The sequence below is a fragment of the Aeromonas sp. 2MA4 genome, assembly GCF_029237305.1.
Lineage (GTDB): Bacteria > Pseudomonadota > Gammaproteobacteria > Enterobacterales > Aeromonadaceae > Aeromonas > Aeromonas salmonicida.
In genome coordinates this window covers 1-56,602 of record NZ_JAACFY010000009.1, presented here as the reverse complement: position 1 = coordinate 56,602, position 56,602 = coordinate 1, and the positions used below count along the sequence as shown (strand labels likewise).

The window sequence follows — 56,602 nt, the reverse complement described above, 5'->3', positions numbered from 1 at the left end:
GTGCGCTTGATAGTGCGTTTCAACACATTCCATCGGGTGCTGTGCTTGATGCTGAGCAGCGTCAGGCATTGCAGCAGTTTCAAGCCATCCATGAGTGGGTGGGAAAAGAGAAACATCTTGCAGAAGAGGAGTTGCTGCAGTTTTCCAAAGCGGGTCGCGCCTCTGATCTTTACAAGCTGAATGCAGGTTAGGCATATCATGGATTTTAATAAAAACATTGCCGATGTAGAAAATGAACTCTCTCGCCTAGAGCGGCAAAAAAAACAGGAAGCCGCCATGCTGGACGTGCTTCCTGTTCGTCATCAGCTCAATATGGCTGCTTTCGCAAAACACATGCCCGGCATTCATGATTATTTCAAAGATTATCAGCCCGTCCGGCCATTTCGTTTTTTCTGCAATGACAATGGCATTCCCAATATCTTGTGGCTTGATGATGGGGTGTCTCTCTATGGTGAGGATCCGTTTGCCGAGGTACAGGCACAGATAGCAGAGGTGATCGAGCAGAGTGTGTTGCAGTGTATCGATTTTATTCCTCAGTGGCATATCGATGGCCAGATCCACATAAAATTTAATAATGAAATATCAAAATTAAAAGAAAAATCAGCCTTGGAAGGCTTGCGGCTGAACAGTGCCCTGCACTCAGATATTCCATTGTCACTGATGTACGGGATCGGCTTGGGATATCAGCTGGGTTATCTCTATGAGCAGTGCAAGATCAGGAACCTGTTTGCCTTCGAGCCCGATCTCGATATGTTCTATGCCTCACTCTATTGTTTCGATTGGCATGAATTGTTCGAGTATATGGAGCGTGAGTCACTTAGCTTGCATCTGTTCATCGGTGTTGACGAACAACTGCTGGCAGCGGATATGATGGAAGCCCTTCATCGCAAGGGAGCATTCTGGTCAGCTAGCTACTTCTCTTTTTGCCATTATCATTCTCCCAAGCTGCATGCGCTGATAAATCAGGTAGAGAGCGAGTTTTACCTGCTCAAAACGGGCTGGGGTTTCTTTGACGACAATATCTACGCGCTGGCTCACAGCCATAATCATCTGCAAGAGGGAACCCCGTTCCTGAAGCGGCAGCGTGATACATCGGCATTCAGCCAGGTGCCTGTGTTTGTTGTGGGCAATGGTCCTTCTCTGGATCAGAGTATTGACTTTATAAAGCAGCATCAGCAACAGGCTGTCATCATCGCCTGTGGTACGGCTGTCAGTGCGCTTCACAAGGCGGGCGTCAAGCCAGATATCTATGTGGCCGTAGAGCGGACCAAGAGTTCGGCAGATTTCCTGCGCATTCTTGATGCGGATGACTTTATCAAGGATACCGTCTTCCTGAGCGTTGATGTTATTCACCCCGAGTGCAAAGGATTCTTCCGCAAGACGGGATTGACGTTCAAACCCAATGAACCCATGTTTTCCATGCTGATCAGTGCCTTTGGTCAGGCATTTGAATATGACACCATTGAGTTTTCCAACCCGTTTGTGGGGAATACCGGACTCAACTATGCCGCTTTGCTGGGCTTTAAACAGGTGTATCTATTCGGTATTGATAATGGCTACAAATCGGCAGGCAAACACCACTCCAGTTTGAGCTTGTATTACAACGACAAGAAAGAAGCCAAATATAACGAGAATCTGAAAGATACCTTCCCGGCACCAGGCAATTTTGGTGGGGAGGTGCGCATCAATCATTTGTTTGGGCTCGCCATCCATAATATGGAGCGTGTGCTGAATAATTATCCTGATTTGCGCTGCATCAACAGCAGTGATGGGGCCTATATCGAGGGCGCCATACCTCAAGGTGTCGAATCCTTGCAGCCATCCTGGCCCGAACTGGATAAAGTACGATTGATGGATGAGGTGATGGATCGCTGCTTCCAGTCTTTCGACATGACCAGCATTGACTTCAATGCCGCGCTCAATGTGTCGCTTTTCGATGAGCTGATAGATAAATTTCAAGCGGATTGGCAAAAGGTGCCGCGTGAGCACAATGCCGTGTTGGCTCTTATGCAACGACACCATGACTATCTTCTTTACTTGCTCATGAGCCGTGAATGCCATCTCTATCGTGTGATGATAGGCTCGATAAACTATTTCTATGCCAATATCATCAGCCTGATGATGGCCTTGGTAAATGCAGACTCTGACGAGTTTGAAATAAAGCTGAAAGAAGCTGAATCAATACTCGGGCGCTTCTTTGAGGAGAGCAAGGTCATGTATGCAGATGCATTCCAGCGGCAGGACTCCACCTACTTTGCTGGGCTCAATGTGTTCAAACATACCTGACCAGCAGGTAATGCCTTTCAGTGACGAGAAGGTTTTCAGACACAACAAGACGCCGGCAGATGCCGGCGTCTCTGTTTTCAATATCGCTGTGTTAGTGCCAGTGGCTATTTTGCTTGCACGCGAGCGATGGCATTACATACCTGCTCCACGGCATTGAGCGCCCTCGGGGTGAAGCGGTGCAGTTCATCCGAGTTGATGAGTTGCAATCGTTGATGTTTGACCGCATCGACCATGGGCCATTGTTGCCAGTGACGTAAAGCGTCAGGATCCTGGCTACCAGCCAGAATGAGCGCAGGGTCAGACTTGATCACCTGCTCCAAATTGACCTGAGGGTAAGGGGTTCTGGCGCCAGCCATCAGGTTCTCTGCACCGCACAGTTCGATGGCCTGGGCTGGCCACGCCGAGCTGCTGACGCTGGTCAGGGGCGGATACCAGAGCTGATAAAACACCTTGATATGGTTGGGCTGACCATAACGTTGCTTGAGCGCCGCCAATCTGGCGAGGTAGGCATCGGCCTGAGTGTTCGCTGTCTGCTCCAGGTCCAGCAGTGCTCCCAGCGCCCGAATTTCGGTGGCCAGGGAAGCAAAATCCGTGGGCTCAGAGTAGAACACAGGGATCCCCAGCTGTTCGACAGGTGCCAGCATACGGGATTGGGCAGAGCGCCAGGCCACGACCAGATCCGGTTTCTGGGCCAGCAGGGCTTCAAGGTTGATGCTGCGGTAGTTGGCCACGTGCGGGCGATCGTTCACTTCTGGCGGAAAATCCGATGCATCATCGGTGGCGACGATGCGATCGCCTGCCCCGACGAGGAACAACAGCTCGGTCAGATGGGGGGTCAGACTGACGATGCGCATCGGTGTTGCAGCCTGCAGCGTCAACGACCAGCAGAGCAGGCAAAGCAGGGCGAAATAGTTAACCATGGAGCTGCTCCAGCACTGTGAGCAGTGCGGCCAGTGCGAGCCAACCCCAGCCAATCAGTTGCAACCGGTTGAGTACGCGTAGCGCAGTGGCGGCTGCCGGGTCGTTTGGTGCATCAAATACCGGGAAGCGGAACAGGGTGTCCTGATAATAGCGGGGGCCACCCAACCGGATGCCAAGCGAGCTGGATAGTTGGGCGAGCAAGATGCCCATGGCGGGGTAGGGCCACTGAATGGCAGTGCGCATCCTGGCGCCTAGCTGGCGTAGTTGAGTCAGGCACAGGGGCAATGCCAGCAGCAGTATGGCTGGGGTGCAGAGGGCCTGATAAAGCACGGCGGCGGCGCGGCCGAAGTGGCTGAATGTCGCTTGTTTGGGGCTCCAGCCCTGATCCATCAATTGGGCGAGTCGCCATAGCAAGGCGCCCTGAACGCCTGCCAGTGCAAACCCCAGCAAGGGACCCGCCCATTGTCCTGCCAGGCGCAGTGCACAGGTCTCGCTGATGGCCTTGGCAATCCCCATCACGGAGAGCTTGCCGGTATCGCGCCTGAGCCAGGGCGCTGCCTGCATGCGGGCAACGACCAGCGTCTCCTGGCTTGCCAGGGAACGGGTTGCCTTGGCCAGCTCGCGCAACGGACGGGACTCTATCATCAGCAACAGAAACAACAGGTCAAACAGCGGCTCGGAGAGGGAGAGGTTGCGCACCGCCCAGAGTCCGGCGGCGCATGGCAGCCAGACGACCAGCAGTGCCAGCAGACCGGCTTGGAATTGCTGCCTGGACGCGCCATCGGGGCGGTGAACCTTGTGGCCCAGGCGGGTCAGCAGGGGCACCAGGGCAGAGAGTCTGAACTGGGCAGGCCAGGGCAGTATGGCTTCCAGCAACGCGGCCCCGAGCAAAATGGCCGCCGGAGTGGCGGCCATGTGTTCCAGTGTGGCGAGGTCGATCACAGCTTGCCGAGCATCTTGATGATCATCTCGGCGGAATGCTGGCCCGCCACCTCGATGAAGGCATCGAAGGATTCAACCTGTTCCTTGCCTGCGATGTCCGACATGGCGCGGACGACCAGATAGGGCACCTTGAACATGTGGCACACCTGGCCGATGGCGGCCCCTTCCATTTCGACCGCCAGCATCTGCGAGAAATCGGCACGGGCCTTCGCAATCGCCTCGGGCTTGCACATAAACTGATCACCTGTGCAGATGAGGCCAACTTTGGTCTGATGCTTGCCTTGCTCGGCGATGCAATCCTGTGCCACCGCGATCAGTTTCCCATCGCAGGGGAAGGCGGCAGGTTGCTGTGCCATCTGGCCCATCTCATAACCAAAGGCGGTCACGTCCACATCGTGAAAGCGCATCTCATCGGCGATGACCACATCACCGATGTGCAGATCCTGAGCGAAGCCGCCAGCTGAGCCTGTGTTGATGACACAATCCGGGGCAAATTTTTCCAGCAGCAGGCTGGTGGCGACACTGGCGGCGACCTTACCGATGCCGGAGCGAGTGAGGATCACCTCTTTGCCTGCCAGCTTGCCTTGATAGAATTCGCAGCCGCCCAGTTGCAGCGTGGTTGGCTCGTTCATCTGGCTGCGCAGCAGGGCCACTTCCTGTTCCATGGCGCCGATAATACCTACTTTCATCACTCACCTCGTCTCGATGGCCGCACGGCCGAATAAGTTGTTGTGGATCATAACAAAAGTTGGTGATGGCGCCGAGCATTCAGATGACGCGGGGAAAGATACGCTAGCGGTAATGCTCGACCAGGCTGGCCAGCTCCCCGCTGTTGGCGACTTGCTGCAGCGTGTTGGCAAACAGGCCAAGCCGCTCGGGCGAAGTCTGCTGGTAAAACAGGATATAAAAGGGCGTTTCCTCCATGACCGTCGGGAGTACGCGGATCTGGCTGGCGAGGTTGTGCTGGCGGATATCGAATTCAAAACCCGGTGAGCGGTAATAGACGAAACGTCCCCGTTTCATCAGCAGCTTGTGGTAATTGGCTGAACTACTGATCCCGCCGCTATCTATGATGAGACCGCCTATGGTTTGCAGCCGCGCTATGGCGCCGCTGCCATGATTGATAAGGATGGTGCCCTCCTTGCCGAGTGCCCTGACATCATCCCAGCCTTTGACCTCGACAGTGTCGTCGCTGCGCACCGCCAGGTGGTAGCGCACGGTAAACACAGGTGGTTGCAGATAGATGAACTGATGCCGACGCGCCGGGTTGTCGCCGACACCACAGATAAAATCGAGCTGGCCATGCCGCACGCTCTTCTCCAACCGCCTTAGCGGCAGGAAGGCTTGATCGCCCTGGATGCGCAGGGCGGGTTCTCGCTGCTCCATGAGGCGAAACAGGTCGACGCAAATGCCGCCGATCCGGCCATCCGGGTTTCCAATGTACTTGGGAGCCGATTCCGGTTGCGCCGCCGTGTGATAAACCTCGGGGGAACTGGCTGCCCAGAGTACAGGGGCAAGCAGGCAAAGCAGTGAGGCCACCCAGGATCTCATGTCATGCAGGCCCTCGATAAAGGCTCGGGGAGATCCCGATGCCAGCTATGTCAGTATCGTCAAAGAATGAGATATCAGGCTACTTATCAGCATGTTATCAACCCAAGGCGGTGTCGAGGGTCATCATCAGGGCAAAGCCGGCCATCAGGCCCAGAGTGGCGTGGGTCTGGTGACCATTGCGGTGCGTTTCCGGGATCACCTCGTGGGAGACCACAAACAGCATGGCGCCCGCCGCCAGCCCCAGTCCTATGGGATAGGCGATGGCCATGCCGCTGGAGAGGCCGACCCCAAGCAGGGCGCCGAGGGGTTCGAGCAAGCCGCTTGCTATGGCAACCAATACCGCAACCCAGGGTCTGAATCCGGCGGCGCACATGGCCAGCGCCACCGCCAGCCCTTCCGGAATGTCTTGCAGGGCGATGGCCGTGGTCAACGGCAGCCCCACCGACATGTCCCCCTGGGAAAAACTGACCCCGATGGCCATCCCCTCCGGCAGGTTGTGCAGGGCAATGGCAAACACGAACAGCCATACCCGGGAGCACTGCTGGTGACCTGGGCCGCAGGGGCCTGTCTTGTCGTGCTCATGGGGGGTGAACTGATCCAGCCCCAGCATCAGCAGCACCCCCAGGGTCATGCCGGCCACCACTACGGCCGCGGCGAGAAAGCCATCCCCTGTGATCCCTTCTGCTGCTTCGAGCCCCGGCAGCAGCAGGGAGAAGGCGCTGGCGGCCAGCATCATGCCGGCGGCAAAGCCCAGCATGGCATCTTCCACTCGTTGTGGCACGGAACGCAAGAAGAGTGCTGGCAGGGCGCCGAGGGCGGTGGCGGCAAAGCCCGCTACCCCGCCGATGAGACCATAACGGACGCCTGTGCTCATATCGTCAGTCGCCAGCATGATGAGGCTCTGCAATAGCAGCAGCAAGACGGCGGCCTGCGCGATGAGCAGACCGAGGGCGGTCAGTGGGCGAGCCTGCACCTGCTCACGCAGTTGGACTGACCAGGAGGAAACAGGCAGGGCTGACACGTTATCCATAAACTAGACCTCTCTACAGCAGATGAGGATGGCTTGTAACCATCCTGTGCATTACACCCAGCCTGACCGGCTTTGTCCATGCCCGCCCGTCGATTGTCCCCATCGGCTAACTATTTGAAATGATTTGGTCGCTATAAAAAGTGCGTGATGAAAGTCTGATTATGGGGGAAAACAACTTGCTTTCTCGCCGATAAACCCGGTGAAGGAGTGAGCGGTTTTATGGTAAAGTGCCGCCCTCGCGAAATCCGCCCTTCCCTTGGTCTTTCGCAACGCCCCACCTCCCGGCAGGAATGCCTGGGTATCAGCTCATACGGATGTGATCGCCACAGTGCACCTGCTTGTCAGCAGTTGAGGATCACCAGCCACCATGTTTTATAAAAATCTGTCTATCGGCAAAAAGATTGCCGTGGTTTTTGCGGTCATTGCCGCCGTCAATGTGATATTCGGTATTTTCCTTTCCAGCGAGTTGCGCGGCGTGCGCGACCGCGTGCTGAACTTTACCGACTCCACCCTGCCGAGCGTGCTCTCGGTAGAAAAATTGCTCTACGACGTCTCCTATGTGCGTCGTGCCCAGTTTGCCCTGTTGATGGTTGACGATGCTGCCGATCTGCAGGCCCGTCGTGGCCGCATCCAGGACAATGTCCAGAAGGTCGAGCGTGCCTTTCGTGCCTACGAGTCAACGGTCGGCGCCGATCATGAGCGTCAGGTATTCAATCGTGCCAAGCAGGACTGGCTCCAGTACCTGAACTCGGTCAATGCCGTTGATCAGATGCTGGTGCAAGGTCAGCCTGCCGAGGCCAAGGCGTTGCTATTCCAGTCAAACGCCGCCTATGGCGCCCTGGAGCAGTCAGTCAACAACCTGGTGGAGGTGAATCTCGGCTTCGTGAAAGAGAATCGGGGCAGCCTGCTCGACAGCGTCAACATGGTGACCAGTTTTGCCATGGTGAGCATCGGCGGCTTGCTGCTGTTCATGATGGCCATGACCTGGTTCCTGACTCGCCAGATCTGTTTGCCGCTGTACGCCGTCGTGGCACAGGCCAACGCCATCGCCTCCGGTGACCTGACCCATCAGCTGGATCGTCAGCACATAGGTCGCGATGAGCTGGGTATGCTGGCCAAGGCATCCCTCAAGATGCAGGACAATCTGCGTGGCCTGATTGAAGAAGTGGTGGCTGCCGTGACTCAGCTTGGTGCCGCCATCGAAGAGGTGAGCGCCGTTTCCGAACAATCGGCGCAGGGGATCCAGAGCCAGCAGCAGGAGATCTCTCTGGTCGCGACCGCCATGACCCAGATGAAGGCGACCGTGGCCGACGTGGCCGGCAACACGGAGACAGCCTCCGAATCTGCCAGCTCCGCCAACGCCCTTGCCCGTCGCGGCAATCAGGATGTGCAGAGCTCGCTGGTGGCCATTACCCGGGTTGCCGAGGAGATTGAACAGGCGGGGACCCTGGTCGCCGAGCTGGAGCGTGAATCTGCCCAGATCAATCTGGTGGTGGACGTGATCCGCGGCATCGCCGATCAGACCAACCTGCTGGCGCTCAACGCCGCCATCGAGGCGGCTCGTGCCGGTGAGCAGGGTCGTGGCTTTGCCGTGGTGGCCGATGAGGTACGAACCTTGGCGGGTCGCACCCAGGCATCCACCGGCGAGATCGTTGCCATCATAGAAACCCTGCAGGCGCGCGCCAACCAGGCGAAAGAGGTGACAGGTCAAAGCTGTGACATGATCCGCCAGTGCGTAGTGCAGAGCGAGCAGACCAGCAACGGCATTCAGCAAATTGAAGAAGCGGTTGCCCAGATTGCCGACATGGCCATTCAGATTGCCAGTGCCTGTGGCGAGCAGGATGCTGTCTCCGATGAGCTGGGTCGCAACGTGGAGCGGATCAATGAATCCTCCAACGAGGTTGCCATCGGCGCCGATCATACCGCCCGTGCCTGTCTGGAGCTGAGCCAGCTGGCCGCTGGTCTGAAGCAGACCATGGGTCGCTTCCGCCTGGCTTGATGACAGGAGGGCAGTGCCGGGTCGGCTCACGCTGAGCTGGCACTGTCCCGTTGGATTGATAACAAAACCCGGCTCAGGCCGGGTTTTGTTATTTGGCAAAGATGACAGTACTCAAAAGGCCGGCACTCAGTGGATAAGCCCCCCGCTTGTGGCTGAGTGAGCTAAGGTGAGCAGGTTGCAAAGGGGAGGGGGTTGATATCGTGAGTGCATGTGTATAGCAAGCTCCCGGCTGAGGGTATGGTAGGTGCCGGGCAGGATTGTTTTGCGGCTTTGCAGATAGCTGGCTTTGCGATAGACATAAAAAAACCCGGCCTGGGCCGGGTTCAATGTGTGTGCGCTGCGGGTAACGGCTTACTTGGCCAGAGATTCCGGCAGGTTCTCACGGATCTTGCCGAGCATCTCTTTCAGGACACGCGGGTTGGCAACCACTATGTTGCCGGAGTTTTCGTAGTTGTGACCACCCACGAAGTCGGTGACGATGGCACCGGACTCTTTGGCCAGCAGTTCACCGGCTGCGGTATCCCAGGGCTTGAGGCCGATCTCCCAGAAACCATCGACGCGACCGGCGGCCACATAGGCCAGATCCAGTGCGGCAGAGCCGGAACGACGGATGTCGGCACATTCGATGAACATGCTCTGGAACATCTTCAGGTAAGGCTCGATGTGATGCTTCTGCTTGAATGGGAAACCGGTGGCCAGAACGGTGCCAGCCAGCTCTTTGGCCTTGCCGACACGGATGCGGTAGCCGTTCAGCTGAGCGCCGTTACCACGGGTTGCGGTAAACAGCTCGTCACGGATGGGATCGTAGACGACGGCTTGTTCTGTCTTGCCCTTGACGCGCAGGGCGATGGAGACGGCAAAGTGCGGAATGCCCTTGACGAGGTTGGTCGTGCCATCCAGTGGGTCAATGATCCATTGGTAGTCCGGATTGGTACCGGCAATCTCACCAGACTCTTCAGCAATGATGCTGTGTTCCGGGTAAGATTTTTTGATGGTGTGAATGATGGCCGCTTCGGCGTCACGGTCAACGTTGGTCACGAAGTCATTGCTGCCTTTCTGGATGGCCTCGATGTTTTCGGGCTGGGAAAAGGCTTTTACTACTACTTGACCGGCGTTGCGCGCAGCGCGCACGGCGATATTCAGCATCGGATGCATAGGTTCACCACTGGATGTTAAAGAACGGGGGATAAAAGGACGCGGTATGATACCAGTCTTTTCGATAATGGCAACCGTTATACGCCTTCTCCCCGACCTTGGCGACTGCCAGATCTGACGGCTCCAATACAGACTCTTTTTGGTCTAGTCTTATGGCAGTAGCCGAATAACAGGCTGCATGAGCATAGGGATGTGGATCATGAATTTGTCATTAGTCAGTCAAAAACCGTCGGCAGCAACTACCCAGGGACTGCTAGCGGCGTTGAGAGCATCAACCGGATATGGCGCCTACTTCGACGAGGTGAATATTACCCAGCCATCGCAATGGCAGCCGGGTAAAGAGGAGGCGGCCATTCTGCTGCTCGATGGCGATACTGTCTGGCCCGAGTTCGGTTGGCAGCGAAGTGGCGATAGCTTCGGCTTGCCGGTATTGCCGCTGCTGATGCACAGGGGGGATGACTCCCTCACCATTCAGGGGCCGGATGTACGGGATCCCCGTTTTTATTTTGTCTCCAATGGCATAGAGCTGGCCGAGTCTGAACTGGCTGATCCCGCCTGCAGCCGGGTGCTATTAAACAAGCTTGAGTCCTACTTTCCGCTGCTGTCCCGCCTCATTCTGCTGCGCCAGCGCCAACCCATGGGGTTGTGCAGCTAACCTGGCGTCCTCTTTTATCGGGCTGTTCAAGCGGCGCAATATTTGTCATAACTGGCCGATATTGTGCCGCTGCTGCGAGATGCGCAGCCCACATCCAATTGTCTTGTTGCATGTGTACATAGCACCAACCCGGATCCGGCACAAATGGGCCGAGGTTAGCCTCTGCGCCCGGGCCTGAATCACAAGGAGTCCATGATGATCGATTTTTATACCGCAGCCACCCCCAATGGTTTCAAGGTGGCGATTGCCCTCGAAGAGCTGGGCTTGCCCTATCGGGTGATCCCGCTCGATTTGTCGGCGCTGGATCAGAAAAAGCCCGAGTTTCTGGCCATCAACCCCAATGGTCGAATCCCGGCCATCGTCGATCGGGATAACGGCGATTTCGCGGTGTTCGAGTCCGGCGCCATTTTGCTCTATCTGGCAGAGAAGGCAGGCAAGTTGTTGCCGCAGGATCCCAAGCGTCGCTCCCAGGCCATCCAGTGGCTGATGTTCCAGATGGGCGGTGTCGGTCCCATGATGGGGCAGGCCAACGTCTTCTATCGCTACTTCCCGGAGAAGATCCCGGCCGCCATCGAGCGCTATCAGAAAGAGGGGCGACGCCTGTTCGAGGTGCTCGACACCCATCTGGCGGAGCACGAGTATCTGGCCGATGAGTACAGCATCGCCGATATCGCCACCTGGCCTTGGGTGCGAATCTATGACTGGAGCGGTATCTCCATCGACGGGTTGACCCATCTGCAAGCCTGGATGGCACGTATGGCGGCTCGCCCCGCCTGCCAGAAAGGGATTGCCATACCGCCGCGCAACGAGGATCCGGCCGATCTGGTCAAGCAAGCCCAGCAGATGGTGACTCGCTAAGCTGACAAGATGGCCCCGTGACGGGCCATCTTTTTTCTCGCTTCTCCCCCTTGTCTTCACATCACCATTTCCCGCCGTTGCATCATTCATGCTCGCTGAGAAGGATCGTCTGGCCCCGCTATTAACTCCCTACAAACGAGTGATTCATCAAGAGTGGAAAGTCATTCTGCCTGATTAATTGTTATGTTATAACGACAACCTTTCAGTTGATGACAATGATTATTCGGATGGAGACGATGACAAAAAAATACGCCTATTCAGGATGGTGTGCCCTGGCGTTGCTGGCAGGCATGAGTGCTGGTGCCCATGGCAAGCCGCTGACCATGGTGGGGCCATGGGAAATCCACAGCATCGACCCGGCCAGCAACGGTGTCTTTTTTACCCGTTTGCAGGTAGCCGAGACCCTGGTCGACGTTGACAGTCAGGGAGGCTTGCAGCCGGGGCTGGCCAGTGATTGGTCCCGCTCAGAGGATGGCTTGCAGTGGCGATTCACGCTGCGCCCCCACGCCCATTTTCACGATGGCAGCAAGGTGAATGCCGAGCAGGCTGCGTTTGCGTTGCAACAGGCTTGGCGCAAACCAGGGGTACTGACCAGCGCACCGATTACCGCCATTGAGGCCAAAGAGGGGGCGCTGCTTGTCACCCTTGCCCACCCCTTCGCCTCGCTGGCGGCTGTGCTGGCCCATCCCAGTACCCAGATCCTGGCCAGGGGGGCCTATGACGACAAGGGGGAGGTGACGCAGGTGATTGGATCCGGCCCCTATCGCATTACCCGTTTGCAGCAGCCTCAGCGGATCGAAACAGCGCGTTTTGACCGCTGGGATGGCCCAAAGGCCGCCATCGAGCAGGTCAGCTACCTGACGGTCGGGCGCGCCGAGAGCCGTACCCTGATGGCAGAGAGTGGTCAGGCCGACATCGCATGGGGGCTGGATCCGGTCAGCATACGCCGCTTGCAACAAGCGCCCAGGGTGAGCATCGCCTCTGTGACCTTGCCACGCACCATACAGCTCAAACTCAATGGGGCCGATCCACGCCTGAGCGATCCGGCCGTGCGGCGTGCGCTCAGTCTGGCCATCAACCGCAGCGGCATGGCGGCAGCCCTGCTACGGGATCCCGAGATGGCGGCGACCCAGCTTTTTCCTCCCAGTCTGAAGGAATGGCATCAGCCCGGCTTGACACCGCTTGCCTATGACGTGCAGGCGGCGCAAGCGGCCTTTGCCGCGGCAGGCTGGCAGAAGGGGGCTGATGGCGTGCTGCACAAAGGGAAGGAGCGCTTCACTCTGACCCTGCGCACCTTCCCGGATCGCCCCGAGTTGCCTCAGCTGGCGACGGCGTTGCAGGCACAGTGGAAGGAAGTGGGTGTCGAGCTCAAGGTGGCGGTGGGCAATTCGAGCGAGATCCCGGCAGGTCATCAGGATGGCTCGCTCCAGCTCGGTCTTTATGCCCGCAACTATGCGTTGGTGCCGGATCCGCTGGTGACCCTGCTGGGGGACCTGGCCCCTGCCGGAGCCGACTGGGGGGTAATGAACTGGCAATCCCCTTTACTGACAGCTCAACTGGCGCGGCTTGGTCGTGAAGCCTTGCCCATGCAAGAGGCCGCCATGCTAAGACGTGACATCGCCGCTACCTTGCAACAGGAGTTGCCGCTGCTGCCCATTGCCTGGTATCGCCAGAGTGCAGCCGTCAGCCGCCAGCTCAAGGGTTTTGAACTGGATCCCCAAGAGCGCAGTTATTACCTGACCAGGCTGACTTGGGGTGCGCAATGACAGGCTTGCCCTTGTCTGCTGTCGTGGGCGTCCTGAGTCAGCGTCTGGTACAGGCACTGATGGTGGCGCTGCTGGTGGCCGGGCTTTGTTTTCTGATGGTGCAATCCCTGCCCGGGGATATCGCCTTTCGCATCGCAGCCGGTCGCTATGGCTATGACTATGTCACCGCAGAGGCGGCGAGCGCCGTGCGCCATGAGCTGGGGCTGGCCGAGTCGGCCCTGTCCCGCTTCGGCGACTGGCTGGCCGCCTTGCTCCAGGGGGATCTGGGCAGCTCGCTGGTCACCGGGGCTCCGGTCGTCGGTGAGATTGGTCATCATCTGGGGGCGACTGTGTCGCTGGCACTGGCCGCCGTTGTGCTGGCCCTGTTGCTGGCGCTGCCCCTTGGCAGCCTGAGCGCCTTGCATCCGGGGGGGCTCTGCGATCGGCTGACTCTGGCCTGGAGTGTATTGATGCGGGCACTGCCGCCCTTTCTGCTTGGTCTGGTGCTGATGGTGCTGCTCTCGGTGGAGCTGGGCTGGTTCAGTGCCGCCGGGCACGGGGAGGGGCACAACCTCTGGCTGCCCGCCCTTACTCTGGGGCTCGGCCTGTCCGGCGTGCTGGCCCGGGTCGTGCGAGAAAGCGTGCTCACTGTCGTGCAGTCCGATTATTACCGCTTTGCCCTCACCAAGGGGCTGTCGCCAGCACGGGTATTTCTGCGCCATGGGTTGCGCAATACAGGGGTTAGCGTCATTGCCTACACCAGCGTACAGCTGGTGCTCCTGATTGAAGGTGTGGTGGTGGTCGAGAGTCTGTTTGCCTGGCCCGGCATCGGCCATGCGCTGGTGCATGCCATTTTCTGGCGCGACGTGCCCATGGTGCAGGGCACAGTGCTGGTGCTGGCTGCGCTGTTTGTGCTGCTCAACACCCTGACCGATCTGCTCTGCCTCGCCATTGATCCTCGCGGTCCCAAGGAGTCTTGATCATGTCTCTCTCATTGAAAGCCGGTGCGAGCCTGCTCCTGCTGGTGGTGCTGTTTGCCTTGCTGGCACCGCTCATCTGGCCCGATCCTGCCGCCCAGGATCTGGTCAACTTTCTGGCCGCCCCTTCCTGGCAGGAGCCCCTCGGGCGGGATCAGCTGGGGCGCAGCCTGATGGCGCGTCTGGCCGCGGCTACCCGCTTGTCGCTGCTACTGGGGATCCTGTGCGTCATGACAGCCGCCCTGCTCGGTTCTCTGCTGGGGTGGCTCTCGGCCTGGCGTGGTGGTTGGGCAGACGGGCTGCTGCGCAGCCTGGCCGACGGTGTGCTGGCCCTGCCCAGCCTGCTGCTGGTGCTGTTGTTCTCCGCCATGGCTCAGGGCGGCTTTGCCATCCTCTATCTCGGTCTGGCCATGGCGCAGTGGGTGGAATACTACCGGGTGGTGCGGGCCCGCAGTCGCACCTTGCTCGCATCACCCCAGGTGGAGGCGTCCCGTCTGCTCGGTTTTGGCAACGGCTACATAGTGCGCCGTCACCTCTGGCCCGAGCTGGCACCCCAGTTGCTGACCATGATGGCGTTCGGTCTGGCGGGGGCCATTCTGACCCTCTCCACCCTGGGCTTTGTCGGGGTGGGCATTCAGCCTCCCACCCCCGAGCTGGGGCTGATGATGACGGAGGCGTTGCCGCACTATCAGGAGGCTCCTCGTCTGCTGCTGGCCCCCATCATGGTGATGGGATTGATGTTGCTGGCACTGGTGCTGCTCAACCAGAAGGCAGTGCCCCATCCCCGTTCTGCACAAGGAGCCAGGTCATGACTGCTATTCACATCAAGGGCGTGCAGGTTGGCGATGGCAAGCAGACCTTGCTGCAAGCGCTGGACTTGACCCTGACTCCCGGCAGTGCCCTGACCCTGGTGGGGGAGAGTGGCTCGGGCAAATCCCTGCTGGCCCATGCCCTGATGGGCACGCTGCCTGCACCGCTACTTGGGCAAGGCCAGCTTGAGGTGGCCGGTCATCACTACGATCTGGCCGAGCCCCATCAACTGCGTGCCCTGTGGGGGCGGGAGCTGGCGATGTTGCCGCAAGAGCCTGTGATGGCACTCGACCCTACCATGGGGCTGCTGCACCAAGTGGAGGAGGGCTGGCTTGCGGGAGGTCAACAGGCCCGCTCGCGGGCGAGAGCCTCCCTCGAGCACCTGGGGCTTGCAGGGCGTGAGCGTCATTTCGCGCATCAGCTTTCCGGCGGCATGGCCCAGCGTGCCGCCTTTGCGGCCGCCACCCTGGGGCAGGCCCGACTGCTCATCGCCGACGAGCCCACCAAGGGGCTAGACAGTCTGGCCCGCGCCAGGCTGCAAGGGCTGCTGCTGGGCTATCTGGCGCAGGCTCGTCAGTTGTTGACCATCACCCACGACCTGACTCTGGCCCGGGCGCTGGGCGGCTGGGTGCTGGTGATCAAGGGGGGCGAGATAGTGGAGCAAGGCCCTGCCGAGCGGGTGTTGCATCACCCGGCCCACGCCTACACCCGGGCCCTGCTGGCGGCAGAGCCGGCGGCCTGGCCCAAGAAAAGTGCACCGGCCACAGGCGACTGGTTGCTCAGGGGGGAGGAGCTGACCATGGGGTATGGCGAACAGACCCTGTTCCAGGGGCTCGATGTGCAACTGGCACAAGGGGAGCGGCTTGCCATCATGGCGCCGAGCGGTGCGGGCAAGAGCACCCTCGGCAATGTGCTGATCGGTCTGCAGCGTCCCTTGCAGGGGCATGTGGTGCGCCGGGAAGGGGTCGCTCACCATCGCTGGCAGAAACTCTATCAGGATCCTGTGCAGGCGTTTGCCAGTCGGGTGCGCCTCGGGACCCTGTTTGACGATCTGCTGCGCCGCCATCGGTTGCCCCGTCAGCGTCTCATCGATTATCTGGCGAGGCTTGGGCTCGATGAGAGCTTGCTGAGGCGTCTGCCGGGTCAGGTATCGGGGGGCGAGTTGCAGCGGTTGTCGCTGATCAGGGCCCTGTTGCTGCGCCCCGTTCTACTGTTTGCCGATGAGCCCACCTCCCGGCTCGATCCCCTCAGTCAGCAGCAGACCATGACCTGCCTGCTGGAGGAGCTGGGAGAGATCGGCTGTGCCCTGCTGCTGGTGACCCATGACGAAGCCCTGGCCGACAAGGTGGGGGAACGCTGCCTGCGGCTGGGGATAACGGCAGGCACCCAAGATGAGGGGCTGGATGTTGCCCGCGTGCGGCGGACAGTATGATGACGAGGTCTGAAGGCATCTTGTCGATGATAACCCCTTGATGTGTGTCGCTGACGGGGTGAATAACCCCGTCACATTAGAAAAACTAGGGAAAGCTGATTATAAAGATTCGTTCGTTTTTCGTGATCTGAATCACTAAGATCACCCCAAGCCAAGGGAGTGTCCTGCTCCCGGCCGGTGCGGGTTCTCCGCCTTGTATTTTCACCTTTGATTGACTCTGTTTTTTGGATCCCCTCTGCAGATTATCTGCCAGGGGAGCGGCAGCTTTTGATGATTTGCGGGACTGAGATATGTATCGGCACAGTTTTTACCCCCTGTTTTTTCTGACCATTCTCATGGTCGCTGTGGGCCAGATGACCCAGACCCTGTATGTGCCCTCCATTCCCATGATGGCGGGGGACTTCAACGTGGCCTCCGGCCAGTTGCAGGCGGTGATGGCCTGTTACCTGATCCCGTACGGGCTCTCCCAGTTTGTCTATGGTCCGCTGTCGGATCGCATTGGCCGTCGCCCCGTGCTGCTTGTCGGCATGATGGTGTTTCTGGTGGGGACACTGACCATTCAGCTGATCCCGAGCTTCACGGCCCTGCTGATCGGCAGCCTGATCCAGGGGCTGGGCACCGGTGCCGGTGGTGCCATGAGCCGGACCGTGATGCGCGACCGCTACAGCGGTGCCGAGCTCAACCGGGCCAACAGTCTGGTGAGCATGGGGGTGATCTTCTCCCCGCTGCTGGCCCCCGTGCTGGGCGGCTGGTTGACCGAGCTGTTCAACTGGCGTGCCGGCTACTGGTTCCTGTTTGGTTTTGGTGCCGTGACTACCCTGGCCCTGCTGGCCTGGTTTGGTGAAACCCTGCCGGTGGCGGCGCGTCAAGAGCGGCTGCGGGTCGGCGCCGCCTACCGCCATGTGCTGGGCAATCCACGCTTTCAGGGCAACCTGCTCTGCCTGATGGCGACCTTTGCAGGGCTTGCCGTGTTTGAAGCGGCGGCAGGCGTGCTGCTGGGCGATGTGCTCAAACTGAGCGCCCGCACCGTCAGCGTATTGTTCGTGCTGCCGCTGCCCGGTTATCTGTTCGGTGCCTGGCTCTCTGCCAAGCTCAGTTTTCGCCTGAGCCAGGGCAAACTGATGCGCCTGGGCATCGCCTTCCTGGCGCTGGGGTCGCTCATCATACTGCTGCCAGGCCTGTTCGGAGTGGTGAGTGCCGCCTCTTTGGTGGGGGGAGCCGCTGTTTACTTCATCGGTAGCGGCATCCTCTATCCGACAGCGACTTCCTGCGCCATTGAACCCTTCCCGGGTCAGGCAGGGACGGCTGGCGCCATTCTTGGCGGGATGCAGAACCTGGGGGCGGGGATAGTCACTCTGCTGGCGGCTTGCTTCCCGATGGAGGGCCAGGTGACCCTGGGGGCCATCATGACGATCATGGTCCTGCTGGTAGCCCTGAGCTTTGCCTGGCTGCGCCACCATGGATCGCCCCACGAGCAGATGGCGACCTGATCCTGTCTGTGCTCCTTGCATAACGAAGAAGCCCGCCATTGGCGGGCTTCTTCGTTATTGCGCCCAGCCTATGGTGGCGTCTTCTGCCACCAGATCCAGAAAGGCCCTCATGGCGGGGGTGATGCTGTGCTGGCGAGTGAGGAAGACGGTGCTGCCGGCTTCGATCGGTTCTAGGGGATGACAGACCAGATCAGAGAGCTGGCTGGCGGAGTGGGCGAGGCCAGCGCTGACGATGGCCCAGCCCAGCTGGTGGCGCACCGCACTCATCAGATGGAACAGGGAGTCTGTCTCCAGCACCACATTCAGGTTTATCCGTGCGCGCTCGGCGGCGAGATCCAGGTATCGGCGAAACTGCATGGCGCGGCTTGGCAGCACCAGTGGCCGGGTTTGCAGACTGGCCAGGGTCATGGGCGCAGAGGAGGGGAGGGGCTCCGCCGCGCCGCGGTTTTTCAATACCGCCATCCGGTTGTGACCTTGAGGGTAAAGGTTGAAGGCGTGCCTGCCGGGTTCACCGGGGGGCTCGTCAAACCCCAAACCTATGTCGCACTGGTGCAGCGCCAGTTGTGACAGCAGGGCTTCGTTGCTCAGCACCGACAGGCGAATGACGATATCTGGGTAGCGCTGCTTGCACCTGGCAATGAGCGGCATGATGTCGACATTGGATTGGGGCACTATGCCGATGCGCAAGGTGCCCGACAGTTCGCCGTGAAACAGCGCCAGCTCCTGCTTGAGCGCCTCCTGTTCGAGCAGCATCCGCTCGGCGTACTGGCGCACCAGCTCGCCCGCCTCGGTGAGGGCGACGAACTGGCTGGTGCGCACCACCAGATCCGTGCCCAGGTTTTTTTCCAGTGCCGTGATGCTGGCCGACAGGGTCGGCTGGGTGATGTGGCAGGCTTTGGCGGCCTTGGCAAAATGCCGATGCCTGGCCAGTTCGTGGAAATAGTGCAGTTGCTTGATGTTCATGGCGGTGTTGCGAGGCGTCTGGCGGGGTGATACTTAAAATTAATCAATTGAAAATTCATCGTCAATAGAGTGATTCTATCGGGAGATAGATTTAATTCATTGGTTTTGCCGGTGCGGCCTCTCTAAACTTGAATGCAGTTTGCATTTTTAGGCCAACCTTTCATGCCTGCAGCCAACCCCATGGTTCAACCTGCCGTCCACCATGCCTTGCCTTCGCTGGATCATCTGGTGGAAGAGGTGGCGGTATCCATCAATATCAATGGCATCAACCATGCGGTGATGATGGCGACACCGGACGATCTCGACGATTTTGCCATAGGATTTCTGTTCTGCGAGTCGATCATCCGGCACAACCACGATGTGCACGATATCCGGGTATTCCCCGCTGAACATGGCTTTGTGCTGGATGTGACCATCGCCAATCGTTGTCTGGCGCAGCTACAGCAGCGTCGGCGCAGGCTGACTGGCGCCACCGGCTGCGGCATCTGCGGGGTGGAGGCGGTCGAGCAGGCATTTCCCCCATTGCAGCCATTGCCGCTCACCCCACCCCTTGATGTCGCCTTGCTGGCCGAACTGCGCCCGCAGATCGCCAGCTGGCAGCTCAAAGGGCAACACTCTGGCGCCCTCCATGCGGCGCTGGCGCTGGATGAGCAGGGGCGGATCCTCCACTGCCGCGAAGATATAGGGCGCCACAATGCCCTCGACAAGCTGATCGGCTTCCTGTTGCGCCAACCACAGGCCTGCGACACCCTGCTGGTGACCAGTCGCTGCGGCAGCGAGCTGGTGCAAAAGGCGGCGCTGTTCGGCGCTCGCCACCTCGTTTGTCTGGCGTCCCCCAGCCAGCTGGCGGTCAGGTTGGCCCTCAAATACAACCTCAACGTCGTCCATATTCCCAAGCTTGATGCCCCGGTCAGCTACTCCAGCTATCGCCCGGCGGATCCCATCGGAGAGTGCCATGAGTCATATTGAAAAGCCTGCCAAAGCAGGCGGTTTTTCGTCCCTGCAGTCCACCATGAAGCAGGTGTTGCGTAGCCAGAAGACCCGCCAGAACATCAAGAATCTGCTGCGGGTCAACCAGACAGACGGCTTCGACTGTCCGGGCTGCGCCTGGGGCGACAACGATCACGGCGCCTTCCAGTTCTGCGAAAATGGCGCCAAGGCGGTGGCCTGGGAATCCACCGGCAAGACGGTGGGGGCCGCGTTTTTTGCGGCCCACTCGGTGCGCCAGCTGGCCACCCAGAGCGACTACTGGCTGGAGTATCAGGGGCGGCTGACCGAGCCCCTGCGCTATAACCCCGCTACCGATCACTATGAACCGATAAGCTGGGATGAGGCCTTTGCGCTGATCGCCGATACCCTCAGGGGGCTCGACAGCCCGGATGAGGTAGAGTTCTACACCTCGGGCCGTGCCAGTAACGAGGCTTCTTACCTTTATCAGCTGTTTGGTCGCCTGTTTGGCACCAACAACTTCCCCGACTGCTCCAACATGTGCCACGAGGCGAGTGGGGTGGCGCTGACTCAGTCGGTCGGCATCGGCAAGGGCACTGTGGTGCTGGATGATTTTGACCGTGCCGAGGCGGTGTTCGTTTATGGCCAGAATCCGGGCACCAACCATCCGCGCATGATGAATGCCCTGCGCAAGGCGGCGCGCAACGGCTGCAAGATTGTCAGCTTCAACAACCTCAAAGAGGTGGCCCTCGAGCGTTTTGCCAGTCCGCAGAGCCCGCTGGAACTGCTGACCCCGGCGGCGACCACCATCAGCCACCAATACCTGACGCCCAAACTGGGCGGCGACATGGCTGCCATCCGTGGCATGGCCAAGTACATGCTGGAAGAGGCGCCCGAGGTGGTGGATCGCGACTTTATCGCCCGCCATACCCGCCACTTTGATGAATACGAAGCGCAGGTGCGCGCCACAGGCTGGGCCGAGATCGAGCAGCAATCCGGCCTGACTCGCGCCGATATAGTGCTGGCGGCCCGTGTGTTTGCCGCCAGCCGCAGCGTCATCAGCTGCTGGGCCATGGGGCTGACCCAGCATCTGCACTCGGTCGACACCATCCGTGAAATCGTCAACCTGCACCTGATGCGTGGCCAGATGGGCAAGCCGGGGGCGGGGCTCTGTCCGGTACGGGGCCACAGCAACGTACAGGGCAACCGCACCATGGGGATCAACGAGAAGCCGACCGCGGCCTTTATCGACCGGCTCGAGCGTCACCTGCAGGTGAGCCTGCCGCGGGCTCGTGGTCACAACGTCTATGAGGCGCTCAAGGCGCTGCACGAGGGCAAGAGCAAGGTGCTCATCTGCTTGGGCGGCAACCTGGCCGCCGCAGCACCAGACACCGACTTCACTTATGGGGCCATGAAGAGGGCCGAGCTCAATGTGCAGATCAGCACCAAGCTCAACCGCAGTCATCTGCAGGTGGGCAAGGCGGCGCTGATCCTGCCCTGCCTAGGCCGAACCGAGCTCGATATCCAGCGCACAGGCAACCAGAAGATCACGGTGGAGGATACCTTCAGCATGGTGCACGCTTCGACCGGTACGGCCGAGCCGGTGTCGCCACTCTGCTTGTCAGAGACCGACATAGTGGTGCGGATGGCCCACGCTACCTTGGGCAGCGAGCGGGTCGATTGGCTGGGCCTGCGCGATGACTATGGCCGCATTCGCGACCTCATCGAGCAGACCATCGCAGGATTCACCGATTTCAATGCCCGCATCCAGCAGCCGTGTGGCTTTCATCTGGACAACGCCGCGGCGCAACTGACGTGGAATACCGCCAGCGGCAGCGCCGAGTTTCGCGCCAGCACCCTGCCGCGCTCTGTGCTACCGGAGTGTACCCGCCATGCCGAACAGATGAGCGACCAGCCGGTGTTGCTGCTGCAAAGCCTGCGATCCCACGATCAGTACAACACCACCATCTATGGCATGGATGATCGCTATCGCGGCATCAAGGGCCAGCGCAACGTGGTGTTCATGAACGGGGCGGATGCCCGTCGTCTCGGTTTTGCCGAAGGGGATCGGGTCGATATGGCGGCCATCTGCAACGATGGGCGCGAGCGGATTGTTACCGGATTCAACGTGGTGATCTACGAGATCCCGCAGGGCAATATCGCGGCCTACTATCCCGAAACCAACCCGCTGGTGCCCATCGACAGTATCGGCGAGGGCTCGTTTACCCCCACCTCCAAGTCGATACCCGTGCTGGTCACCGCCACCCGTCAGCAGGACAATCTGTTGCTGAGCAAATGAGATAGCACTGCCGTGCCGGTTGCTGAGTGATCTTCAAGCAAAGAAAAAGCCCGTCATCGTGATGACGGGCTTTTTGCTGTTGGTACCCCGGAGATGCCGTTGCCGGTTTGGGCCCTTGAACCGTAGGTTCAAGGCGGGAATCGAATCTGACCGCAGGCTTCTCGGTCGTGCCGAGCATGCGCAATAGCCAGAAGGCCGATCCCCTGTTGGGTATGATTATCGGCTCGGGGACTTGAACCGGCTGACGCACATCCCAGGGAATTTTAAAACGTTGCGCGATTAGGGCTGCTGGCCCTGTTCGCTGGATTCGCCATACTGTCCGTGTTCGATCAGCGCCGCTTCTATGGTGCGTTGCAGCATCTTGATCCGCTTGTCCATAGTCTCAGAGTATTGGTGATTCTTCTCTTTTTCAAGGCAGAGCTCATGGCAAAAATTGAGTGCTGCCATCACCGCCAGCTGTTCGTTGCTGGAGACCTTGGAGCGCTGACGCAGCTCTATGAGTTTGTCAGTCAGCTGGTCGGCGGCCTGGCGCAGGGCGTCCTGCTGTCCCAAGGGACAGGATACCTTGTAGGGACGTCCCAAAATGACGATTTCTACGGCCTCTGTGCTCATGCCTTCCTCAATACGGCGGTGCTGATTTCCGCCTTTATCCACGTGGACAACTGGGCGGGACTATATAGCGCAGATGCAGAAGTTTCAAGGCCTTGCTGGCTCTGGAAGGGGGAGAATGCTAGGATCCTGACCATTAATTCTGCATATTTGCCTGAACTTTGAGCGGATCTTCGATGAGCAAAACGAACCCCCTGAAATACACGGCCGTGGCCGACCTGATGGAACAGCATGAGCTGATGGCAACGGCGGTGGAGGCCCATGGCGTGATCTGCGGTCTCGTCTGCGGTGGCGTGGCACTGGATGACAATAGCTGGTTGCCGCCTTTCAACGATCTGGTCAACGACGGTTTCGGCCTGCCGGCCCCGGTGCGCCAGGTGATGACAGATCTCTATCACGAGATAGTCGAGAGCCTGATGGCCCAGAAGGGTGTCGAGCTGCTGCTGCCAAGCGACGAGGCGCCGCTCGACGAGCGTATCGATTCGCTGGTGGACTGGTCCCAGGCATTCCTGGCCGGTTTTGGTGTGGCGCAGCAGGAGCTGTCCAAAGCGTCTGAAGAGTTGCAGGAGATGATCCAGGACATCGCCAGCATCACCCAGGTTTCTGCCGAGTTCGATCAGGAGGATGACGAGAACGAAGCCTCCTTCCTGGTGCTCTACGAGCATGTGCGTCTGGGGGTCATGATGACCTTCGAGGAGTTTGGCAAACGCCCGGATACCCCGATCGCACCGCCGACCTTGCATTGATTGTCCCTTGCGATCGTCACTGCGACAGAAACAGCATAAAACAACGCAGAGCGCCCAGGTGGCGCTCTGCTTTTATCCGGCCGGGTTGCATTGCAGGTGTCGGCTTGCTGGTATAGTCCGGCAGGTTTTCGATTGCGTCATGGCCGCCCCCCAATTTTTGCCCATGGCTTCGCATCCTGGCCCACTGCTTTGTGATAGCATGAGGCCACGTTTTAGCTTCCCCCTCTCATCTCATGTCTCAATCTGATCTGGTTCACGTCGATGTGGCTATCGTCGGCGGTGGAATGAGTGGCGCCGTGCTGGCGCTCTCCCTCGCAGCGCTACGAGGTGCTGATGGCAAGCCCCTGCAGATCCTGCTGCTGGAGGCAAGTGCCCCCGAGCTCACGCTTCACCCTGGCTTCGATGCCCGTGCCATAGCGCTCTCTGCAGGCACCTGCGAGGCGCTTGCCCGCCACGGACTCTGGCCTCGCTTTGCCCCTCACTGCTCCCCCATCACCCAGGTTCATGTCTCGGATCGGGGCCATGGCGGTCAGGCCAGGCTGTCGGCGACGGAATATGGTTTGCCCGCGCTCGGTCAGGTGATCGAGCTGTCGGCAGCAGGGCTTGAGCTGCAACAGGCGATCGCGGCCTGCCCGCAGATCCGGATGCAGTGCCCGGCCATGCTGGCCAGGGTCGAGCCGCGGGAAGAGGGGGTGGATTTACTGCTGGCCAGCGGTGAGCGTTACCAGACCCGACTGCTGGTGGCGGCCGATGGCGGCAACTCCTTCGTGCGCCAGCACTTCAAGATGGCGGTGACCCGCCACGACTTTGAGCAGAGCGCCATCATAGCTACCGTCAAGACGGCGCAGGATCCTGCCGGTCGGGCGTTCGAGCGCTTCACCGAGGGGGGCCCGCTGGCCTTGTTGCCGATGCAGGAGGGGCTCTCCTCTCTGGTGTGGAGCGTCGGGCGGGATCAGGTGGATGAACTGATGGCGCTCGATGAAGCCGCGTTTCTCGCCCGGCTGCAGCAGGCGTTTGGCTGGCGGCTGGGGCGCTTCGAGCGGGCCGGTCAGCGCCACGTTTATCCGCTGGTGCTGACGGCGGCTGACTATCCACTGGCCCAGCGCACAGTGCTGGTGGGCAATGCCGCTCACCTGCTGCACCCTATCGCAGGGCAGGGCTTCAACCTCGGCATGCGCGACCTTGACCTGCTCACCCAGGCGGTTGCTCGTGCGCTTGCTGTGGGGGAGGACATCGGCAGTTTCGGCGTGCTGAGCGGCTACTGGCAGCAACGCAAGGAGGATCAGGCCAAGACCATCTGGCTTACCTCCTCCCTGGCCGAGCTCTTCTCCAATGGCCACGATCCGCTGGTGGCGGGCCGCAACCTGGCGCTCTCTCTGATGGGACGGCTGGCTTGCCTCAAGGCGCCGCTGGCCTCCCGTACCCTGGGGTTTGTGGCCGACCTGTGCCGTAAATGAGGGGCGCCGCCCACCCGCGGCGATCCATTGCGAATTGAAAGGGGCTATGCCAACGGGCGTCCCCTGCTGACCCGGCGGTCAGCCACGAAAGGAACAGATGATGCAGATGCAAAATGTGGATGTGGTGATTGTGGGGGGCGGCATGGTGGGCCTGGGGCTCGCCGCCGCCCTTAAAAACAGTGCCCTGAGCGTGGCCGTGGTGGAGGGACAGTTGCCCGATCCTGCGCTCGGGGACGCGCCGGACAACCGGGTCAGTGCCCTGAGTCTGGCCAGCCAGCGCATCTTGCAGCAGGTCGGCGCCTGGGCCGGGATAGCGGCGCGCCGCCTGCAGCCCTACGAGAAGATGCAGGTGTGGGAGCAGGACAGCTTCGGCCAGATTGGTTTTGATGCCGCCAGCCTGCGCCAGGGGGCGCTCGGCCACATAGTCGAGAATCGGGTCATCCAGTTGGCGCTGCTGGAGGCGATCCTCGGTGACAGTAACGGGGAGGAGAGCAACATCAGCCTGCTGAGCCCCGCCCGGGCAGCCAGCCTGCAAAGTGGCGAGGCGGGGTCACTCCTGCTGCTGGATGATGGTCGTGCCCTGTCGGCCAAGCTGGTGGTGGCCGCCGATGGTGCTCACTCCTGGGTGCGCCGCCAGGCGGACATTCCGCTCACCAGCTGGGATTACGGCCACCATGCCCTGGTGGCGACGGTGCGCTGTGCCGAGCCCCATGAGGCGGTTGCCCGCCAGATCTTCACCCCGGATGGCCCGCTCGCCTTCCTGCCCCTGTGGCAACCCAATCTCTGCTCCATCGTCTGGTCCGTGCCCGCCACCCGGGCCGAAGCGCTGTGTGCCTGCGATGATGAACAGTTCAACCGCCAGCTCACCACCGCCTTCGATGGCCGGCTGGGATTGTGCAAGGTGGAAGGGGCGCGCAGCGCCATCCCGCTCACCGCCCGCTATGCCCGCGACTTCGCCCGCGAGCGGCTGGTGCTGGTGGGGGATGCTGCCCACACCATACATCCGCTGGCGGGGCAGGGGGTCAACCTCGGCCTGCTGGATGCGGCGGCGCTGGCCGAGCAGATAGTGCAGAGTCAGCGCGCTGGCATTGATATCGGTCTGCTGGCCAACCTGCGTGGCTACGAGCGCTGGCGCAAGAGCGAGGCGGCCCGGATGCTGGCGGCGATGGAAGGGCTCAAGCGACTGTTCAGCGGGGCCAACCCCCTCAAGAAGCTGGTACGCGGGGTGGGATTGTGCGCCTTCGATGCGCTGGCGCCACTCAAGCAGGGGGTGATCCGGGCGGCCATGGGGCTCGATGGCGAACTGCCCGCGCTGGCCAAAGGTGAAAAAATCTAATACTACTCAGGTTTTTTACAACAAAACTAATGTGATGAGGCTGATGACCCATTTTGGGCATCAGCCTTTAATCTGGGTGGCAGGCGAAACGTTTTTCTTCAAATTGTGACGAAACGGTAAAAATCAAAATTTAATCTCGTGTGAGTCGCTGTTCGACTGTTTTTATCACTGTTTTTACCTTAGTGTCTGGGGTCTGTTTACTGGCGGTGGATTAGTTTTTTTTGAGCGGCGTGCTCGCCCTCTTGTCATATAATCCGCTGCGTTCAAGGAATCACTCTTGCCCTGCGGGGCTGGAACGAGCACAGACTCCGACTGTCTCTTCTCTTTCTGTTGCACAGGCGATTGACCGTACTGTTGGCTGTCAGAGGAAGGCGGATTGCGAGTGTTGTCGCGAACGCTTAAGGAAACACAGCGATGATCCAGACTACAGTACTGCATCCCAAGCACCTGGAAGCCGGCGCCAAAATGGTGGACTTCCACGGTTGGGAAATGCCCATCAACTACGGCTCCCAGCTGGAAGAGCACCACGCGGTGCGCACCGATGCCGGCATGTTCGACGTCTCCCACATGACCATAGTCGACTTGACCGGTGAACGGGTCAAAGCCTTCCTGCAACACCTGCTGGCCAACGACGTGGCCAAACTCACAGTCCCGGGCAAGGCCCTCTACAGCGGCATGCTCAACCCCGATGGCGGCGTCATCGATGACCTCATTACCTATTATCTGACCGATACCTTCTACCGTCTGGTGGTGAACTCCGCCACTCGCGAGAAGGATCTGACCTGGATCCGCCACCACGCCATCGACTTTGCCGTGAACGTGACCGAACGCCCCGAGCTCGCCATGATCGCGGTGCAGGGCCCCAACGCCAAGGCCAAGGCGGCCAAGGTGTTCACCCCTGAGCAGAACGCGGCAGTGGAAGGCATGAAGCCCTTCTTCGGCGTGCAGGCAGGGGATCTCTTTATCGCCACCACCGGCTACACAGGTGAAGACGGTTATGAAATCGTGGTGCCGCAAGAGAAGGCGTGCGACCTGTGGCAGGCGCTGCTGGATAACGGCGTGGCCCCTTGCGGGCTGGGCGCGCGGGATACCCTGCGTCTCGAAGCCGGCATGAACCTCTACAGCCAGGATATGGACGAAAGCATCAGCCCGCTCGCCGCCAACATGGCCTGGACCCTGGCCTTCGAACCGGCCTCCCGCCAGTTTATCGGTCGCGCCGCGCTGGAAGCACAAAAAGCGGCGGGTACCCAGCCCAAGCAGGTCGGTCTGGTGATGGAAGAGAAGGGCGTACTGCGTGCCGGCATGCCGGTCACCTTCACCACCGCCAGCGGCGAGAAACGGGAAGGTGTGATCACCTCCGGCTCTTTCTCGCCGACCCTGGGCTACAGTATTGCCCTGGCGCGGGTGCCCCGCGATATCGGCGAGCAGGCCGAGGTAGAGATCCGCAAGAAGCTGGTCACCGTCAAGGTCACCAAGCCCGCTTTCGTGCGCAACGGCCAGAAACTGGTGTAACAACCCCATTGCGGCGAAGGGGATTGCCTTCGCCAGTACCCCTTGTACCCCCTCCAGGTACAAGTGATCCAAGTGAATAAGGAAGCACAAATGAGCCATATCCCGAGCGAACTGAAATATGCCACCTCCCACGAGTGGATCCGTGTTGAAGCCAACGGCGAGGCCGTGGTCGGTATCACAGAGCACGCCCAGGATCTGCTGGGAGACATGGTATTTGTCGACCAGCCGGAAGTGGGCAAGCAAATTGGTGCCGGTGATGACTGCGCCGTGGCCGAGTCGGTCAAGGCCGCCTCTGACATCTACAGCCCGGTGAGTGGCGAGATTGTTGCCGTCAACGAAGAGCTGGAAGGCAGCCCTGAGCTGGTCAACTCAGACCCCTACGGCGCTGGCTGGCTGTTCCGCATCAAGCTGGACGATGCGGGTGAGCTCGCCAACCTGCTGGATGCCGAAGGCTACCAGAACCTGGTGGACGAAGAGTAATGCCCCCGGGCCCTGCCAACACGGCAGGGCCCGTTTGTATGTCTGCCAGCCGGACCCGTACCGGCCGGCATCAGGGTGAAGTCGCCCGCGCCCGCCGCTTGCAGGTATTGCCTGCCATCGGGCCAATCTGTTTGTGCGCCAGGTTATGCGTAACAAGGTGACCCCCTGTCGATGCTGTCGCAGCATCAGGTACCGCACTGTGCACACTGCCTGCGGTATTCAGAACATGAGTGGAGTCGGTATCAGCCGGCTATCAGGAACATCAGGTCTTGGTTACCAGGACTTATTACCAGGAATAGGGAAATGACCCAGTCACTGTTTGAACTCGAACAAAAAACCGATTTCATCCGCCGCCACATAGGCCCGGGTGAGGAAGAGCTGCGTGTGCTGCTGGCCGAGGTGGGCGCCGAGAGTCTGGATGACCTGATTGAGCAGACGGTCCCCGCCGCCATTCGCCGTCCGGGTTCGCTTGGCATTGGTGCCTCCATGACCGAAGTGGAAGCCCTGGCCAAGCTCAAGGGCTACGCCGCCCAGAACAAGATCGCCAAGAGCTACATCGGCATGGGTTATCACGATACCCATGTGCCCCATGTCATCTTGCGCAACGTGCTGGAAAATCCGGGCTGGTATACCGCCTACACCCCGTATCAGCCGGAGCTGGCTCAGGGCCGCCTCGAAGCCCTGCTCAACTTCCAGCAGCTCACGCTGGACTTGACTGGCATGGATCTCGCCAGCGCCTCCCTGCTGGATGAAGCCACCGCCGCTGCCGAAGCCATGGCGCTGGCCAAGCGCATGGCCAAGTCCAAGTCTCATCTCTTCTTCGTGGCCGATGACGTGCACCCGCAGGTGATCGATGTGGTCAAGGAGCGCGCCGTGCACTTTGGCTTCGACGTGGTTGTCGGCCCTGCCAGCGAGGCGGTGAGCGAAGAGGTGTTCGGTGCCCTGTTCCAGTACCCCACCACCACGGGGGAAGTGAAGGATGTAGGGGCGCTGGTCGCCGCCGTGCAAGCCCAGAAGGGGCTGGCCTGCGTCAGCGCCGACCTGCTCTCCTTGCTGTTGCTCAAATCCCCGGGTGAACTGGGCGCCGACGTGGTGTTCGGCTCCGCCCAGCGCTTCGGCGTGCCCATGGGTTACGGTGGCCCCCACGCCGCTTTCTTCGCCACCCGCGACGCCTACAAACGTTCCATGCCGGGTCGCATCATAGGCGTTTCCAAGGACGCCCGTGGCAAGAGTGCTCTGCGCATGGCGATGCAGACCCGCGAGCAACATATCCGCCGCGAGAAGGCCAACTCCAATATCTGTACCGCCCAGGTGCTCTTGGCCAACATGGCGAGCTTCTACGCCGTCTACCACGGCCCGGTGGGACTGAAAACCATCGCCTCCCGCGTGCACCGTCTCACCAGCATCCTGGCGCTGGGGCTTAAAACCAAGGGCGTGGCCCTCAAACATGCCAGCTGGTTCGATACGCTTACCGTGCTGACCGCCGACAAGGCGGCACTGATCGCCAAAGCCGAAGGGCTTGGTATCAACCTGCGTGCCGATCTGGATGGTGCCGTGGGCGTATCTCTCTCCGAGACCACCACTCGTGGCGACGTGGCCGAGCTGTTCGATCTCTTCCTCGGCAAGGGCCACGGCCTGGACGTGGAGGCGCTCGACAAGGCGGCCCAGACCCATCAGGGCATCCCGCAGGATCTGCTGCGCACCGACGCCGTGCTGACCCACGAGGTGTTCAACAAGTATCACTCCGAGACCGAGATGCTGCGTTACATCCACCGTCTCGAAGCCAAGGATCTGGCGCTCAACTACGCCATGATTTCCCTGGGTTCTTGCACCATGAAGCTCAACGCCACCGCCGAGATGATCCCGGTGACCTGGCCCGAGTTCGGCAAGCTGCACCCGTTCGCCCCGCTGGCGCAAGCCAAGGGCTACCAGCTGCTGCTGGCCGACCTCGAAGACTGGCTGGTGAAGGTGACAGGTTACGATGCGGTCTGCATGCAGCCGAACTCAGGCGCCCAGGGCGAGTACGCAGGCTTGCTCGCCATCAAGAAGTACCACGAGTCCCGTGGCGAGGGGCATCGCGACATCTGCCTGATCCCAGCTTCTGCCCACGGCACCAACCCGGCCTCTGCCCAGATGGCGGGGCTCAAGGTGATCGTCACCGCCTGTGACAAGTCCGGCAACGTGGATCTCGACGACCTGCGCGCCAAGGCGGCCGAGGCGGGGGAGAAGCTTAGCTGCCTGATGGTGACCTATCCCTCCACCCACGGAGTGTACGAGGAGACCATCAAGGAGGTGTGCGACATCGTTCACCAGCAGGGTGGTCAGGTCTACCTCGACGGCGCCAATATGAACGCGCAAGTCGGGTTGACGGCTCCGGGCTTTATCGGGGCTGATGTCTCTCACCTCAACCTGCACAAGACCTTCGCCATTCCTCACGGCGGTGGCGGCCCGGGCATGGGCCCCATCGGCGTGAAGAAACACCTGGCACCCTTTGTGGCCGGCCACGCCGTGGTCAAGACCGACAAGGAGAGCCGCAACAACGGCGCCGTGTCGGCGGCACCGTTCGGCTCTGCCAGCATCCTGCCCATCAGCTGGATGTATATCGCCATGCTGGGTGACGAGGGGCTGAAGAAATCGACTCAGGTGGCCATCCTCAACGCTAACTATCTGGCCAAGAAGCTGGGTGAATCCTTCCCCGTGCTCTATTCCGGGCGCAACGGTCGGGTGGCTCACGAATGCATCCTGGATATCCGTCCGCTGAAAGAGGCGTCCGGCATCAGCGAGATGGACGTGGCCAAGCGGCTGATGGACTACGGCTTCCACGCGCCGACCATGAGCTTCCCGGTAGCGGGCACCCTGATGGTCGAGCCGACGGAATCCGAATCCAAGCGCGAGCTGGATCGCTTCGTCGAGGCGATGACCGCCATCCGTGCCGAGATTGCCAAGGTGCAGGACGGTCACTGGAGCCTGACCGACAACCCGCTGGTCAACGCGCCGCACACCCAGGATGACGTGATGGACGGTGAGTGGAACCGTGGTTACAGCCGTGCCGAGGCGGTGTTCCCGTCCGACGCCGTGCGCGCAGCCAAACTGTGGCCGTCAGTGAATCGCATCGACGATGTATACGGCGATCGCAACCTGTTCTGCGCCTGCATCCCCACCGAAGATTACGCCAAGTAATAGCGGCGCAGAGTGAATGAGGGTTAGCTACCCGATAAAACCAAGGCCACCCCAGCGGGTGGCCTTGTTGTTTATGGTGAATGCCTGACATGACATCACGCAGGAGTCTTCGCAACCTAGGGTTGCGTCAGGACTTGGCCGGTGCAAGCAGGGCCAGGGCTTTGGCCAGGGTATCAACGGATGCCTGATGCTTGCCCGCCTTGTGCAAGGTTTCCCCTTCGGCGCGCAGCTTTTTCACCTCGGTCAATTGCTCTGCACTGAGGGCCGGGCCTTTGGCGAGGGCGTCATCGATGCTCTTCATGTCTGCGGGGCAGTGAAAGGCGAGGGCATTGCCGGCAAAGAGCAGGCCGGTCATCAGCAGTTTGGTTTTCATGTTTGTTACCTCAAGGAGGGGGCTCATCAAGGATAGTGCGCCCTTTGCAGGACCGGTTGGGTTGATGTGGGCAGGAAGCAAGCGGTACCATGGCTGTTTAGCTCATTAATGAGCCACACAGGGAGACCCAATGTCACTCACAAGGTTGCTGTCACCCTTGGCCAGTCTGGTGATTTTTATTCTGGGCCACGGCATGTTCAATACCCTGCTGACGGTACGCCTCTCGGCCGAGCAGGTGTCGGTGCAAGCCATAGGCCTGGTGTCGGCTGCCTATTTTGGCGGTCTGGTGCTGGGCGCTTTCGTCAATGCGCGCCTCATTATCCGGGTGGGTCATATCCGGGCCTATGCGGCCTACGCCTCCCTGCTCTGTTTTCTGTTCCTGCTGCACGGCATGGTAGTGGAACCCGTCAGCTGGGCGGCGCTGCGGCTGGTGGGGGGCTTTGCCACCGGCGGTCTGTTCGTGGTGCTGGAGTCCTGGATGCTGGTCTCTAGTTCCCCGGCCAACCGGGGGCGGCTGATGTCGCTCTACATGATACTGCTCTACGGATCCCTGGCCATGGGCCAGTTGCTGCTCAAGTGGGTGGATCCCATGGTGCTGACACCGTTTGCCCTGTGTGCCATGGCGGCCACCCTGTCGGTGGTGCCGCTTGCGCTCTCCCGGGTGGCCACACCGGCCATGGTGGCACCGCAACCGGTCGGGGTGATCGAGCTGGTGCGGCTCACCCCGGCGGGCATGGGCAGCAGCTTCACCTCAGGCCTCATCCTCGGCGCCATCTACGGTCTGTTGCCGCTTTATTTTACCGATAGCGGGGCTTCGCTTTCGCGGGTGGCGGACATGATGGCGCTGGTGATCCTGGGGGGCATGTGCCTGCAGTATCCCATTGGCCGCATCTCTGATCGCTATGACCGGCGGCTGGTGATCCTGCTGCTCAGTGCCGTACTGACCCTGCTTGCTTTGCTGATGGTGTTGTTGCCCGAGGATTGGCGCGAGCCGATCGCCGGCGTCCTGGTGTTCTTGCTGGGGGGGATGGCGTTCTCCATTTATCCCCTGAGTCTGAGCCATGCCTGCGATGAGCTGCGCCCGGATCAGGTGTTGGGGGCCAATCAGGGGTTGCTGCTCGCCTACAGTTTGGGCGCCATGATAGGGCCATTGCTGGCGCCTTTTGTCATGATGCAGTTCGGGCCACAGGGGCTGTTTGTCTACTTTGCCCTGTGCGGCGCCCTGCTGACGGCGTATCTGGGCTGGCGCAAGCGGCAGCGGGCACCCATTCCACTGGCCGAGCATCAGGTGTTCATGCCGGTACCGCCCAATACTCCCATGACAGCGGAGCTGGAGCCGAGAACGGATCTGGAAGGGGAAGCTGTGCCGGCGACCTTTGCCACGCCCGAGGCGGAGGATGTGAAGACCAACTAGCGCTTGGTGAATAACACGGATAAAAAAGCCGACTCCAGGGAGTCGGCTTTTTACTGGCACGAGGGCCGTTATCAGGCGGTCACGGCATCGGCCTTGGCGGATGTTTCTGCCGCTTCCGGCGCCGCATTGCGGATGAGGTAATCAAATGCCCCCAGCGCTGCGGTTGCACCAGCTCCCATGGAGATGATGATCTGCTTGAACGGCACTGTAGTGGCGTCACCGGCAGCATAGACACCAGGCAGGGAAGTGGCGCCCTTGGTGTCGATCTCGATCTCGCCGAAGCGGGTCAGTGCCACCTCGCTCCCCTTGAGGAACTCGGTGTTCGGCACCAGTCCGATCTGGACGAAGATGCCAGCCACCGCCAGGTGCTTGATTTCACCCGTGGTGCGATCTTCATAATCCATCCCCACCACCTTGCTGCCATCACCGATCACTTCGGTGGTGCGGGCGCTCATGATGATGTCGATGTTGCCCATGGAGCGGGCTTTCTTCTGCAGCACTTCGTCGGCGCGCAGGGTATCGGCAAATTCGACCACTGTGACGTGCTCGACGATGCCGGCGAGATCGATGGCTGCTTCGATACCGGAGTTACCACCACCTATCACTGCCACGCGCTTGCCCTTGAAGAAGGGACCGTCGCAGTGGGGGCAGTAGGCCACGCCCTTGGTGCGGTACTCGAGTTCGCCCGGCACGTTCAGGTCACGCCAGCGGGCACCGGTCGCCAGGATCACGGCGCGACTCTTGAGGGTGGCACCAGAGGCCAGCTCTACATTCACATAGCCGTCCTTGCTGATGGCGGCGGCACGCTGCTCGGTGATCACTTCCACACCGTACTGCTTGACGTGCTGCTCCAGGCTGGCGGCCAGCTTGGGACCTTCGGTGTAGGGCACGGAGATGAAGTTCTCGATCCCGACCGTGTCCATCACCTGACCACCAAAACGCTCTGCGACGATGGCGGTACGAATGCCTTTACGGGCGGCATAGATGGCTGCTGCGGCACCAGCCGGGCCACCACCCACTACCAGCACGTCATATGGGGCTTTTTCGCTCAGTTCGGCGGCCTTGCGATCGGCCGCACCGGTATCGAGCTTGGCAATGATCTCTTCCAGCGAGATACGGCCCTGGCTGAACGGCTGACCGTTCATGTAGACGTTCGGCACCGCCATGATCTGGCGCTCGTTCACTTCGTCCTGGAACAGGGCTCCGTCGATCATGGTGTGGGTGATACCGGGATTCAGGGTCGCCATCAGGTTCAGCGCCTGTACCACGTCCGGGCAATTGTGGCAGGAGAGGGAGATATAGGTCTCGAAGTGAAACTCGCCCTTCAGCTGCTTGATCTGCTCCAGTACGGCCGGATCTGTCTTGGAAGGGTGGCCGCCGCTTTGCAGCAAGGCGAGCACCAGAGAGGTAAATTCATGACCCATGGGGATGCCGGCAAAATGAACGCGCGGGGCTTGGCCCTGTGGTGCAACGCTCATTGAAGGCTTGCGGGCATTACTGCCATCAGTCATGGCAATTTTTGGGGACATCTCGCTGATCTCGCGGGCCAATGCCAGCAGTTCTGCGGATTTGTCACTGTCGTTGCCGGACACGCTGATCTCGATGGGATTGACGATGTACTGCAGATAGGTGTTCAGCTGTTGTTTGAGGTTGGTATCCAACATCTTCGAATTCCTTCTTAATGATTGCGGGTCGGCGATGACTGGCCTGATGCTCCAAGAGGAGGCCAGAAAGCAGACCGGCCCTTGAATGGGCCGGTCTTGGAAGCGGGAGGCTTAGATTTTGCCTACCAGATCCAGGGACGGGGCCAGGGTGGCGTCGCCTTCTTTCCACTTGGCCGGGCACACTTCACCCGGGTGGGAAGCTACGTACTGAGCGGCTTTGACTTTGCGCAGCAGTTCCAGCGCGTCACGACCGATGCCGCCAGCGTTGATTTCAACGATCTGGATGATGCCTTGCGGGTCGATAACGAAGGTGCCACGGTCAGCCAGGCCAGCTTCTTCGATCATGACGCCGAAGTTGCGGGTGATGGCGCCGGTCGGGTCACCAATCATCGGATACTGGATCTTCTGGATGGTGTCGGAAGTGTCGTGCCACGCCTTGTGAGTGAAGTGGGTGTCGGTGGAGACGGAGTAGATCTCGACGCCCAGCTTCTGGAATTCAGCGTAGTTGTCAGCCAGGTCACCCAGCTCGGTCGGGCAAACGAAGGTGAAGTCAGCCGGGTAGAAGAACACCACGGACCACTTGCCTTTCAGGTCTGCGTCAGACACCTGAACGAACTTGCCATTGTGGTAGGCGGTGGCGTTGAACGGCTTGATTTCAGTGTTGATATAGGTAGACATGTATTAGCTCCTTGGTGATGTACATATGCCTGTCTGGTATTGAAGAGTCTGTCCGGACCAGGCGTTTAACGTTCGATGGATTCATCATAGGGGCTTTTCTTAATCGATTAAAGCCGCAAAATTGAATCACTTCAATCTATCTATTAGATAACCCATCGCTGCTGTACCTAACATGAATATCTCTGGCGTACAGAGGTAACCCCTTGTCGAGATTCAACATCTGTGCGGCACATCGGCTTTTCAAGGTCAGAATGGCTATTTGTATTGTGAGGCGGCAGGACGGTGTAGTGGCGTGCTACGCAATGGGAGCAGGAAGGGCAAGGCCGGGCAGGATAGTGCAGATAAAAAAATCCCGGCGTTGTCGCTATGACAAGGCCGGGTCATCAAACAAGGAATGGCTATATAAACAAAAGCTTTACAGCAAAGACTAACTACGGGGTGTGCAAACTTGCATACATATGAGAGGAAGAGGCTGGGTGCACAATCCCTCGTCTCCCCCTCGGCAACTATTGCATGGGGGAGATAATAGTGTGACGCAGATCACAAAGCAAGGTCATGATGTAAATTTTCAATCAAAATGAAAGTATTTCAGCTTTAATGTCGATTTAATATGCCGAAAACGCTTTTATTGTAATTTTATTACATTATTTTTAGATCAGAAGTCGCTGGGTGGCTCCTGTTCCTCCATCAGTTCGAGCAAGTTGATGGCGACCGCAATGAAATCCGACTCTGTCACTATGCCGATCAGCTTGCGCCCCTTGAGAACCGGCAGGCAGCCATATTTGTGGCGCTGCAGGTAGAGGGCTGCCTCCTTGATGCCGGCGTGGGGATCCACGCTCGCCACCTGGCGGGTCATGATCTCGTCGAGCTGGACACTGTCGGTGAATTCCGCCTCCCGCTCCGGGTTGATGAGCAGCAGTTTGGACTCGCGGGTGGCCAGGATGTCGGTGAGGGTGACCAGACCCAACAGATGATGGTGTTCGTCGACGATGGGAATATGGCGGATCCGCTCCTGCTGCATCAGATCCATCGCCTGCTTGACGCTGTTTTCCGGACCCAGAGTGAAGGGATGTTCTGTCATGATCTCGGATAAGGTCATCATGGTGGGCCTCCTTGTGTATCTGCTTTCACCCTAGCCCAGCCCCAGCAGGCAAAACATGATCAGGGTCAATACAGATCATTAAAGAATCATTAACCGGATGGATGTCGCAATATTGCTCGCTATCCCTTGTCTCTCTTGGGTTTTTGGTCTTTTGGGTTGCCTTGGAAGAGGGGGATAACTAGACTAGCCGCCGATTCCCCCGAGGTGAAAGATGCAAGTATCCGATTTTCATTTTGATCTGCCAGACGAGCTGATTGCCCGCTATCCGATGGCAGAGCGTACCGCCAGCCGCCTGTTGCAGCTCGATGGTCAAAGCGGCGCCCTGCGCCATGGTCAATTTGTGGATGTGCTGGACCAGCTCAACCCCGGCGATCTGCTGGTATTCAACAACACCCGTGTCATTCCGGCGCGCATGTTTGGCCAGAAGGCCAGCGGCGGCAAGCTGGAGGTGCTGGTGGAGCGCATCCTGGACGAGCACAGCGTGCTGGCACATGTGCGGGCCTCCAAGGCGCCCAAGCCGGGCACCCGCCTCATTCTGGATGGCGGCCCCGATGGCGAAAAGGTCGATGCCGAGATGCGTGCCCGCCACGATGCCCTGTTCGAGATCCATTTCCTCGACCCGCGCCCCGTGCTGGAGATTCTGGAAGCCATAGGCCATATGCCGTTGCCCCCCTATATCGACCGTCCCGATGAGGACGCCGACAAGGAGCGCTACCAGACCGTTTACAATCAGAAGCCGGGCGCCGTGGCGGCGCCGACCGCCGGCCTGCATTTCGATGAGCCGCTGCTGGCAAAGATCCGCGCCAAAGGGGTTGAAACGGCCTTCGTCACCCTGCATGTAGGGGCGGGGACCTTCCAGCCGGTGCGGGTGGACAAGATTGAAGAGCACCACATGCACTCCGAATACGCCGAAGTGCCGCAGGAGGTGGTGGATGCCATAGCTGCAACCCGCGCCCGGGGTGGCCGTGTGATTGCGGTGGGCACCACCTCGGTACGCTCCCTGGAGAGCGCCGCCAAGGCAAGTCTGGCCCAGGGCAAGCCGCTGGCGCCGTTTTTCAGCGACACCGACATCTTCATCTTCCCCGGCTACCAGTTTCAGGTAGTCGATGCCATGATCACCAACTTCCACCTGCCGGAGTCGACCCTGATCATGCTGGTCAGCGCCTTCGCCGGGTACGATCACGTGATGGCGGCCTATCAGGCGGCCGTGGCCGAGCAGTACCGTTTCTTCAGCTACGGGGACGCCATGTTCGTCACCCGTCGCCGGGCAGTGGCATAAGCCTCGCCCTTTATACCGGGCCTTCGGGCTCCCTATTGTCAGACTGTTTCTCTGACGCAACGAGGTAGCAATGAAATTTGAACTGAAAACCACTGACGGCCGTGCCCGTCGCGGTCAACTGGTCTTCGAACGTGGCACTGTGCAGACTCCCGCCTTCATGCCGGTCGGTACCTATGGCACCGTCAAGGGGATGACCCCGGAAGAAGTACGCGAGACCGGCGCCGAGATCCTGCTTGGCAACACCTTCCACCTCTGGCTGCGGCCGGGGCAGGAAGTGATGCGCGCCCACGGCGATCTGCACGACTTCATGAACTGGCAGGGCCCGATCCTGACCGACTCGGGTGGTTTCCAGGTGTTCAGCCTGGGGCACATTCGCAAGATCACCGAGGCGGGCGTGCACTTCCGTCACCCCATCAATGGCGAGAAGATCTTCCTGGACCCCGAGAAATCCATGGAGATCCAGTACGATCTGGGTTCCGACATCGTGATGATCTTCGACGAGTGCACCCCGTACCCGGCCACTTACGAAGAAGCGCGCAAGTCCATGGAGATGTCCCTGCGCTGGGGCAAGCGCTCCCGCGACAAGTTTGATGCCTTGGGCAACAAGAACGCCCTGTTCGGTATCATTCAGGGTTCCGTGTATGAAGAGTTGCGGGATGTGTCCCTCAACGGCCTGCTGGAGATCGGCTTCGACGGTTATGCGGTTGGCGGTCTGGCGGTGGGTGAGCCGAAGGAAGACATGCACAGGATCCTCGAGCACGTCTGCCCGAAAATTCCGGCTGACAAGCCGCGTTACCTGATGGGCGTGGGCAAACCGGAAGATCTGGTTGAAGGGGTGCGCCGTGGAGTCGACATGTTCGACTGCGTGATGCCGACCCGCAATGCCCGCAATGGCCATCTGTTCACCACGGATGGGGTGGTCAAGATCCGCAACGCCAAGTATCGCAGTGACACCAGTACCCTGGATGCGGACTGCGATTGCTACACCTGCAAGAACTACACCCGCAGCTATCTCTATCATCTGGACAAGTGCAACGAGATCCTCGGTGCCCGTCTGAACACCATTCACAACCTGCGTTATTACCAGCGTGTGATGCAGGGTTTGCGGGACGCGATCGAGCAGGGTAAATTAGACGACTTTGTAACTGAGTTTTACCGTCGGCAAGGGAAGCCTGTGCCTCCGTTAGCTGAAAATGACGTGAAATAACAACGATATATAAGTTAGTTATCAAATCTACATCAAATAAGAGGTTGTTAAATGAGCATTATCTCCAAGGCGTATGCAGAAGGCGCAGTTCCGGGTGCACAGGGTGGTGGTATGGAAATGATCATCATGCTGGCCGTGTTCGGCCTTATTTTCTACTTCATGATCTATCGTCCCCAGGCCAAGCGCGCCAAGGATCACCGCAACCTGATGAGCTCCCTGGCCAAGGGTGATGAAGTACTCACCTCAGGTGGCCTGGTTGGCAAGATCGCCAAAGTGTCCGCCGATAGCGAATACATTGTGCTGTCCCTGAACGATCAGACCCAGGTCACCATCAAGCGTGACTTCGTCTCTGCCGTACTGCCCAAGGGTTCTATCCAGTCCCTTTAATCTCCTGAGGAGCACAGCGTGTTAAATCGCTATCCGCTGTGGAAATACCTGATGGTGGTCTTCGTGATCGCCATCGGTTTTCTATATGCAGCCCCCAATCTTTACGGCGAAGACCCGGCCTTGCAGATTTCTGCCAGCCGTGGTGCCGAAGTCAAGTTAGAGACGCTTGATCAAGTGAAGGAGACGCTCGAGGCGGCTCAGATCCCGGTCAAACATGCTGCGTTCGAGCACGGCTTCATTCTGATCCGCTTCAAGAACACTGAAGATCAGCTCAAGGCGCGTGATGTCGTTGCCAGCAAGCTTGGCGATAATTTCATTACTGCCCTTAACCTGGCACCTTCTACCCCCGCCTGGCTTGAAGCCATCGGTGCGGCCCCCCTGAAGCTGGGTCTTGACCTGCGTGGCGGTGTGCACTTTCTGATGGAAGTGGACATGGCGGAAGCACTGACCAAGCAGCAAGAGCAGATGGTGCAGGATTTTCGCACCGAGCTGCGTACCCAGAAGATCCGTTACTCCGGCGTACGTCGGGTCGGTGATCAGGTACAGGTTCTGTTCCGTGATGAAGCGGATCAAGCCAAGGCTGTGTCTCACCTGCGTCGCCAGAATCCGGATTTGACCTTCACCACAGAGCAGAAGGGGGATGAGTTCATCCTGCTGGCTGGTTTGAGTGAAGCCAAAATCAAGGAAGTGAAAAAGTACGCACTCGAGCAGAACATCACCATCATCCGCAATCGGGTGAATGAACTGGGGGTGGCTGAGCCGCTGGTACAACAGCAAGGTGCCGAGCGCATCGTGGTGGAACTGCCCGGTATTCAGGATACGGCCCGTGCCAAGGAGATCCTGGGTGCGACCGCGACCCTGGAATTCCACATGGTCGATGAGACCGCCGACATCCAGGCTGCTGCCGATGGTCGTGTACCGCCGAGCTCCAAGGTCTACAACGATCGCAACGGTCGTCCGGTGGTGCTGCAAAAGCGGGTGATCCTGACCGGTGACCACATAGTGGGTGCCCAGTCTGGTTTCGATGAGTACAGCCGTCCCCAGGTCAACATCAAGCTTGATGGCCAGGGTGGCAACAAGATGGCGAACTTTACCAAGGACAACGTCGGTAAAGGCATGGCGACCGTCTTCATCGAATACAAGCCTGTGGGCCAACCCGGTCCGGATGGCAAGCGCAAGTTCCGCAAGCAGGAAGAGGTGATCAACGTCGCCACTATCCAGTCGCGCCTTGGCAGCCAGTTCCGCATCACGGGTATCGACAACGCCAACGAAGCCCATAACCTGGCGCTGCTGTTGCGTGCTGGTGCCCTGATCGCACCCATCCAGATCGTTGAAGAGCGCACCATAGGCCCAAGCCTGGGTCAGCAAAACATCGATAACGGTATGGAAGCCATCGGCTGGGCCATGCTGGTGATAGTGCTGTTCATGGGCATCTACTACCGCACCTTCGGCTGGGTGGCCAACCTGGCGCTGGTATTCAACCTGGTATTGATTGTCGGCATCATGTCGATGATCCCGGGGGCCACCATGACACTGCCGGGCATTGCCGGTATCGTCTTGACGCTCGGTATGGCGGTGGATGCCAACGTGCTGATCTTCGAGCGTATCCGGGAAGAGATCCGCAATGGCCGCGGTGTGCAGCAGGCCATTCATATGGGCTTTGATCGCGCATTTTCGACCATCGCTGACTCCAACGTTACCTCGCTCATCACCTGTGTGATCCTGTTCGGTATCGGTACCGGTGCCATCAAGGGCTTTGCCTTGACCCTGGGTATTGGTCTGACGGCTTCCATGTTTACTGCCATCACGGTTTCCCGCGCCATTATCAATCTGGGCTGGGGTGGACGGCGTATCGACAAGCTGCCGATCTAAGGAAGAGACATGTTTCAGATTCTACATTTTGAAAAACCTATCCCGTTTATGCGCTATGCCAAGCCGGGTGTGGTCTTCTCTACCCTGCTGATGGTGATCTCCCTGTTCTTCCTGTTCGATCGGGGCCTGAACTGGGGTCTGGACTTTACCGGCGGTACCACCATAGAGGTGGGATTCCAGCAGTCGGTGAGCCTGGACAAGATCCACGAGGTGCTGGATGAGCAGAAGATTGAAGGGGCGACCCTGCAACACTTCGGCTCCAGCCGCGATGTGCTGGTGCGCATGACCCCAGAGGAGGGGGTCAAGGTGGAACAGCAGGGCAACGAAGTGCTGGCGGCAGCCAGGCAGATCGATCCTGATGCCGTGCTCAAGCGTGTCGAGTTCGTCGGCCCCTCAGTGGGTGATGAACTGGCCACCGATGGCGCCTTGGCCATGCTGGCTTCCATCCTCTGCATCATGGCGTATGTTGCGGTGCGCTTCGAGTGGCGTCTGGCGTTGGGGGGGATTGTTTCCCTGGTGCACGACGTTGTCATCACCCTGGGCGTGTTTGCCTACTTCCAGTACGAGTTCGACTTGACCGTGCTGGCGGCGCTGATGACCCTGGTGGGTTACTCCTTGAATGACACCATAGTGGTGTTCGACCGGCTGCGGGAGAATTTTCGCAAGGTGCGCAAGGGGGATACCGAGTACATCCTGGATCTCTCCATGACCGAGACCCTGAGTCGGACCATCATTACCTCGGGTCTGACCTTCGTGGTGGTGCTGGCACTGCTGCTCAAGGGCGGTGCCCTGATCCACGGATTTGCGGTGGCCATGGTGATAGGTGTTGCTTTCGGTACCTACTCCTCCATCTATGTGGCGAGTGCCTTCGCCATGTTCCTCGGGGTCAAGCGGGAGCACATGCTGCCGACCCTGGTGGAAAAAGAGGGCGCGGATCAGCAAGAGATCCTGCCGTAATCGACAAGGGCGCCGTGAGGCGCCCTTTCTCTTATGGGGCGGGTGAGTCATTATGCTCCCCGATGACCCATCTTCCATTACCTAAGGCAAGGAGCAAGCCATGCAACACAATCCCCGTTTTCTGGCCCTGGTCGAGGCCATTCGTCCTCAGGTGCAAGAGACTGACGTGCACCAGATCAAACGTTGGCAGGATGAGGGGCGTGCTTTTCACCTGATCGACGTGCGGGAAGAGAGCGAGTGGGCCAGAGGTCACCTGCCAGGGGCGGCCTACCTTGGTCGCGGCGTGATTGAACGCGACATCGAGACCCGCTATCCGGATCCGCAGACTGAACTCTATCTCTATTGTGGTGGGGGTTTCCGCTCCATCCTGGTGGCGGAAAATCTGCAAAAAATGGGTTATAGCCGGGTTGTCAGTGTCGATGGCGGTTTTCGGGGCTGGTGTGAGGCCGGATACCCTGTCGAATCCTGATTTATTTGAGGGAGAGGGGAACCGCCACATGACAAAGTGACGGTTGACCTTTACCATATGCGGGGTCAAGCGTAAGCGTCGGAGTGTTCATTGAACGTCAGGAAAGGGATTGGATACCTCCTTGGTGTCCTGTTGTTGCTCCCCATGTGGGGTTGCAGCAGTAGCAGTCAGGTTAAAGCGCCTCAAGTTCCCAAGCCGCAACCCGCTTCACTGGTATTGGCGACCCCCCTGCAGGTCTCTTACCAGAGCGAGTTGGCGTTGGCGCGACTCGGTCAGATGCTCGGTGAGATGGAGTTGACCACAGAGCAACGTGCCGAACTGTTTTATGAGCGTGCCGTGGTGTTTGATCGGGTCGGCTTGCGCTCCCTGGCGAGGCTGGATTTCAACCGTGCCTTGCGGGAGAAACCGGATTTTGCCGAGGCCTATAATTTCATCGGCGTCTATCTGGTGCAGCAGCAGAATTATGACGAAGCCTACGAGGCATTTGATTCCGCTCTCGAACTGGCTCCCGACTATGACTATGCCTATCTCAACCGCGGGATCGCACTCTATTACGGCAATCGCCCCGAGCTGGCCGCCGCCGACATGAAACGCTTCTATGAAGCGCAGCCGGAAGACCCGTATAGGGTGATGTGGCTCTATCTGGCTGAGCAGAAGCTCAATGCGCCGGCTGCCATGAGCAGGATGCGAGAGCGTCTCAACAAATATGACGACGACGCCTGGAACTGGGATCTGGTTCGCCTCTATACCGGTGAGCTCAATGCCACCCAGTTGATGGGCAATGTGGTGAAAGGAGTGAAGGATAACCGGGAGCTCGCCGAGCGCCTGTGTGAAACCTACTTCTATCTGGGCAAGTTTGAACTGGCCAAGGGCAACCGCAAGGAAGCCATCAGCTACTTCAAGCTGGCGCTCGCCAACAACGTGTATGACTTCATCGAGCACAGATACGCCCTGCTGGAGCTGGAGCTGATGGCGCGCAAACCCTTGCCGCTGGGCGCCCAGAGTTCACAGGGCAAGAGCAGCAAACAGGCATCCTGATTTGCCTGTGTCTGCGATGTAAAAAAGGCCTCTTGATGAGGCCTTTTTGCTGTCTGCGTGCTGGTATTGGTACGGTGTTATTCCATCAGAGCTCATGCCGGGGATATTTGACACCAGCAGCCGTGGCCGCCGCGCTCAGGTCTGGCATTGGTGCTGTGTCATTCCACCAGGACTTATGCCGGGGATATTTGACACCAGCAGCCGTGGCCGCCGCGCTCAGGTCTGGCATTGGTGCTGTGTCATTCCACCAGGACTTATGCCGGGGATGTTTGACACCAGCAGCCATGGCCGCCGCGCTCAGGTCCGGTATTGGTGCTGTGTCATTCCACCAGGGCTTATGCCGGGGATATTTGACACCAGCAGCCGTGGCCGCCGCGCTCAGGTCCGGCATTGGTGCTGTGTCATTCCACCAGACTCATGCCAGGGATCTGGCGCCAGTAACCGTTGCAGTCCCGCTCCTGTTGCAGGGGCAGAGGGGCCTGCCCCTGCTGGTTGGCCTTGAAGCGAGCCAGCATCTCAAGGGTGTCCAGTCCCTCCGGGGAGAGGCGTACCACATCCACCAGCTCCGCCATACCGCCAAGCTCGTTGCCGAGGTTGTAACAGTAACCGGACTGGGTCTGGATGCCGTTGAGATTGAACACCTTCTGCCCTTCGCGGCTGCTGGCCAGCCGGCCTGTGGGGTAATGGATGCAGGCGAGCTCGCAGTTGTCTTTGGGCTTGTCGAGGGAGCGGGCGGTAAAGCAGCGCGCCGAATAGGCGAGCGGCAGATGGCCGTAGGCAAACACCTCCACTTCAAACTGCTGGCGGGCAGCGCCCAGATCCTGACAGAGCTGAATCAGCCAGTCGCGGGAGAGCTCCACCGGCATCACCCAGCGTGTCATCCCCTGTTTGAGCAGCATGCGCAGCACATCGGCATTGTAGGCGTTGATGGCGGGGCCACAGACAAACGGGAGCCCGGCCTCGCTGGTGAGTTGAACAGTGCCGAGATCGTTGGCTTCGACCAGCAGGTCACCGTTGTCGACCAGCCGCTTCACCTCCTTGAGTTCGGAGGGGGCAGAGATGAGGGCCAGGGTCGAGAGCACCACTTGCTTGCCGGTGCTGGCTACCTGGCGGGCGAGGGCAATCCAGTCATCTGCTTTCAGCTCGCGGCGTTTGCTGCAGACGGTTTCTCCCAGATAGATGATATCTGCCTGACTGTTGGCAGCGGCTTGGTAGAAGGCCTGGGTGTCGGCCTTGGGCCAGTAGAAGAGCAGGGGCCCGAGAGAAAATTGCATTAGTTGTGCTCCTTGTGGCGACTGAAGGGGCTGAAGGCAGCATCGGTTGTTTCGGGACGAAATGGCATCGGGCCTCCTTATTGCCACTGACGGTGATAGGCGCCCAGGGTAGTCTGGCTCCCTTCAGAGACGCGTGCGAGCTGGGCATCCCACTCGGCTTTGACCTGATAGGCCTCGGGATTGGCCTGATAGGCGTCGATGGCTGCGCGCCAGACCCGGGTAACCTGCTCCACATAGGCGGGGCTGCGCTGGCGCCCTTCAATTTTGACTGACTGGATGCCGGTCTGGAACAGCTCGGGCAAGAGGCCAAGGGTGTTGAGGCTGGTCGGCTCCTCCAGTGCGTGATAGGTCTGGCCATCCACCTCGAAGCGCCCCTTGCACAGGGTCGGATAACCGGCGTTTTCACCCGGACCATAACGGTCGATCAGCACCTCGTTGAGGCGGGACTCGAGGCCCGCCGGCGTCTCCTCCCAGCGCACAAACTTGGCCGGTGAGCAGGCACCGACCGTGTTGGGGCTCTCCCCTGTCATGTAGGAGGATAGGTAGCAGCGGCCCTCCGCCATGATGCAGAGGCTGCCGAAGGCGAACACTTCCAGGCCGACGTCGGTCTCGCGGGCCAGCTGCCGGACCTGGTGCATGGAGAGTACCCGTGGCAAGACCACCCGGCCGACGTTGAAATGCTGCTGATAGAAGCGAATGGCGGCGGCGTTGGTGGCACTGGCTTGCACAGAAACGTGCAGCTCCATGTCAGGATAATGGCGGCTGGCGTAATCGAGCACGGCGAGATCGGCGATGATCAGTGCATCTGCACCCAGGGCAACCCCCCTGTCTACTGCCTGTTTCCATCTGGTATCGGAGCCCGGGTGGGCGAAGGTATTGATGGCGATGTGCAGCTGGCGGCCATGTTGATGCACGTAGTCCACCGCCTTTTCCAGCTTGCTGTCGGTGAAGTTGAGACCGGCAAAGTGGCGGGCATTGGTGTCATCCTTGAAGCCGATATAAACCGCATCGGCCCCGTTATCCACGGCTGTTTTCAGTGCCGGCAAGCTGCCTGCCGGACAGAGTAATTCCATCGGGTACGCTCCGAGAGGGGAAAAATGCAAAAGTGGCCCGATTGTATTCATCGATGCCTTCCCACTTTTTGACCTGAGGCAGCTTTGTGTGGCTTTACCCTTCTTGAGGTAAGTCGGCACAAGTTTGATTTCCAACAGGATCCAGAGTGCAACCCTGTGCTTGAATGCGTAAAAACTTGGGAGTTCATCGTGTTTCAACAACTGCAACGTCGTCTGGTCGAACAGGCCCCCCGCTTTTTGCGTCATCCCCTCAAACTGGTGCCTTTTACTCTGCAGCAGAACCTGATGGAGCGCCTGCTGGCGCGGGTGTTCAAGGAGGCCATCCAGGATGGTGACTTCGCGTTTCTGGCTGGGAAATGGCTGAAAGTCGAGGTATCGGATCTCGAGCTTTGCTGGTTTATCAGCGAACAGGATGGAAAGCTGGTGGTGGCACGCCATTGCGATCGTGCGGATGTCTGTTTCAGCGGTACCACCAACGACCTCATCCTGATCGCTGGTCGCAAAGAGGACCCCGATTCCCTTTTCTTTCAGCGCAAGCTGAAGATTGAGGGAGATACCGAGCTGGGACTGGAGGTGAAGAACCTGATGGACAGCCTGGATCTGGACGGTTTGCCGAGCCTGATGCGCTATTCCTTGATGGATCTCGCCATCTTTATCGAAGGTGCGCGCACCCTGTCAGCGCAGGAGTCGCACCCTGCGCCGACGGGCGGGATCCCGTCTCAAGTGTGAAGCCAGGCCAGCGGCATGGTGGCGGTAGTGACTGCGAACCCACAGGCAGCGGCATGCCCAGGCACAAGGAAGCAAGGCCATCAGGGCCATGGCATCGGGGAGGTGAGAGAGCAGCAACCCCAGCGCCAGCCAGATAAAGGGCTGGGCCTCGTAGAGCCATTCCGGCTGGAACCAGCGCTTGGTCGGAAAGATGACCAGGTCGGTACGCCGATAGCTGGAGCGCATCATCCAGCTCGCCGCACCGGCCACAAACAGCAGGGCACCTGCCAGCCAGAGCAAAGGGGAGTCGGTGAGCATGATCATGCCGACTGCCGTCAACAGATAGCAGGCAGGCAACCTCTCATAAAGCCAATGTGGGTACATGTCGCCTCCACTCGTTTCCTTCTCCATCCTCCAAGTTTAGCCAGCCTCCCCGGTTGGCTAATGATGCTTTGTTCTACAAAATGACGGTTTTGTTGTGAAATGGGACGCCATTTACGGTGCCAAAATAGCGATTGGCTATGTTACAATTGCGCGCCATTTTTGACTGAAGATTGACTGGGCATGTTGGATCAGATTCGTATCGTTTTGGTAAACACCTCTCACACAGGCAACATGGGATCCGCGGCGCGAGCCATGAAGACCATGGGGCTGACCCAATTGGTGTTGGTTGATCCGCAAGCCTTGCCTGATGACGGCGCTCATGCGCTGGCTGCAGGTGCCAGTGACGTGCTCGCCAATGCCCGTATCGTATCGACACTGGATGAAGCCATTGCTGACTGCGGTCTGGTCATCGGCACCAGTGCCCGTTCCCGCACCCTGAGCTGGCCCATGCTGGATCCCCGTGCAGCAGGGGAAAAAGCCGTGGGAGAGGGGATGAAGCATCCGGTTGCCCTGGTGTTTGGCCGTGAACGTACCGGCCTGACCAACGACGAGCTGCAGAAATGCCACTACCATGTGGCCATTCCGGCCAATCCGGAATACAGCTCCCTCAATCTGGCCATGGCGGTACAGACTATCTGCTATGAAGTGCGGATGTGCTGGCTGCAGGATCAGGCTCCCGAGGTGGAGAGCGAGGCGGATTATCCCAGCGCCCATCAGCTGGAAGGCTTTTATCAGCATCTGGAGCAGACTCTGCTCAAAACAGGCTTCATTGCCGACGACCACCCGGGTCAGGTGATGAGCAAGCTGCGCCGCCTGTTCAATCGGGCCCGTCCGGAAGCAATAGAACTCAATATTTTGCGCGGCATTCTGACCTCGATCCAGAAGCCAAAGCCGCAGGATTAAACCCGACTGTATTACTCAACCATATACTTGACTGTTTTAGTCGGGTATGTGACCATGTGCCCATATTGATTGGTTCGCAAGACGGTAAGGCATATGAGACTGACCTCAAAAGGACGTTACGCTGTGACTGCCATGCTCGACGTGGCGTTGCATGCAGAGCAGGGGCCCGTGCCCCTGGCTGATATTTCGGAGCGCCAGGGCATCTCCTTGTCCTATCTCGAGCAACTGTTTGCCCGCCTGCGCAAGCATGGTCTGGTGAGCAGTGTGCGTGGTCCGGGCGGTGGTTATCGCCTCGGTCTGGCCCCTGATGCTATCTCTGTCGGTCAGGTGATCACTGCAGTCGACGAGTCGGTTGATGCCACCAAGTGTCTCGGCAAAGGTGGCTGCCACGGCGGTACCCAGTGTCTCACTCACTCCCTGTGGCGTGACCTCAGCGAGCGTATTTCCAGTTTCCTGGGGGATATCACCCTGGCTGAGCTGGTGGGTCAGGCGGACGTGCGCCGGATTGCCGGCAAGCAAGATGAACAAATGAAAACCGTGTTGTCCCTGGTTGATCGGGTAGAACACGGCGATGTGAGCTTGAAAGTCCAACTATAAACAAACGTGCTTTCCACGGCCGGTCGATGTGTGACCCTGGCTGTAACGGAGAAAAACATGAAACTGCCTATTTACCTTGATTATTCGGCAACCTGTCCGGTGGACCCGCGTGTCGCAGAAAAAATGATGCAGTGTCTCACCATGGATGGCCTGTTCGGCAATCCAGCTTCCCGTTCCCATCGCTTTGGCTGGCAAGCTGAAGAGGCGGTGGACCTGGCCCGTAATCAAGTGGCAGAGCTGATCGGTGCAGACCCGCGCGAGATCGTCTTTACCTCCGGCGCGACCGAATCCAACAACCTGGCCATCAAGGGCGTTGCCCATTTTTATGCTGGCAAGGGCAAGCACATCATCACCTCCAAGACAGAGCACAAGGCAGTACTCGATACTTGCCGCCAGCTGGAGCGTGAAGGCTATGAGGTGACTTACCTCGAGCCGATGCCGAACGGCCTGTTCACCCTGGAGCAGATCGAAGGCGCCCTGCGCGATGACACCATTTTGGTGAGCATCATGCACGTCAACAACGAAATTGGCGTGGTGCAAAACATTGCCGCCATCGGCGAGCTGTGCCGCTCCCGCAAGATCCTGCTGCACGTGGATGCAGTCCAGAGCGTGGGCAAGATCCCGGTGGATGTGGAAGCGCTGAAAGTTGACCTGCTCTCTGTTTCTGCGCACAAGGTATACGGCCCGAAAGGGATCGGTGCCCTGTTTGTGCGTCGCAAGCCCCGCGTTCGTCTGGAAGCCCAGATGCACGGTGGTGGCCACGAACGTGGCATGCGTTCAGGCACACTGCCGACTCACCAGATCGTTGGCATGGGTGAAGCTTTCCGTATCGCCAAAGAAGAGATGGCGAGCGAAGGCCAGCACATCATGGCCCTGCGTCAGCGTCTGTGGGATGGCATCAAGGATATTGAAGCCGTCTACATCAACGGTGACCTGGAACAGCGTGTACCGGGCAACCTCAACGTCAGCTTCGCCTATGTGGAAGGGGAATCCCTGATCATGGCGCTGAAAGATCTGGCGGTCTCTTCCGGTTCTGCCTGTACCTCGGCCAGCCTGGAGCCCTCCTATGTGCTGCGCGCGCTGGGCCTGAACGACGAGCTGGCGCACAGCTCCATCCGTTTCAGCCTGGGTCGCTTTACCACAGAAGAAGAGATTGATTACGCAATCAAGCTTATCCGTGACTCCATCGGTCGTCTGCGCGAGATGTCTCCCCTGTGGGAGATGTACAAAGACGGCGTCGATCTGAACACGGTCGAATGGGCTCATCACTGATCCATCGGATCAGTGATCAACGGAATTAGCAGGAGTTAGATATGGCTTACAGTGAAAAAGTAATCGACCACTACGAGAATCCCCGCAACGTAGGTGGCTTCGACAAGAACGATCCCAACATAGCGACCGGTATGGTCGGTGCTCCGGCGTGTGGCGACGTGATGAAGCTGCAATTGAAGATCAGCGACGACGGCATCATCGAAGACGCCAAGTTCAAGACCTATGGCTGTGGCTCCGCCATTGCCTCCAGCTCCCTGGTGACCGAGTGGGTCAAGGGCAAGACCCTGGACGAAGCCGCCGGCATCAAGAACACTGACATCGCCGAAGAGCTGGCTCTGCCACCGGTGAAGATCCACTGCTCCATTCTGGCTGAGGATGCCATCAAGGCCGCCATCGCCGATTACAAGCAGAAGAAAGGTCTCTAAGGTCAGGAGAGCAGTATGGCCATTACCATGACAGATGCCGCAGCGGCACGGGTTTCCTCTTTTCTGACCAACCGGGGCAAGGGCATAGGTCTTCGCCTCGGCGTCAAGACCACCGGCTGTTCGGGTCTTGCCTATGTGCTCGAGTTTGTCGATGAGCTGGCGGATGAAGATCAGGTGTTTGAGCAGAACGGTGTCAGAATCATCGTCGATGCCAAGAGCCTGATCCATCTGGATGGCACCGAACTGGACTTCGTCAAGGAAGGCCTCAATGAGGGCTTCCAGTTCAATAACCCCAACGCCAAGGGCGAGTGTGGTTGCGGCGAAAGTTTCAGTGTCTGACAGGTTTGACATACATGATGTCCTGCCGGTTGAACTGGTCGAAAACGACCAGTTCAACAACACCCGGCTCAGCGTTTTTGGCGAGTTTGGTGGCGGTGAAAACGTCTGTGTCTAAGAGGTTTGCATGAATCATTTCGAGCTGTTTGGGCTGGTTGAAGGCTTCGAGCTCGATACCCGTCAACTGGCGGACACCTACCGTCAGTTGCAAACCCAGTTCCACCCCGATCGTTTTGCCACGGCGCCCGAGCGGGAACAACTGGTTGCGGTGCAACGAGCCGCCCAGATCAACGATGCCTACACCACCCTCAAGACGCCCCTGCGCCGAGCCGAGTATCTGCTCTCCCTGCGAGGCACCGATATTCGTGGCGAGCAGCAAACCCTGCAAGACACCAGCTTCCTGATGCAACAACTTGAGTGGCGCGAGCGCCTTGCAGACTTGAAAGGGGAAGCCGACCCTGAGGGTGCCATCAAGGATTTTCGCCAGGAAATAGGGCATGATCACCAGCTGTTGATGCAACAGCTGACACTGACGCTTGCCGCTGGCGATGATCTGATCGCGGCTGATTGCGTCCGCAAACTCAAGTTTGTCGACAAGCTCCTCGAAGAGCTGGAACGATTCGAAGACTCACTGTTCGAGTCTTGATCCTTTAACGCTGGAATTTTGATTACCCATGGCATTATTGCAAATCGCCGAGCCCGGCCAGAGCGCCGCACCTCATCAGCATAAACGTGCCGTTGGCATCGATCTTGGCACCACCAATTCTCTGGTCGCGGCAGTGCGCAGCGGCCACGCCGATACCCTCTGCGACGAGCAGGGTCGGGATCTGCTGCCCTCAGTGGTGCACTATCAGGTTGATGCTATCCGTGTCGGCTTTGACGCCAAGCGTGAAGCCTCACTTGATCCGCACAACACCATCGTCTCCGCCAAGCGGATGATGGGCAAGGCCTTGGCCGACATCGATACTCGCCAGCAGCCTTACCAGTTTGTGGCCGCCGATAACGGCATGCCCCAGCTGCAGACCCGTCAGGGGCTGGTCAACCCGGTACAGGTTTCAGCCGAAATTCTGAAGAAACTGGCTGAGCGTGGCGCCGCAGCACTGGGCGGCGAGCTGGATGGCGTTGTCATTACCGTGCCCGCCTATTTCGATGATGCCCAGCGTCAGGGTACCAAGGACGCTGCCCGTCTGGCCGGTCTGCACGTACTGCGCCTGCTCAACGAACCCACTGCCGCCGCGATTGCCTACGGCCTCGACTCCGGTCAGGAAGGGGTGATAGCAGTGTATGATCTCGGCGGCGGGACCTTTGATATCTCCATCCTTCGTCTGCACCGCGGTGTGTTTGAAGTGATGGCTACCGGTGGTGACTCGGCGCTGGGGGGCGATGATTTCGATCACCTGCTGGCGGACTGGATCAAGGCACAAGCCGGTTTGAGTGGTCAGCTGGATGCCAGCACCCAGCGCGAATTGCTGGATGTGGCCGCCGCCGTCAAACACGGCCTGACCGATGCCGAGCTGGTGCCCTGTGCCTTTGCCGGTTGGCAGGGGGAGGTGAGCCGTCACCTGTTTGAGGAACTCATCACTCCGCTGGTCAAGCGTACCTTGCTGGCCTGTCGCCGCGCCCTGCGTGATGCGGGGCTGGAGCAGGTGGAAGTGCTGGAGGTGGTGATGGTCGGTGGCTCTACCCGGGTGCCGCTGGTACGCGAGCGAGTGGGGGAGTTCTTCCAGCGTACGCCGCTGACCAGTATCGACCCGGACAAGGTAGTCGCCATTGGCGCCGCCATCCAGGCCGATATCCTGGTGGGCAACAAGCCTGATGCCGAAATGCTGCTGCTGGACGTGATCCCGCTCTCCCTGGGCCTTGAGACCATGGGTGGCCTCGCCGAGAAGGTGATACCGCGCAATACCACGATTCCGGTGGCCCGCGCCCAGGAGTTCACCACCTTCAAGGATGGCCAGACAGCGATGGCAATCCACGTGGTGCAAGGGGAGCGTGAACTGGTGGCCGATTGCCGTTCCCTGGCCCGTTTCACCCTGACCGGGATCCCCCCCATGGCGGCGGGGGCTGCCCACATCCGCGTCACCTTCCAGGTGGATGCGGATGGTCTGTTGTCGGTCAGTGCCATGGAGAAATCCTCCGGCGTGCAGGCCGAGATCCAGGTCAAGCCTTCCTACGGGCTGGGGGAGGAGGACATACTCACCATGCTGAGTGCCTCCATCGCCAACGCCCAGCAAGACATGGATGCTCGCATGCTGGCAGAGCAGCAGGTGGAGGCCGACCGTGTGGTCGAAAGTCTCAATGCTGCCCTGGCCGCCGATGGCGATGCGCTGCTGAGCACCGCCGAGCGCGCTGCCATCGACAGTGCGATCACCCATCTGCTGTCTGTGCGCGCCGCAGGGACAACCAATCAAATCAAAGATGCCATCGAGGCGGCGGACGCTGTCAGTGGTGAATTTGCAGCCCGCCGGATGGACGCCTCCATCCGCAAGGTGCTGACCGGACAAAACGTCAACAAGGTGTAATATGCCAAAACTGATTATTCTGCCCCATCCCGAGCTCTGTCCGGACGGTGCCGCGCTCGAAGGCAAGAGTGGCGAGACCATCCTGGATGTGGCGCTGCGCAATGGCATCGAGATCGAGCATGCTTGCGAGAAGTCCTGCGCCTGCACCACCTGTCATTGCGTGGTGCGAGAAGGGTTTGACTCCCTCGAGCCGAGCGATGAGCTGGAAGATGACATGCTGGACAAGGCATGGGGACTGGAGCCGGAATCCCGTCTCAGTTGCCAGGCAAGACTGGCAGACGAGGATCTGGTGGTGGAGCTGCCCAAGTACACCATCAACCTCGCTTCAGAACGCCATTGATGGCACCTTAATTACACATGAGTGAATTGAGCGTGCAGCATCCCATGGTGCAGTAATGATATGGTGAAGGCCGTGACCCTTGAGGGGAACGGCCTTTTTTGTGCTCGTTATTTCCCTATTGATTAATGAAAGTGCCAATAAAAAGGAAGCAAGAGAACATGGCTGACATGATGAACGTACGCTTGTCCCTCCAGGCCGCCGCCGCCCAGTGGGGCGAAGGTGCCCAGCTCAGTTTCAACGGTGACGAGGCCCGCATTCATCTGGGCGCTATCGCCCAGGAAGATGACACCTTGCGCACCATACAGCGTGCGGCCCGCCGTCTCGAGTCCAGCGGTATCAAGCGGGTGAAGCTGGCCGGTGATGAATGGGATCTGGAACGCCGTTACGCTTTCGCCCAGGGCTTCTACGCCGCCAAGGGGACGCGTGAGCTGGACTTTGGCCCACAGAGTGAGTCCGATGCCCTCGAGCTGGATGCGCTGATCAAGGCGACTCGCTGGGTGCGTGAGGTGACCAACGGTTGCCCGGAAGCCATTTATCCCATGAGCCTGGCGGAATCAGCCTTGCTGCTGATCCGTGGTCTGGGTGGGGATCAGGTCACTGCCCGTATCACAGCCGGCGAGGCGTTGCGTGAGGCCGGCCATATCGGCATCTGGTCGGTAGGTCGTGGCAGCGAGCGAGAGCCCGTGCTGCTGGAGCTCGACTACAACCCGACCGGGGATCGCAATGCCCCCGTGGTGGCCGCCCTGGTGGGCAAGGGCATCACCTTCGATTCCGGTGGCTATTCCATGAAGTCCTCTGACAACATGCTGCCGATGAAGTCCGACATGGGCGGTGCAGCCATGGTGACAGGCGCTCTGGCGCTGGCCATCAGTCGAGGTCTCAAGCAAAGGGTCAAACTTATCCTCTGCTGCGCCGAAAACCTGGTCTCCGGCCATGCCTTCAAGCTCGGCGACATCCTCACCTACAAGAACGGCATCTCGGTCGAGATCCAGAATACCGATGCCGAAGGGCGTCTGGTGCTGGCCGATGGTCTGATGGCCGCCTCCGACAGTGGCGCGACCTACATCCTGGATGCCGCTACCCTGACCGGCGCCGCCAAGACGGCGCTGGGTCGTGACTACAACGCCGTGTTTGCCCTCAATGAAGTCGAGCAGCAACGGGTACTGGCAGCCGCCAAAGCCGAACACGAGAAGGCCTGGGCCCTGCCACTCGAACCCTGGCACGTGGGCCAGCTCACCTCTGCCTTTGCCGAGCTGGGCAACGTGGCCTCTGCCGAAGGCACGGCCGGGGCCACCACGGCGGCCGCCTTCCTGTCCCGTTTCGTGCGTGACGAAGGCAAGGGCTGGGTACACCTGGATCTGGCGGCTTCTTATCAAAAATCAGGCAATGATCTCTGGGCAACCGGGGCCAAAGGCCACGGTCTGCGCACTATCGCACGCTGGCTGCAGGAGGTGAGTGCATGAAGGTCAGCTTACATTGCCGGTTGCAGGAGGTACTTGAATGAACATCTGGTTAAGCCGTGAGTTTGCTTCCGCCGAGTGGGGGGAGGGGGCGCTGCTCTCTCACCGTGCCGATGGCATGGTGATCCATCTGGTGACCGCTACGCCGCTGATCGATATCCAGCAGGCGGCGCGTCGCCTGTGCAGCCAGGGGATCCAGAAAGTGGCCCTGGCCGGTCATTGGGAGCGCGAGCAGCAGTGGGCCTTCGCCCAGGGACTGCAGACCCCCAAGGCCGAAGTCGAGCTGCAATGGGCCACCTCGTCCGAAGAGGACAGGGAGGAGCTGGAGGCTCGCTGGCTGTGCGGACGCTGGGTCCGCGAGATGACCAATGCCACCCCGGAGCAACTGGGGCCGCTGGAGCTGGCGGTGGAGGCGGCGGCCTTTATTACCGAGCTGGCGCAGGACAGGATCAGTCATCGCATCCTGAAAGGAGAAGCGTTGCAACAGGCTGGCTGGGTCGGTCTCTATCAGGTTGGCCGTGGCAGCGATCGCGAGCCCGTGCTGCTGGAGCTGGACTACAACCCGACCGGGGATCGCAACGCCCCGGTGGCGGCGGCCCTGGTGGGCAAGGGCATCACCTTCGACTCCGGTGGCTACTCCATGAAAACCTCCCAGGGCATGCTCACCATGAAACATGACATGGGGGGGGCGGCCATAGTGACCGGTGCCCTGGCGCTGGCCATACTGCGCGGCCTCGACAAGCGGGTGAAGCTCATCCTCTGTTGCGCCGAGAATCTGGTCTCCGGCCACGCCTACAAGCTGGGTGATATCCTCACCTACAAGAACGGCACCACGGTCGAGATCGTCAATACCGATGCCGAGGGGCGCCTGGTGCTGGCCGACGGCCTGCAACTGGCAAGCGACAGCGGGGCGTCGCTCATCATAGATGCAGCCACCCTGACGGGCGCCGCCGTCATGGCGCTGGGGGGGCGTTACAACGCCCTGTTTGGCCTGGACAAGGGACTGGTGAGTCGTGCCATGGCCTACGCCGATGCCGAGCAGGAGCCCGCCTGGCCGCTGCCGCTGGAGCCCTGGCACCGCCAGCAGTGCCCGTCTCACTATGCCGACACGGCCAACAGCCGCCCTGTGCCGGGCGGTGGCCCTGGCGGCGCTTCCAACGCGGCGGGCTTCCTCTCCCGCTTCGTCGGCAATGAAGGACGGGGTTGGTTGCACGTCGATCTGGCCGCCTGTTTCAGCGAGAACGGTGACAGCCTGTGGGCGCCGGGCGCCAACACCCTGGGGATGCGCACCATAGCGCATACCCTGCTGGCGGAAGCGCGCTGAGCAGGATGACAATCGTCAAGGAAGGGCACCTGAGGGCTGTCTCTTGATCACATCTGTTGATGCTCAAGAGACAGTGCCAGTTCATAGCCTTCAAGGAGGGTCTGTAACCTAAACCAGCCCTCCCATAACACCGCTATCGAGGCTCGCCCCGTTCTCTTGGTGT

General features: G+C 59.6%; 52 protein-coding genes and 1 other RNA gene (1 of these 53 cut by a window edge). 37 read left to right on the top strand and 16 right to left on the bottom strand.

Annotation, left to right across the window (positions count from 1 at the left end; all coding sequences use genetic code 11):
• Positions 1-191 carry the 3' portion of a hypothetical protein gene (locus tag GWQ31_RS11200; RefSeq protein WP_275909370.1) on the top strand. 109 nt of this gene lie to the left of the window's left edge, so 191 of the gene's 300 nt are visible here — the last part of the coding sequence; the start codon falls outside the window, past its left edge; the stop codon is at positions 189-191.
• A 7-nt stretch (positions 192-198) separates the two neighbouring features.
• Positions 199-2,286 carry a 6-hydroxymethylpterin diphosphokinase MptE-like protein gene (locus tag GWQ31_RS11195; RefSeq protein ID WP_275909369.1) on the top strand — a complete coding sequence of 696 codons (2,088 nt, stop codon included), beginning with the start codon at positions 199-201 and terminating at the stop codon, positions 2,284-2,286.
• 104 nt (positions 2,287-2,390) lie between these two features.
• Here the strand turns inward: GWQ31_RS11195 and GWQ31_RS11190 are convergent, their stop codons facing one another.
• The 5 genes from GWQ31_RS11190 to GWQ31_RS11170 all read right to left on the bottom strand — a co-directional run bounded on the left by GWQ31_RS11190 (position 2,391) and on the right by GWQ31_RS11170 (position 6,730).
• Positions 2,391-3,206: a cobalamin-binding protein gene (locus GWQ31_RS11190; protein ID WP_275909368.1), complete on the bottom strand. Its 816-nt coding sequence runs from the start codon at positions 3,204-3,206 to the stop codon at positions 2,391-2,393.
• Complete coding sequence (locus GWQ31_RS11185; RefSeq protein WP_059168968.1) at positions 3,199-4,149, bottom strand: cobalamin biosynthesis protein; 951 nt, start codon at positions 4,147-4,149, stop codon at positions 3,199-3,201. The genes GWQ31_RS11190 and GWQ31_RS11185 overlap by 8 nt, the downstream gene beginning before the upstream one ends.
• A complete protein-coding gene (gene mtnN / locus GWQ31_RS11180) occupies positions 4,146-4,838 on the bottom strand; it encodes a 5'-methylthioadenosine/S-adenosylhomocysteine nucleosidase (protein WP_265431203.1) in 693 nt (230 codons plus the stop codon). Before mtnN ends, GWQ31_RS11185 begins: the two co-directional genes overlap by 4 nt.
• Positions 4,839-4,941: 103 nt before the next feature.
• Positions 4,942-5,700, bottom strand: coding sequence for a transporter substrate-binding domain-containing protein (locus tag GWQ31_RS11175; protein ID WP_265461323.1), 759 nt, complete (start codon positions 5,698-5,700; stop codon positions 4,942-4,944).
• A 97-nt stretch (positions 5,701-5,797) separates the two neighbouring features.
• A complete protein-coding gene (locus tag GWQ31_RS11170) occupies positions 5,798-6,730 on the bottom strand; it encodes a ZIP family metal transporter (RefSeq protein ID WP_275909367.1) in 933 nt (310 codons plus the stop codon).
• Positions 6,731-7,097: 367 nt separating this feature from the next.
• Here GWQ31_RS11170 and GWQ31_RS11165 point away from each other — a divergent pair, with 367 nt between their 5' ends.
• On the top strand, positions 7,098-8,729 hold the full coding sequence (locus GWQ31_RS11165) for a methyl-accepting chemotaxis protein (RefSeq protein ID WP_275909366.1): 1,632 nt from the start codon (positions 7,098-7,100) through the stop codon (positions 8,727-8,729).
• A gap of 351 nt (positions 8,730-9,080) precedes the next feature.
• Here the strand turns inward: GWQ31_RS11165 and suhB are convergent, their stop codons facing one another.
• Positions 9,081-9,884, bottom strand: a complete 804-nt coding sequence (suhB, locus tag GWQ31_RS11160) for an inositol-1-monophosphatase (RefSeq protein WP_005310327.1) — start codon at positions 9,882-9,884, stop codon at positions 9,081-9,083.
• Between the two features lie 199 nt (positions 9,885-10,083).
• Here suhB and GWQ31_RS11155 point away from each other — a divergent pair, with 199 nt between their 5' ends.
• From GWQ31_RS11155 to emrD, 7 genes are all read left to right on the top strand, one after another.
• Complete coding sequence (locus GWQ31_RS11155) at positions 10,084-10,539, top strand: hypothetical protein (protein ID WP_275909365.1); 456 nt, start codon at positions 10,084-10,086, stop codon at positions 10,537-10,539.
• 195 nt (positions 10,540-10,734) lie between these two features.
• Positions 10,735-11,397, top strand: coding sequence for a glutathione S-transferase N-terminal domain-containing protein (locus GWQ31_RS11150; RefSeq protein WP_021139807.1), 663 nt, complete (start codon positions 10,735-10,737; stop codon positions 11,395-11,397).
• Positions 11,398-11,633: 236 nt separating this feature from the next.
• A complete protein-coding gene (locus GWQ31_RS11145) occupies positions 11,634-13,163 on the top strand; it encodes an ABC transporter substrate-binding protein (RefSeq protein ID WP_275909364.1) in 1,530 nt (509 codons plus the stop codon).
• Positions 13,160-14,122: an ABC transporter permease gene (locus GWQ31_RS11140; protein WP_265461327.1), complete on the top strand. Its 963-nt coding sequence runs from the start codon at positions 13,160-13,162 to the stop codon at positions 14,120-14,122. The genes GWQ31_RS11145 and GWQ31_RS11140 overlap by 4 nt, the downstream gene beginning before the upstream one ends.
• Positions 14,123-14,124: 2 nt before the next feature.
• Positions 14,125-14,931 carry an ABC transporter permease gene (locus GWQ31_RS11135; RefSeq protein WP_169046347.1) on the top strand — a complete coding sequence of 269 codons (807 nt, stop codon included), beginning with the start codon at positions 14,125-14,127 and terminating at the stop codon, positions 14,929-14,931.
• Complete coding sequence (locus GWQ31_RS11130) at positions 14,928-16,361, top strand: ATP-binding cassette domain-containing protein (protein ID WP_275909362.1); 1,434 nt, start codon at positions 14,928-14,930, stop codon at positions 16,359-16,361. The genes GWQ31_RS11135 and GWQ31_RS11130 overlap by 4 nt, the downstream gene beginning before the upstream one ends.
• Positions 16,362-16,651: 290 nt before the next feature.
• Positions 16,652-17,851 carry a multidrug efflux MFS transporter EmrD gene (emrD, locus tag GWQ31_RS11125; protein WP_275909361.1) on the top strand — a complete coding sequence of 400 codons (1,200 nt, stop codon included), beginning with the start codon at positions 16,652-16,654 and terminating at the stop codon, positions 17,849-17,851.
• A 54-nt stretch (positions 17,852-17,905) separates the two neighbouring features.
• Here emrD and GWQ31_RS11120 read toward each other — a convergent pair whose 3' ends face one another.
• Positions 17,906-18,814, bottom strand: a complete 909-nt coding sequence (locus GWQ31_RS11120; protein ID WP_275909360.1) for a LysR family transcriptional regulator — start codon at positions 18,812-18,814, stop codon at positions 17,906-17,908.
• A 180-nt stretch (positions 18,815-18,994) separates the two neighbouring features.
• On the opposite strand from GWQ31_RS11120, the gene fdhD reads away from it, so the two are divergent.
• Together fdhD and GWQ31_RS11110 are read left to right on the top strand one after the other, a co-directional pair.
• The gene (gene fdhD / locus GWQ31_RS11115) at positions 18,995-19,783 is read left to right on the top strand and encodes a formate dehydrogenase accessory sulfurtransferase FdhD (protein ID WP_275909359.1); all 789 of its coding nucleotides are present in this window, start codon (positions 18,995-18,997) and stop codon (positions 19,781-19,783) included.
• The gene (locus tag GWQ31_RS11110) at positions 19,770-22,061 is read left to right on the top strand and encodes an FdhF/YdeP family oxidoreductase (protein ID WP_275909358.1); all 2,292 of its coding nucleotides are present in this window, start codon (positions 19,770-19,772) and stop codon (positions 22,059-22,061) included. The genes fdhD and GWQ31_RS11110 overlap by 14 nt, the downstream gene beginning before the upstream one ends.
• A gap of 80 nt (positions 22,062-22,141) precedes the next feature.
• On the opposite strand, the gene ssrS is transcribed toward GWQ31_RS11110, so the two are convergent.
• A non-coding RNA gene (gene ssrS, locus GWQ31_RS11105) (6S RNA) lies at positions 22,142-22,324 on the bottom strand.
• Positions 22,325-22,340: 16 nt separating this feature from the next.
• On the bottom strand, positions 22,341-22,673 hold the full coding sequence (gene zapA, locus GWQ31_RS11100; protein WP_005310350.1) for a cell division protein ZapA: 333 nt from the start codon (positions 22,671-22,673) through the stop codon (positions 22,341-22,343).
• Between the two features lie 173 nt (positions 22,674-22,846).
• Here zapA and GWQ31_RS11095 point away from each other — a divergent pair, with 173 nt between their 5' ends.
• The 6 genes from GWQ31_RS11095 to gcvP all read left to right on the top strand — a co-directional run bounded on the left by GWQ31_RS11095 (position 22,847) and on the right by gcvP (position 31,381).
• On the top strand, positions 22,847-23,416 hold the full coding sequence (locus tag GWQ31_RS11095) for a UPF0149 family protein (RefSeq protein ID WP_275909357.1): 570 nt from the start codon (positions 22,847-22,849) through the stop codon (positions 23,414-23,416).
• 233 nt (positions 23,417-23,649) lie between these two features.
• Positions 23,650-24,873: a 2-octaprenyl-6-methoxyphenyl hydroxylase gene (ubiH, locus tag GWQ31_RS11090; RefSeq protein ID WP_275909356.1), complete on the top strand. Its 1,224-nt coding sequence runs from the start codon at positions 23,650-23,652 to the stop codon at positions 24,871-24,873.
• Between the two features lie 100 nt (positions 24,874-24,973).
• Positions 24,974-26,209 carry an FAD-dependent 2-octaprenylphenol hydroxylase gene (locus GWQ31_RS11085; RefSeq protein WP_275909355.1) on the top strand — a complete coding sequence of 412 codons (1,236 nt, stop codon included), beginning with the start codon at positions 24,974-24,976 and terminating at the stop codon, positions 26,207-26,209.
• Between the two features lie 414 nt (positions 26,210-26,623).
• Complete coding sequence (gcvT, locus tag GWQ31_RS11080) at positions 26,624-27,721, top strand: glycine cleavage system aminomethyltransferase GcvT (RefSeq protein WP_111589704.1); 1,098 nt, start codon at positions 26,624-26,626, stop codon at positions 27,719-27,721.
• 90 nt (positions 27,722-27,811) lie between these two features.
• Entirely contained in the window at positions 27,812-28,201 is a 390-nt protein-coding gene (gene gcvH, locus GWQ31_RS11075; protein ID WP_275909354.1) for a glycine cleavage system protein GcvH, read from the top strand.
• A gap of 303 nt (positions 28,202-28,504) precedes the next feature.
• Positions 28,505-31,381: an aminomethyl-transferring glycine dehydrogenase gene (gcvP, locus tag GWQ31_RS11070; RefSeq protein ID WP_265451864.1), complete on the top strand. Its 2,877-nt coding sequence runs from the start codon at positions 28,505-28,507 to the stop codon at positions 31,379-31,381.
• Between the two features lie 127 nt (positions 31,382-31,508).
• Here gcvP and GWQ31_RS11065 read toward each other — a convergent pair whose 3' ends face one another.
• Positions 31,509-31,754, bottom strand: coding sequence for a hypothetical protein (locus GWQ31_RS11065; RefSeq protein WP_265451863.1), 246 nt, complete (start codon positions 31,752-31,754; stop codon positions 31,509-31,511).
• Between the two features lie 130 nt (positions 31,755-31,884).
• On the opposite strand from GWQ31_RS11065, the gene GWQ31_RS11060 reads away from it, so the two are divergent.
• Complete coding sequence (locus tag GWQ31_RS11060) at positions 31,885-33,168, top strand: MFS transporter (RefSeq protein WP_169046339.1); 1,284 nt, start codon at positions 31,885-31,887, stop codon at positions 33,166-33,168.
• A 71-nt stretch (positions 33,169-33,239) separates the two neighbouring features.
• Here GWQ31_RS11060 and ahpF read toward each other — a convergent pair whose 3' ends face one another.
• The 3 genes from ahpF to GWQ31_RS11045 all read right to left on the bottom strand — a co-directional run bounded on the left by ahpF (position 33,240) and on the right by GWQ31_RS11045 (position 36,612).
• Positions 33,240-34,832 (bottom strand): alkyl hydroperoxide reductase subunit F, encoded by a 1,593-nt coding sequence (gene ahpF / locus GWQ31_RS11055; protein WP_113720347.1) that lies wholly within the window; start codon positions 34,830-34,832, stop codon positions 33,240-33,242.
• A gap of 111 nt (positions 34,833-34,943) precedes the next feature.
• On the bottom strand, positions 34,944-35,510 hold the full coding sequence (gene ahpC, locus GWQ31_RS11050) for an alkyl hydroperoxide reductase subunit C (RefSeq protein ID WP_005900002.1): 567 nt from the start codon (positions 35,508-35,510) through the stop codon (positions 34,944-34,946).
• Between the two features lie 655 nt (positions 35,511-36,165).
• Positions 36,166-36,612 carry a CBS domain-containing protein gene (locus GWQ31_RS11045; RefSeq protein ID WP_017411391.1) on the bottom strand — a complete coding sequence of 149 codons (447 nt, stop codon included), beginning with the start codon at positions 36,610-36,612 and terminating at the stop codon, positions 36,166-36,168.
• 211 nt (positions 36,613-36,823) lie between these two features.
• Here GWQ31_RS11045 and queA point away from each other — a divergent pair, with 211 nt between their 5' ends.
• The 7 genes from queA to nlpI all read left to right on the top strand — a co-directional run bounded on the left by queA (position 36,824) and on the right by nlpI (position 43,821).
• Positions 36,824-37,891, top strand: a complete 1,068-nt coding sequence (queA, locus tag GWQ31_RS11040) for a tRNA preQ1(34) S-adenosylmethionine ribosyltransferase-isomerase QueA (RefSeq protein WP_265451862.1) — start codon at positions 36,824-36,826, stop codon at positions 37,889-37,891.
• A gap of 70 nt (positions 37,892-37,961) precedes the next feature.
• On the top strand, positions 37,962-39,098 hold the full coding sequence (gene tgt / locus GWQ31_RS11035; RefSeq protein WP_005310380.1) for a tRNA guanosine(34) transglycosylase Tgt: 1,137 nt from the start codon (positions 37,962-37,964) through the stop codon (positions 39,096-39,098).
• A 51-nt stretch (positions 39,099-39,149) separates the two neighbouring features.
• Positions 39,150-39,485, top strand: coding sequence for a preprotein translocase subunit YajC (gene yajC / locus GWQ31_RS11030; protein ID WP_021139832.1), 336 nt, complete (start codon positions 39,150-39,152; stop codon positions 39,483-39,485).
• 18 nt (positions 39,486-39,503) lie between these two features.
• Complete coding sequence (gene secD / locus GWQ31_RS11025; protein ID WP_265422103.1) at positions 39,504-41,357, top strand: protein translocase subunit SecD; 1,854 nt, start codon at positions 39,504-39,506, stop codon at positions 41,355-41,357.
• Positions 41,358-41,366: 9 nt separating this feature from the next.
• Positions 41,367-42,314: a protein translocase subunit SecF gene (secF, locus tag GWQ31_RS11020; protein ID WP_111589383.1), complete on the top strand. Its 948-nt coding sequence runs from the start codon at positions 41,367-41,369 to the stop codon at positions 42,312-42,314.
• Positions 42,315-42,414: 100 nt separating this feature from the next.
• Positions 42,415-42,783 (top strand): rhodanese-like domain-containing protein, encoded by a 369-nt coding sequence (locus tag GWQ31_RS11015; protein WP_021139835.1) that lies wholly within the window; start codon positions 42,415-42,417, stop codon positions 42,781-42,783.
• Positions 42,784-42,873: 90 nt separating this feature from the next.
• Positions 42,874-43,821: a lipoprotein NlpI gene (gene nlpI / locus GWQ31_RS11010; RefSeq protein WP_345893585.1), complete on the top strand. Its 948-nt coding sequence runs from the start codon at positions 42,874-42,876 to the stop codon at positions 43,819-43,821.
• Positions 43,822-44,222: 401 nt separating this feature from the next.
• Here the strand turns inward: nlpI and GWQ31_RS11005 are convergent, their stop codons facing one another.
• Positions 44,223-45,095, bottom strand: coding sequence for a U32 family peptidase (locus GWQ31_RS11005; RefSeq protein WP_275909352.1), 873 nt, complete (start codon positions 45,093-45,095; stop codon positions 44,223-44,225).
• A gap of 77 nt (positions 45,096-45,172) precedes the next feature.
• Positions 45,173-46,168 carry a peptidase U32 family protein gene (locus GWQ31_RS11000; RefSeq protein WP_275909351.1) on the bottom strand — a complete coding sequence of 332 codons (996 nt, stop codon included), beginning with the start codon at positions 46,166-46,168 and terminating at the stop codon, positions 45,173-45,175.
• Between the two features lie 189 nt (positions 46,169-46,357).
• Between GWQ31_RS11000 and GWQ31_RS10995 the strand changes: the two genes are divergently transcribed.
• A complete protein-coding gene (locus GWQ31_RS10995) occupies positions 46,358-46,897 on the top strand; it encodes an SCP2 sterol-binding domain-containing protein (RefSeq protein ID WP_169046334.1) in 540 nt (179 codons plus the stop codon).
• On the opposite strand, the gene GWQ31_RS10990 is transcribed toward GWQ31_RS10995, so the two are convergent.
• The gene (locus GWQ31_RS10990) at positions 46,844-47,260 is read right to left on the bottom strand and encodes a hypothetical protein (RefSeq protein ID WP_169046333.1); all 417 of its coding nucleotides are present in this window, start codon (positions 47,258-47,260) and stop codon (positions 46,844-46,846) included. The genes GWQ31_RS10995 and GWQ31_RS10990 overlap by 54 nt on opposite strands.
• Positions 47,261-47,440: 180 nt before the next feature.
• On the opposite strand from GWQ31_RS10990, the gene trmJ reads away from it, so the two are divergent.
• The 10 genes from trmJ (at position 47,441) to pepB (GWQ31_RS10940) (ending at position 56,439) form a co-directional block, all read left to right on the top strand.
• Positions 47,441-48,163 carry a tRNA (cytosine(32)/uridine(32)-2'-O)-methyltransferase TrmJ gene (trmJ, locus tag GWQ31_RS10985; protein WP_275909350.1) on the top strand — a complete coding sequence of 241 codons (723 nt, stop codon included), beginning with the start codon at positions 47,441-47,443 and terminating at the stop codon, positions 48,161-48,163.
• Between the two features lie 93 nt (positions 48,164-48,256).
• Positions 48,257-48,760, top strand: coding sequence for a Fe-S cluster assembly transcriptional regulator IscR (gene iscR / locus GWQ31_RS10980; RefSeq protein ID WP_017411386.1), 504 nt, complete (start codon positions 48,257-48,259; stop codon positions 48,758-48,760).
• A gap of 57 nt (positions 48,761-48,817) precedes the next feature.
• Complete coding sequence (locus GWQ31_RS10975; RefSeq protein WP_059112288.1) at positions 48,818-50,032, top strand: IscS subfamily cysteine desulfurase; 1,215 nt, start codon at positions 48,818-48,820, stop codon at positions 50,030-50,032.
• Positions 50,033-50,073: 41 nt separating this feature from the next.
• Complete coding sequence (gene iscU / locus GWQ31_RS10970) at positions 50,074-50,457, top strand: Fe-S cluster assembly scaffold IscU (RefSeq protein WP_005310405.1); 384 nt, start codon at positions 50,074-50,076, stop codon at positions 50,455-50,457.
• A gap of 15 nt (positions 50,458-50,472) precedes the next feature.
• A complete protein-coding gene (iscA, locus tag GWQ31_RS10965; protein WP_005310407.1) occupies positions 50,473-50,796 on the top strand; it encodes an iron-sulfur cluster assembly protein IscA in 324 nt (107 codons plus the stop codon).
• Positions 50,797-50,920: 124 nt separating this feature from the next.
• Complete coding sequence (gene hscB, locus GWQ31_RS10960) at positions 50,921-51,439, top strand: co-chaperone HscB (protein WP_058394705.1); 519 nt, start codon at positions 50,921-50,923, stop codon at positions 51,437-51,439.
• A 28-nt stretch (positions 51,440-51,467) separates the two neighbouring features.
• A complete protein-coding gene (hscA, locus tag GWQ31_RS10955; protein ID WP_275909349.1) occupies positions 51,468-53,315 on the top strand; it encodes a Fe-S protein assembly chaperone HscA in 1,848 nt (615 codons plus the stop codon).
• Position 53,316: 1 nt separating this feature from the next.
• Positions 53,317-53,655, top strand: a complete 339-nt coding sequence (gene fdx, locus GWQ31_RS10950; protein WP_005310414.1) for an ISC system 2Fe-2S type ferredoxin — start codon at positions 53,317-53,319, stop codon at positions 53,653-53,655.
• Between the two features lie 158 nt (positions 53,656-53,813).
• The gene (gene pepB, locus GWQ31_RS10945; RefSeq protein WP_275909348.1) at positions 53,814-55,118 is read left to right on the top strand and encodes an aminopeptidase PepB; all 1,305 of its coding nucleotides are present in this window, start codon (positions 53,814-53,816) and stop codon (positions 55,116-55,118) included.
• Positions 55,119-55,155: 37 nt separating this feature from the next.
• Positions 55,156-56,439 (top strand): aminopeptidase PepB, encoded by a 1,284-nt coding sequence (gene pepB, locus GWQ31_RS10940; protein WP_275909347.1) that lies wholly within the window; start codon positions 55,156-55,158, stop codon positions 56,437-56,439.
• Positions 56,440-56,602 lie beyond the last annotated feature (163 nt).

What these genes read in the sequence shown, in the direction of transcription:
- GWQ31_RS11195 (WP_275909369.1), top strand. Translation starts at nt 199, where the DNA reads ATGGATTTTAATAAAAACATTGCCGATGTAGAAAATGAACTCTCTCGC.
- GWQ31_RS11190 (WP_275909368.1), bottom strand. Translation starts at nt 3,206, where the DNA reads ATGGTTAACTATTTCGCCCTGCTTTGCCTGCTCTGCTGGTCGTTGACG.
- mtnN (WP_265431203.1), bottom strand. Translation starts at nt 4,838, where the DNA reads ATGAAAGTAGGTATTATCGGCGCCATGGAACAGGAAGTGGCCCTGCTG.
- GWQ31_RS11175 (WP_265461323.1), bottom strand. Translation starts at nt 5,700, where the DNA reads ATGAGATCCTGGGTGGCCTCACTGCTTTGCCTGCTTGCCCCTGTACTC.
- GWQ31_RS11170 (WP_275909367.1), bottom strand. Translation starts at nt 6,730, where the DNA reads ATGGATAACGTGTCAGCCCTGCCTGTTTCCTCCTGGTCAGTCCAACTG.
- GWQ31_RS11165 (WP_275909366.1), top strand. Translation starts at nt 7,098, where the DNA reads ATGTTTTATAAAAATCTGTCTATCGGCAAAAAGATTGCCGTGGTTTTT.
- suhB (WP_005310327.1), bottom strand. Translation starts at nt 9,884, where the DNA reads ATGCATCCGATGCTGAATATCGCCGTGCGCGCTGCGCGCAACGCCGGT.
- GWQ31_RS11155 (WP_275909365.1), top strand. Translation starts at nt 10,084, where the DNA reads ATGAATTTGTCATTAGTCAGTCAAAAACCGTCGGCAGCAACTACCCAG.
- GWQ31_RS11150 (WP_021139807.1), top strand. Translation starts at nt 10,735, where the DNA reads ATGATCGATTTTTATACCGCAGCCACCCCCAATGGTTTCAAGGTGGCG.
- GWQ31_RS11145 (WP_275909364.1), top strand. Translation starts at nt 11,634, where the DNA reads ATGACAAAAAAATACGCCTATTCAGGATGGTGTGCCCTGGCGTTGCTG.
- GWQ31_RS11140 (WP_265461327.1), top strand. Translation starts at nt 13,160, where the DNA reads ATGACAGGCTTGCCCTTGTCTGCTGTCGTGGGCGTCCTGAGTCAGCGT.
- GWQ31_RS11135 (WP_169046347.1), top strand. Translation starts at nt 14,125, where the DNA reads ATGTCTCTCTCATTGAAAGCCGGTGCGAGCCTGCTCCTGCTGGTGGTG.
- GWQ31_RS11130 (WP_275909362.1), top strand. Translation starts at nt 14,928, where the DNA reads ATGACTGCTATTCACATCAAGGGCGTGCAGGTTGGCGATGGCAAGCAG.
- emrD (WP_275909361.1), top strand. Translation starts at nt 16,652, where the DNA reads ATGTATCGGCACAGTTTTTACCCCCTGTTTTTTCTGACCATTCTCATG.
- GWQ31_RS11120 (WP_275909360.1), bottom strand. Translation starts at nt 18,814, where the DNA reads ATGAACATCAAGCAACTGCACTATTTCCACGAACTGGCCAGGCATCGG.
- fdhD (WP_275909359.1), top strand. Translation starts at nt 18,995, where the DNA reads ATGGTTCAACCTGCCGTCCACCATGCCTTGCCTTCGCTGGATCATCTG.
- GWQ31_RS11110 (WP_275909358.1), top strand. Translation starts at nt 19,770, where the DNA reads ATGAGTCATATTGAAAAGCCTGCCAAAGCAGGCGGTTTTTCGTCCCTG.
- zapA (WP_005310350.1), bottom strand. Translation starts at nt 22,673, where the DNA reads ATGAGCACAGAGGCCGTAGAAATCGTCATTTTGGGACGTCCCTACAAG.
- GWQ31_RS11095 (WP_275909357.1), top strand. Translation starts at nt 22,847, where the DNA reads ATGAGCAAAACGAACCCCCTGAAATACACGGCCGTGGCCGACCTGATG.
- ubiH (WP_275909356.1), top strand. Translation starts at nt 23,650, where the DNA reads ATGTCTCAATCTGATCTGGTTCACGTCGATGTGGCTATCGTCGGCGGT.
- GWQ31_RS11085 (WP_275909355.1), top strand. Translation starts at nt 24,974, where the DNA reads ATGCAGATGCAAAATGTGGATGTGGTGATTGTGGGGGGCGGCATGGTG.
- gcvT (WP_111589704.1), top strand. Translation starts at nt 26,624, where the DNA reads ATGATCCAGACTACAGTACTGCATCCCAAGCACCTGGAAGCCGGCGCC.
- gcvH (WP_275909354.1), top strand. Translation starts at nt 27,812, where the DNA reads ATGAGCCATATCCCGAGCGAACTGAAATATGCCACCTCCCACGAGTGG.
- gcvP (WP_265451864.1), top strand. Translation starts at nt 28,505, where the DNA reads ATGACCCAGTCACTGTTTGAACTCGAACAAAAAACCGATTTCATCCGC.
- GWQ31_RS11065 (WP_265451863.1), bottom strand. Translation starts at nt 31,754, where the DNA reads ATGAAAACCAAACTGCTGATGACCGGCCTGCTCTTTGCCGGCAATGCC.
- GWQ31_RS11060 (WP_169046339.1), top strand. Translation starts at nt 31,885, where the DNA reads ATGTCACTCACAAGGTTGCTGTCACCCTTGGCCAGTCTGGTGATTTTT.
- ahpF (WP_113720347.1), bottom strand. Translation starts at nt 34,832, where the DNA reads ATGTTGGATACCAACCTCAAACAACAGCTGAACACCTATCTGCAGTAC.
- ahpC (WP_005900002.1), bottom strand. Translation starts at nt 35,510, where the DNA reads ATGTCTACCTATATCAACACTGAAATCAAGCCGTTCAACGCCACCGCC.
- GWQ31_RS11045 (WP_017411391.1), bottom strand. Translation starts at nt 36,612, where the DNA reads ATGATGACCTTATCCGAGATCATGACAGAACATCCCTTCACTCTGGGT.
- queA (WP_265451862.1), top strand. Translation starts at nt 36,824, where the DNA reads ATGCAAGTATCCGATTTTCATTTTGATCTGCCAGACGAGCTGATTGCC.
- tgt (WP_005310380.1), top strand. Translation starts at nt 37,962, where the DNA reads ATGAAATTTGAACTGAAAACCACTGACGGCCGTGCCCGTCGCGGTCAA.
- yajC (WP_021139832.1), top strand. Translation starts at nt 39,150, where the DNA reads ATGAGCATTATCTCCAAGGCGTATGCAGAAGGCGCAGTTCCGGGTGCA.
- secF (WP_111589383.1), top strand. Translation starts at nt 41,367, where the DNA reads ATGTTTCAGATTCTACATTTTGAAAAACCTATCCCGTTTATGCGCTAT.
- GWQ31_RS11015 (WP_021139835.1), top strand. Translation starts at nt 42,415, where the DNA reads ATGCAACACAATCCCCGTTTTCTGGCCCTGGTCGAGGCCATTCGTCCT.
- GWQ31_RS11005 (WP_275909352.1), bottom strand. Translation starts at nt 45,095, where the DNA reads ATGCAATTTTCTCTCGGGCCCCTGCTCTTCTACTGGCCCAAGGCCGAC.
- GWQ31_RS11000 (WP_275909351.1), bottom strand. Translation starts at nt 46,168, where the DNA reads ATGGAATTACTCTGTCCGGCAGGCAGCTTGCCGGCACTGAAAACAGCC.
- GWQ31_RS10990 (WP_169046333.1), bottom strand. Translation starts at nt 47,260, where the DNA reads ATGTACCCACATTGGCTTTATGAGAGGTTGCCTGCCTGCTATCTGTTG.
- trmJ (WP_275909350.1), top strand. Translation starts at nt 47,441, where the DNA reads ATGTTGGATCAGATTCGTATCGTTTTGGTAAACACCTCTCACACAGGC.
- iscR (WP_017411386.1), top strand. Translation starts at nt 48,257, where the DNA reads ATGAGACTGACCTCAAAAGGACGTTACGCTGTGACTGCCATGCTCGAC.
- GWQ31_RS10975 (WP_059112288.1), top strand. Translation starts at nt 48,818, where the DNA reads ATGAAACTGCCTATTTACCTTGATTATTCGGCAACCTGTCCGGTGGAC.
- iscU (WP_005310405.1), top strand. Translation starts at nt 50,074, where the DNA reads ATGGCTTACAGTGAAAAAGTAATCGACCACTACGAGAATCCCCGCAAC.
- iscA (WP_005310407.1), top strand. Translation starts at nt 50,473, where the DNA reads ATGGCCATTACCATGACAGATGCCGCAGCGGCACGGGTTTCCTCTTTT.
- hscB (WP_058394705.1), top strand. Translation starts at nt 50,921, where the DNA reads ATGAATCATTTCGAGCTGTTTGGGCTGGTTGAAGGCTTCGAGCTCGAT.
- hscA (WP_275909349.1), top strand. Translation starts at nt 51,468, where the DNA reads ATGGCATTATTGCAAATCGCCGAGCCCGGCCAGAGCGCCGCACCTCAT.
- fdx (WP_005310414.1), top strand. Translation starts at nt 53,317, where the DNA reads ATGCCAAAACTGATTATTCTGCCCCATCCCGAGCTCTGTCCGGACGGT.
- pepB (WP_275909348.1), top strand. Translation starts at nt 53,814, where the DNA reads ATGGCTGACATGATGAACGTACGCTTGTCCCTCCAGGCCGCCGCCGCC.
- pepB (WP_275909347.1), top strand. Translation starts at nt 55,156, where the DNA reads ATGAACATCTGGTTAAGCCGTGAGTTTGCTTCCGCCGAGTGGGGGGAG.